Origin of the sequence: Slackia isoflavoniconvertens, from assembly GCF_003725955.1 — a bacterium.
Taxonomy (GTDB): Bacteria; Actinomycetota; Coriobacteriia; order Coriobacteriales; family Eggerthellaceae; genus Slackia; species Slackia isoflavoniconvertens.
In genome coordinates this window covers 1-57,671 of the sequence record NZ_QIBZ01000014.1, presented here as the reverse complement: position 1 = coordinate 57,671, position 57,671 = coordinate 1, and the positions used below count along the sequence as shown (strand labels likewise).

Sequence of the window (57,671 nt, the reverse complement as noted above, 5' to 3'; positions counted from 1 at the left end):
ATTTTCCTCTAGGCCGATAAACGCTATCTCTTTCCCCCAGATGCCCTGTCTTAATCCATAAGAATAAACTTCTAGAGAGAAATCCCTCACAGAGAGCAACTTGCCGAAGCTAATAACCTCCGGTTTCCAATATAAAGATTCCAACTCCGTTATTAAGCCATCTTGGGAACTACCGCAATCGAAGAGAAATATCTTTCGAGGTTTATAATCCAATATGATTCTATAAGCCGAATCAGATAGCGAATCGGACCCACCCGAAGCAACGACGGGGATTTTTTTTGCACCTGCGAATCCGGTAGCCACAATAGCATTAACATGCGTTCTATCAGTAGCCAACGCAAGGCTTTCGATATTCGACTGTCCACCCAACGACGCCAGGACAACTTTGGCACATGTACCTTCAGAGCTTTCGGTTCCGAGTACAACAGACCTATCGTCAACCCCCCCCTTGCCGCAAATCATCTTCTCTAGCGCTTCAAAAACAATAGATTCGGATTGCCCAGTACCCGTTCTACCTCCCAATCCTCCATATATGGATGCGACTAATTCCGCCGGACCGATTAAACGGGTATGTCCTTTTTCAATCCATATCGCTTTATTGCAAAGTCGCGCAATTTGGTCGTTGCTGTGCGACACGATGAGCACTGTCACGCCGTATTCTTCAATAAGCTGGGTAATACGGTCTTCGCATTTCTTTTGGAACATGAAGTCGCCGACGGAAAGAACCTCGTCGACAACCAAAATCTCAGGAACAATAACCGTCGCAATGGCGAATGCGATGCGAGCAACCATGCCCGAAGAATAGTTCTTCAGTGGCATATCAAGAAACTTCTCGACTTCGGCAAACTCAACGATTTCTTGAAAATGCTCGTCGATGAACTGCTTAGAGTAACCGAGCAACGCGCCATTAAGGTAGATGTTCTCGCGCGCCGAAAGATCCATATCGAAGCCCGCGCCCAACTCAATGAGCGGTGCAATGTTGCCATTCACCGTGCATTTGCCCTTAGTGGGCTCAAGCACGCCCGCAATAATCTTCAGGATAGTTGATTTGCCCGATCCATTTGTGCCCATAATGCCGAACACATCGCCCTTGCGCACCTTAAACGACACGTCATCGAGCGCTTTAAATTCTTCAAAAAACAGCTTGCCGCGAGCAATGGCGATGGCGTATTCCTTCAAGTTATTCAGCTGTTCACTCGCCATGTTGAACGACATGGACACATGGTCCACGTCAATCATAACGGGGCGGTTATCTTCAATTTCGGCAGTTTCGTCTTCGACCGTCAACGCCGAGGTGTTTACGACTTCTGGCATGCCAACCGCCTTACACGTAAAGGATGAATTTCTTTTCCTGCTTCTTGAACACAAGCAGGCCAACAATCAGGGCGCCTACACCGCACAGCAGGCACACAAGCGTCTGTTCGAGCGACGGCGTATTGCCGTACAGCGCAATTTCGCGGAAATACGAAACGTAGTAGTACATAGGATTCGCGTTCATAATGGGCACTGCCCAATCGGGCAAAATATCCACCGGGTAGAACAGCGGCGTCGCATACGTCCATGCCGTAAGCAGAACGCTCCACAGGTGCATAACATCGCGGAAGAATACCGAAAGAGCCGAAAGCAAAAGGCCAATGCCCAGGCTGAACATGAACAACATTGCCAGCAAGAATGGCAGCAACAAAATATTCACCGTAGGCGCAATACGGAAAAACAGCATTACCGCCGCAACCGCAATAAGCGACACCACGAAATTCACCAGGGCAAAGCAAACCTTTTCCAAGGGAAAAAGTACCTTGTTAATGCGAATCTTTTTGATGAGTGGAGCCGAATCGATAATGGACCCCATGGCGCTTGACGTCGCATCGGACATAAACGTGAACAACGTTTGTCCCAAGATAAGGTACAGCGGGAAGTTCTCGATATTAAAGCGGAACACCGTCGAGAACACCGCCGTAAGCACCACCATCATAAGCAGTGGGTTCAGCACGCTCCACAGCACGCCCAACGCACTGCGACGGTACTTCAGTTTAAAATCCTTTGAAACCAGCGATCGCAAAATGAACCAATCGCGGTTGAAATTCTCTTTATTGAAAGGCATTGCTATGCTTTCCCTTTCGTTCGTTTCCGCCTGCGCGCTAGCTCGCAGGCCAATTCAAACTTTAATTCTAACATGCAAGCCATAACGACAAGGCATTAGGCGCATCAACCATAAAAGGCCTATCGCCCACGACCGATGCGAGCTACAGGCCTTTTATGGTAACCATATGCGCGAAGAGCCTCACGACGTCTCACGCTAAGGCAAATCGAAGTAGTCGTTGTTTATATCAAGATTGCCGCCGAAAAACGGATCGCCAGACAAGAAGAATCTCGGCCATCGCTGCATAAACAATGCTTGTTCGCGCTTCCAGCGCGACAACTTCTTCTGGTCCGCTTCTTCCCTGCCGCGCGAGGTGAATTCGTAATGGTAGAGCTCGGCATAAGGCGAAAACACAGTTTTGAAGCCTGCTTCCCATGCTCTTAGACAGAAATCGGCATCATTGAACCCCACGGCAAATTGTTCATCATAGCCGCCAAGTTGCTCGAACAGCTCGCGACGAACCATTTGGCACGCGCCCGTCACCGCCGAAAAATTGCCTGGACGCACGGCACGGCCCAAGTAGCCTTCCCTATTGCTTGGAAAATCCTGGTTTGCATGGGCGATTGCCCCGCGAACGCCAACCAGTATGCCCGCATGCTGAGTAAGTCCATCGGCGTAATACAGCTTTGCGCCCACCACACCAACGTCTTCACGCTGCAAATAGCCCATCATTTCTTCGATAAAATCGGGCGAGATTACCTCGGTATCGTTGTTGAGCAAGAGCAGGTATTCGCCCTTTGCCCGGCTCGCGCCAAAATTTACAATCTTGGGATAGTTGAACTCGCCCGGCCACGTTACGACACGCGCAGTTCCCCTACCCTTCGAAAGCTCCTCGATTCGATGCGGAACGCCCGCGTAGTAGTCGAAGGTCCCCTGTTTAGTGCTGTTGTTTTCTACGAGCACAATCTCGTAATTGGAATACGTCGATTTTTCCGCAATAGAGGTTATGCATGCGTCGAGCGTTTCAATATGGTCTTTGGTCGGAATGACGATGCTCACCAGCGGCGCGGGGGTCGGCAGCTCGTAGCGCATTCGATACACAAATGGCGTCGTCGTTTCCTCAACCTCGCCCGCTATGCCACGCGAGGCGAAATGGCGCTGCAGCGCCAAACGGCCCGCCTCTAGGGCATAGGGCTTGCTTTCGGCCGACCCATCGGCGGTGGAGCCTTCGTGAATGCGCCAGTGATACAGCATATGCGGCACATGCTCAAAGCGTGCACCCGCGGCCAAAGCGCGAAGCACGAGGTCATAATCTTGGGCGCCGGCGACGTCTTCTGGCGAAACGCCGATCTTCGAAAGAAACTCCGCTTCTACCATAAGGAAATGCGTCACGCAGTTGTGGCTGTATAACAAGTCGACATTCAAGTCGGTTTTAAACACAGGCTGCGACCATGCGCCCGTTTTCTCAAACATGTCTTCATCGCAGAACAATACCTGGGGGCGTTCTTGCTGCGACGCATCGTTAAGGGCCCGCGCATACCTGAACAGCGCATCGGGCTCAAGAAGATCGTCATGATCAAGAAAAGCAATATAGTCGCCTTTTGCGGCCGCAATGCCCTCGTTTGTATTAACGACAATGCCGCCGTTTTCTTTAAGCGGGATACGCACGATTCTCGAATCGCGCGCTTCAACACACGCATTGGCAACCGCGCCGCATTCGGGCGAAGCATCAACCAGAAGAAGCTCCCAATTCCCATAGCTTTGCGCCTCAACCGAGTCGATGAGTTCTTGCAAATACGTTTTGTCGGTTTTATAGCATGGCACAACAATGCTCATAAGGGGCTGATACCCGAATGTCCCAGCCTCGTTGCGCTGACAGACGATATCGCCCGGTTTCGCGCGATGGACATCAAACCACGTGCGATACGCATCGTCGTCGGCGCGCGCATCTTTCATGCGCAACCAGCTTTGGTAATGCATATCGTTATACAGCCTGCCGTCCATGGAGCAAAAGCCCTGAGCAATCTCGCCATTTTGATTGCCTGCGACAACCACGAAGTCGCGAATGTCGCTTGGGAGTTTCACGCTCGAGAACAGCTTGTTCGCGAGCGTGCCATTATGCAATTCAACGCAAGGTTGGAGCTCGAAGGTGTATACCTCGGCGTCGAGAGGCTGCATCGCATTGTCGAAAACGGCAATTTCCGGAAGCGAATCCGCGCTGCCACGCCACGTAGTCTCGATACGCCAAACAGCGCCTTCATCTGCCGAAAGGTATCGCGTAAAAGATGGCTGATATCGATTTTGAATATGCGAGACCTGGACATCGCGAATCGCATTGCACAATGCTGGCTTCAAGCGGTAGTTAAGACGCGATGCCCACTTTTCCCCATTCGAATTCGAGCAGAACGACGCGACCGCTTTGTTCTCGTAGCGCACTTCGACCTTCTGGCTTTTTCCATCAAGGAAAGGAAGAACGACGACAGCAGCGGACCCTTCGAGTTTCACGGCTGATTTTTGCAGTGCGGCGCAATCGGCTGGGTAAATGCCACAAGGAATCGTACGCCCGTCGCACTTCGAATCAATAGAAATCTTGCCAAAATCCAGCTCGTGAGACCCAACGCACTCAAACAGGTAAAAGAGCCTGCCTTGGCTTCGACACGAAACGATTTTCTTCATCTTCATTAGTTGTTACCTGCCCAGCATATTGGCAACGACGCGGCGCAACGCGCCACGCCTTCCGTATCGAAGCGCATCGAAATCGCCCATGAGCTTCGCCCTTGTTGCAGCTGCCTTCGGCACCGTTTCTTCGAGTGCGCATTCGAGCATAGAGCGCACCGAGGGCTTCAATCCGTCACTCGATACCAAGAATACGCAGCCTTCTTCCTTCAGCATTTTTCCTGCTGCCGAAAAAACGGAAATCGCATTTCCCTTCAACAAACGGAGCGCATCATAAAGCGCGAATTCACAAAGAAAAAATGCCAGGTCGTTGGGATATTTTTCAACAAGGCCGTCGCGGCGCCAGTCGCGCACGATAGCTGCGTAGATTTTCACATGCTCGAGCAGACGCGCCTCGTCGCTCTGCCGCATAGTGTCCATAAGAGACCCGGATCGCGCCACACGATAGTCGTACAGTTTATTCGAGATAAAGACCGTTTTTTTCGCGCGAGGGTAAATCGCGAAGTCGAACACCTGGTCTTCGCCGTATTTAACAGACTCCTCGAAGCAAATAGCACTTTCCTGCAAAAAGCTGCGCGAGCAGGCTGTGCGCCATGCAAAAGGACGAGACGCTTCTTTGAACAGAATGTCGGGGCTATAGCCTTCATACTGCGCATCGCGAGGGCTCAATACATGTTCAAGCCACGGATAGCTTGCCTCGGGCGGATAAGCATTCGCACCAAAGGTCACGATATCGGCCCCAGTTTGGTCGAAAGTTTCACAAATCACACGACAGGCATCGGGCGTAAAACGATCGTCGGAATCGAGGAATGCAACAACTGGAGCCGAGGCGGCACGAATGCCAGCGTTACGCGCGCTTGAAAGCCCACCGTTTTCCTTATCGACTAGTTTAAAACGATCGTCGCAAAGCGCATAGCGCTCAGCAATCTCGCGCGAGCCATCGGGAGAACCATCGTTTACAAGAATCGCCTCGAAATCGGGCACATCTTGAGCAACGAGGGAATCCAGGCACCATGCCAGGCAGTCTTCGACTTTGTAAATCGGCACAATAACCGAAATTCGAGGCGTCGGCATTTAACGCTCCCCCACTTCATTCGATTTCGGTTTAGAGGCCACCACCGCACAATCATCGGGATGTTCGTTGTGGCCATAGGTACGCTGATATTGCAGCACACGCCACACGAGTGGCAGACCGCCAATCTTGAAATAGTGCTTGAACGTGTTGAGCTTTCCGGGCTTGCGAAAATCCTCTCGTTTCTCGATATATGCCGTCGGCGACTCAATCATGAGCCGCAGGTCGGTTTCGCCGCGTGGGTCGAAAAGCGACAGGTCAACACGACCGGCATCCCAATCCTGCTTCAGCTCTTCCGACGCGCGCGCCCAGAATTCTGCACGCAGACTATCGACCAGACGTTCGTCATTCCATCGATAGCTATCGACCTTCATGCGCATAAGCACGCCCTGCAATTTGCTTTTCAGCTGGGGGCGATTGTCAAGGAAGCGTTGCATTTCCTCGTATTCGTCGCACACGCAGAAAACCTTGTTCGGCGAGTTAACAGACGATTTTTCGTTGTCTTGGCGGTAACACAAAACAGGATCGTCGATAAAGGCGGCACGCTGCGCACAAGCCCATACCTTAAAGTTGAAGCCCGCATCTTGGTACGACGCGCCAGGAGTGGGAAGAAAACGAACGTCGTTCTCGTTAAGGAAATCGCGACGATAAATCGCCGACCAAATAGACGGCTTCTTATAGAAGATGCCCGGACGATCGATGGGGCAATACGCATCTCCGAGCATCGGCTTGTCGATAATGCTGAAAAGCTCTTTGCGCTGTACAGGAGTCGACCAATACAGGAAGAAGTCGCCTTTGACGACCTGGGCATTGGTTTGCCGAGCCTTAGCAACAAGCTTTTCGAGCGCGTCGGAAAACATGAAATCGTCCGATTCGAGAATGCCAATGTAGGTTCCCCGGGCCGCCGCGATACCCTGGTTCATAGAGTCGCCGTAACCACTGTTGGGCTTGTCGATAACGCGAAAACGACTATCACGCGCAACGTATTCGTTAATGATATCGAGCGAGCTATCAGTCGACCCATCATTGATGCAAATGACCTCGATGTCACGCAGCGTTTGCGCAGCTGCAGAATCGAGGCACTCGCGCAAATAGCGTTCAACGTTGCATATAGGAACCAGAAGGGAAACGACTGGCATTGTTTTGTCTTCCACAAAAACCTCCGGCCGAAGCAGGCGAGCTTCATTCGAACAGAACACGCCCAATAACAAGGACTTTTTACGGGACAATTTTAGCATTGGAAAAATAGGTTGCTTCACCCTTCATGAAAAGCGGCGATAAGACAAGAAGCAAACGAGAATCGGTGTCATGCGAGAAGCCCATTCGAGGATGGCAAGCTCGACCACAATTCAGTTGTTGCAAAAATTGCAACAACTGCTTCTGAGGGAATACGTACCAGGTTGGCCCCTTCGTCCTTGAAGCCATAATTGCCACCGGCCCACCCACGTGCTGCGCGAATCTGGTTTCCCTTCGTACTTAGCGCGGGCAACACAAAGGCGCCGAAAGGGCTGATATATACTTACGCCAGACGAAGAAAGGGGATGCCTTGCTAACCATTCATTACGGCGATATGGATAACGTCATCTATAACACATCCGTGTTCTTCAACAACACGTATTCGCCCGAATGGTTCAGAGACCCCTTCGCGCAGAAAGTCATCAAGTCCATCGATTGCGGCGATGTCGTGGGCCCCAATGCCATCGACACTAAAATCCTCGGCATTATTCCGCCAGAAAAGCTGTCAAGCGGGACGAAGACCCTGCTTCTTATGTATTTCATGCCTGAAAACATCTACAACGCTTCGAATTGCGGCGACAATTGCGCTCGATGGATTTTGGAAATCGGAGCGCACCACGATATCACGATTAACCTCTACCATCTTATGGACTTCGGCAAGCGAAATTTTGTCATCAAAATTGCGAACACCGGCGAAATCGCACATAACATGAACGAACTCGTTCTCGTCGCCGGCAAATGCCTCAGGGAGAATGCCCGATGAAAGGCGCATACCAGATAGTTGTTCGCAACAACAAAGTACAAATAAAGCTCTATATCAAAAGGAACCTCACAATACTGCAAGGCAAAAGCGCAACGGGAAAAACGACCCTACTAGAGCTCATCGCGGCCTATGACGAGCTGGGCGCAAGCAGCGGCGTGACAGTCAACTGCGACGCGCCCTGCAAGGTGCTTTCGGGACGTAATTGGCTGCGCGACCTTTCTTCCATCGAAAACAGCATTGTATTCGTCGACGAAGACAACGCTTTCATGCGCTCGTATGAGTTCGCGCATGCCGCAAGGCACAGCAGCAATTACTACGTGCTCGTCGCACGTGAATCGCTTCCTCAGCTGCCCTACAGCGTCGATGAGATATACGGCCTCAAAAACACAAATAGATCAACTACAAAATACCCCGTATATTCGCGCACTTATGCCTCGACGTATCGAATTTACGGCACGACGGAATTCATCGGCGAGAAGCCCCAGGCCGTCATCGTGGAGGACAGCAATTCGGGATACCAGTTTTTCAGCGCTCTGTGCGAGAAAAGCGGCATTCCCTGCATAAGCGCAAATGGCAAATCGCACATTTACGACATCGTCCTTGAGCGAGAGGAAAGCGACGTCCTCGTTATCGCAGACGGTGCTGCGTTCGGTCCCGAAATGGAGCTGCTCACATCGCTTCAACGATTCAAGAGCATTAAACTTTTCTTGCCGGAATCGTTCGAATGGCTTGTTTTAAAATCTGGGCTTTTCACCGACAAAGAAACGCAGGACATGCTGCTGAACCCGTTTGATTACATCGAGAGTTCCGAGTTCTTCAGCTGGGAGCAATTCTTCACACATGAACTCATCAATAAGACGAAGGGGTCACACTTTTCATATCAAAAATCGCAGCTCAATCACGCATATCTTGAAGGCAAAACGCATAATGCGATTAAAGAAAGCCTCCCCCACTTGGGAATCGTATAGGCAAGCGGTCGTCGAACGGTCACACCCATAGCCGCTCAGCGGAACAATTTGAGCAAGTCATTAACCACGCGCTTCAGGAAGGCCGAACGCCATGGCACAGAGCATCATTTCCAAAGAAGAGCTTCTGGAAAACGCCTACGAAATCGCCGAAGAAGGCGGCATTTCGGCGCTTTCCATTCGTGGGCTTGCCACGAAAAGCGGCGTGAGCGTGGGCACCGTGTACCGATTCTTCGCCGCGAAAGACGAGCTCACCATCGCAACGATCGAGCTGTATTTCGCGCGTGCGTTCTACAAGGAATTCTGCCACCTCGATGCGCACACCGCATTCGTCGACTACTGCGAGAAAATGAACGTGAGCATGCACCAAGTGTTCAACCACTTCCGCGAATACTGGCTGCGCGGCGCTGAGGCCCTACCTTCCGCCGAGCGAGCCGCAGCGCGCCTGCGCGAGTCGCAGCAAATCGAGCACGTAGTAAACGGCCTCGTCGAAATCTACAAGCACGACCCGAACATCGTTGCCGATTTGCCCGACGGCTTCACTCCGCGAAGCGTATGCGAGTTCACACTCGACAACGTGCTCGACAGCCTGCGCCACCAAAACGGCGACTGCAAAGTGCTGTTCGGCCTTCTAAGGTCCACGCTCTATAAAAGCGAGGAATAGACGCACAGCGGCGGGCGAATCTGAGCCCGCCGCTGCTGCCCCAGACGTTTGATGGCAAACCCTTATTCCGCAGATTCAAGATATCGCTTTAACACCGTCAAACGCGGCTTTGAGTTTTCCAAAATTCTTGACACCATGGTTTCGACGGCTTCGCTGCATGACAACAACCTTGGAGATTCAAAGCCGTTCACCACTTCGGCAACTGCTGCGTCAAAAGCATCCATTGGGGCATCCGCACTCAAGCATATTTTGAAAATGTCGTGTTCGTCTATCTCATTGAGCTCACGATGGGAACCAATATCGAACGGCATTCTTGTCGAATAAGTACTCAAAGGAATGCACGTGACATCGTACAAAGGAGCCAAAGAGCGCGACGTCCAGTCCTCATTGTAAAGAAGAGAGCTGTTCTTTAGATGTGCGTCAGAATTGCCTATCGTGTAATTGAATACAAGACGCTTCGCAAATTCAACGCGATCACGAGCAGGAAAAACCGTCGCTTCGTTCAAAAGGTCGCTTACCCAAGACGCCCAACACTCCATGCTCAACAAAAGCTTCGCAATACTGGAATCGCTCAGAACCAACGCCACCTTCGCGAGAGAGCGTGGCGATACGCTGCTTTCCACCTCGCCAATCACGAAATACGCCAATCTCCATGCTACCCCCTCGCCCGTGCGAATAGGTCTATCCCCACCTCGCGACACACTTCGATTACTTGTTTGATGTTTCCGCCAGCAACACCGCGCTCCAGCTCGCTCACGAAACGCGGCGAGCAATGACACGCCGCCGCAAGCTGGCCCTGGGTAAGACCGAGCGATTTGCGCCTTTCACGCAAAATAGCGCCCAAATCGCTCGCATTCGAAATTTTTCCATCGGAACGCCGAGGCTTAGGCGGAAGTTCAAGCTTCATAGTTGCTCCTTCAATAATCCCATTTGGGAATATTAGCAGAAAAATGCTTCGAATTTTCCCAAATGGGAAAATCTAAAAGCACTTTTCAATATTTTTCCCATTTGGGATTACTTCAGATCCATTATGCGAAACAAACGTGAGTATGCGCCAGACGTTCAGCCACTTCCGCAAATACTGTCCGTGCGGCATCGACGCCCCACCTTCCGTCAGAAGAAAAAAGTGAACAAGACGTCTTTGATGTTCACACCAATCACCTCCAAGATAAAACACGTCGAAACGAACGAGCGCCGCGGCTATTCGGATCCAACCGCCCTTTTATCTTAGGAGGACAACATGTCACCTATTCTTATCGCCGCCACCACAATCATTTCCCTCGCCCTTGTCGCCTACACGATCGGCGTTTTCGGCGAACGCAACTCCGGCACGCTGAAGCGCTCGCATCTCATCTTCTTCTGGATCGGCCTCGCGTGCGACTCCACCGGCACCGCCATCATGAGCTCCATGGCCCAAAGCAGCGGCGGTTCCATCTCGCTTCTGCACCCCGTCACCGGCGGCCTCGCCATCGCGCTTATGCTCTTCCACGCGACCTGGGCGACCTACGTTCTGCTGCGCGGCGATAGCAAGCAGCGCCACAACTTCCATCGCCTGAGCATTCGCGTGTGGCTCATTTGGCTCGTTCCCTACTGCACCGGCGTGCTCGTAGGCATCCCCGCGCTGCACGTTGCCGACGGCACCGCGCTGGCAATCGCTTCCGCCATCGTTATCGTGCTCGCCGTGCTGGTTCTGCCCAAGAAGAAGCAGGCTGCTTCGCTGTAAGACGCAACGACGAACTGGCAGCGGTGACGGGCTGGCGGCGGCGAACCGGCAAGGCAAAATGACAACGGAAAGCCGGTTGCGACCGTCACAAAGCCAATCAGCAGACCAACGACGGCAAACGCCAACGACGGCTAGAACAACGCCAGACGGCCACAACGTCGGGCGACAGTAATGCAAAAGCCCAGGTCACCTCCAAGGAGGAGACCTGGGCTTGCGTGTTTTATATTCGCTTTTAGAACTTGCGGAAGCGCTCGTAGCGTTGCTCGAGCAGCTCGTCGATAGGCAGGGCGGAAAGCTCGTCGAGACTTTCTTCCACATACGCCACAACGTTGGCGATCGCGAAATCGGGGTTGGCCGAGGCCGAGCCCTCGCCTTCCTCGAGCACCGCGTCGACGATGTCCATGTCGAAAATCTCATAGGCGTTCATGCGCATGACCGCAGCCGCCTCGGCCGCACGCGAGCGGTCTTTCCACAGAATGGACGCGAAGCCCTCGGGCGAAAGCACCGAATACACGGCATGCTCCTGCATGGCCACGCGGTCGGCCAGCGCAAGCGCGAGCGCACCGCCGCTGCCACCTTCGCCCACGAGCACGCTCACCGTGGGCACGCGAAGTCCCGCCATGGCATACAGGTTGTCGGCGATGGCATTGCCCTGGCCGCGCTCCTCGGCCTCTTTGCCGCAGAACGCGCCCTGCGTGTCCACAAAGCACACCACCGCGCGCCCAAAGCGCTCGGCCTGGCGCATGAGGCGCAGGCTCTTGCGATAGCCCTCGGGCTGCGGGCAGCCGAAGTTGCGCTTGATGCGATCTTGCAAATCGCGGCCCTTTTCCTGCGCGATGAGCGTTGCCGGCTCACCCGCGACCCAGCCGATGCCCGCCACAATGGCGGCGTCGTCGGCGAAGCCGCGATCGCCATGGCACTCGAAGAAGCCCTCGCACGTCGCTTCCAAATAGCGGCCCGCGGTGGGGCGATGCACGTCGCGCGCGGTTTGCACGCTGGCCCATGCGGGGTTTTCTGCCGCCTCGACCTGCTTCGCGGCTCCGGGCTTCGAAGTGTACTGCTCGATTTCCGCACGGTAAGCACGGCGCGTCGCCACCGAGCGCACGCCATTCGCGACGTGCTTCGGCACCGCCGCGGCAGCCTTTACGGCCACGGCGCGCACACCAGAAAGAATGTCGCGCTCGTCAGCGACAAGCTGCGCGCCCGCCGCTTCAAGCTCGCATTTCGTAGGGTTCGCGGCCAGCGCGGCGAGCACCGCGACAAACCCGCGCGGCGCACCCGATTCAGGCTTGGCGTGCAGCGCAAGCAGGTTCGCAAGCGTCTCGCGAATGCGCGGGCGCTCGACAATCGCATCGATAAGGCCGTGCTCGAGTGCGAATTCCGCCGTTTGGAATTCCTTGGGCAGCTCCTGACGAATGGTGTCTTGAATCACGCGACGGCCAGCGAAGCCGATAAGCGCGCGGGGCTCGGAAATAATCACGTCGCCCTGCATCGCGAAACTCGCGGTCACGCCGCCCGTGGTGGGGTCGGTAATCACCGAGAAATACGGCAGGCCCGCCTCACCGTGACGTTCAATCGCGGCCGAGATTTTCGCCATTTGCATGAGCGAAACCAGGCCTTCCTGCATGCGCGCGCCGCCCGAGCAGGTGAACAGCACCAGCGGCAGGCCCTCTTCGGTGGCATGCTCGGCCAGGCGCGTGATGCGCTCGCCCACCACCGAGCCCATCGAACCCATGAAGAACGTGGAATCCATTACGCCAATCGCCACGCGCATACCCGCGATGCGACCCACGCCGCAGCGCACGCCCTCGCGCAGGCCCGTCTTCTTTCGCATGCCGCCGATTTTGTCCAGGTAACCGGGAAAATCGAGCGGGTCGGTTTCAGGCACATCGGCGTCTTCGGTTTCGAACCAGCACTCGAAGCTTTCCGCATCAAGCACGCTCGCCAAGCGCTCGGCCGACGTCATGCGGAAATGATGGCCGCACTCGGGGCACATTTTGTGGTTGGCAAGCACGCGCTGCGCGTCGGAAATGCGGTGGCACTTCGGGCACGTGACCCACGAATCGTCGCTCACGTGCAACGCCGCGTCGCTTGGCGCCGAGCAAGTGCGCCACACGCGCGTGATGCCGCCGAACGCCGCGTTGATCGAGGCCACGGGCACGCTGTAGACGCTACGATGCTCGTCGGCTGCCATGGAAAGGAAACGCTCGTCAACCGCAAGGCGCGAATCGACGAGCAAAATCGCCTGCGCATCGGCCGATTCGGCTGCGGAAAGCACGCGATAGCTGTCGTCGAGAGCGCCCGTTTCGCGGCTTTTGCCCACGCACACGGTTTTCGGAGCGAGCTTCACATGCGCCGCGCGCGCCATGTCTTCGGTATAGGCGACGCACGGCACAAGGCCCGCCGCCAAGCAACCCGCGACGATAGACTCGCCCGTCGCGCCCGCGTCGACCACGAGCACGCGCGCGACGCCGGCCGAACGCACCTCGACCAGACTTTTTAGCGGTTCGGTGGCAGCGTAAATCGCCGCCGATTCCTGCTCGCACGCAAGCGCATCGACGCCTTCCGCAGCAGGAGCCTCGGGCGCGGCGGCCGCATCGCCAATGGTCACATATGCCGTTTTCTTCGAACGCAGCATAACTGCACGCTTTCTCTTCTTAGAACGAACCCGTTACATGCTCGACCTGTTAAATGCTCATAGCGTTTGACATGCGCACGTCTCGCTTTCGAGCCGCGCGAGTCGCCTGAAAACCTGTTAAACGCTGCGAGCATGTAACAGGTTCCGACCGCACTCGCGCCTACGCCAACACGTACTTCTGAGTGGCGGAAGCGGCCACCTTGCCGTCGACGGTCGCTACAACCTCGGCCACCACCATGCGGGAAGACGACTTCACGATGTCGGCCTCCAAGCGAAGGGTGTCGCCCGGCTGAACCTGATGGCGAAACTTCGCTTTATCGACCCCCGTTAGGAAACCGATTGCGCCCTCCGCCCCGCGCGTCTCGAGCACGCAGAAGCTTGCCGCCTGGGCAAGCGCCTCCATAATGATGACGCCCGGCAAAACAGGGTGCTCAGGAAAATGCCCATTGAACAGCGGCAAAGTAGGATCGATATCGAGTTCGGCAACGATATGCTCGCCGGGAACGCATTCCACCACACGCGTCAGCCACAAAAACGGGTCGCGATGCGGCAGAACCGCCATAATCTCGTCGCGTCCACACGGATACGTTATTGCCATGGGGGTCTATCCCTTCCAAATTAAAAAGCGAATGAGCCTGATTCAACAACGAACATCCAGCCGCACCAAACACCAGCAAATAAGCATTCCGCAAAGTCGCTTCATCTCTCAACGTCGGACGTCGTGATTCCGAACCCAACACCAGCGAGCAAGGTCTCTCGCGGAGCAGGTTGCCACGAAGGGCAAAACGCATTGGCCTTCACGGCCATACGCGAGACTCGAACGACAAGATGCCCGCGAGAGACCGGCGCAGCGTCGGCCGCTATTTCCCTGCAAACGGGGAAATAGCCAACGAGCCATTGTGGCCGCCAAAGCCCAGCGAGTTCGACAGCGCCACCTTCTGCTTGTAGCCCTCAATCGGCTCAAGCGGCACGTTCACGCCGCACTCGGGGTCGATTTCACGCGTGCCCGCCGTGGGCGGCACGCAATCGTTTGCCACCGAAAGCGCGCAGACGATTGCTTCAAGGGCGCCTGCCGCGCCAAGCGTGTGGCCAATGGAGCCCTTCACTGAAGTCACGGGCACGTCCGCCGCGCGTTTCTCGCCCACCAGGGCTTTCAGCGCAGCCGACTCCATTGCGTCATTGGCATGCGTCGAGGTTCCGTGCGCATTCAAATGACCCAGGTCATCGGGCGTGAAACCGCCTTCAGCAAGCGCCTGGCGCATCGCACGCACCGCGCCTTCGCCCGACGGCTCGGGCGCCGTCATGTGGTACGCGTCGCCCGTCGAGCCAAAACCGGCCACTTCCGCCAGAATATTCGCACCACGCGCCACGGCGTGCTCAAGCGATTCGAGCACCAATGCGCCCGCACCCTCGCCAGGAACAAAACCGCCGCGATTCACGTCGAACGGCATCGATGCCGCTGTCGGATCGGTCGATTTCGAGGTCGCGCCCAAATTGCCGAAGCCCGCCAAGCATATGGGCGAAATGGATTCTTCGCTGCCACCCGCGAGCGCCATATCGGCATAACCATGGCGAATAAGGCGATACGCCTCGCCCACGCAATGCGTGCCCGTCGCGCACGCCGTCACAATCGAGAGGCAATCGGCTTTCAGCCCGAAGCGAATGGACAGGTTGCCCGCCGCCATGTTCTCAATCATTGTGGGAATGAACAGGGGGTTCACGCGCTTGGGGCCCTTCTGCGAAAGCGTGTCGCAGCCGCGCTGGAATTCCTCCAGGCCGCCAATGCCGCTTCCCCACACGCATGCCGCGCGCGTAGCGTCTTCAGCCTCCATGTCGATGCCCGCCTGCGCCCACGCCTCTTCCGAGGCGGCGATGGCGTACTGCACGAACAGCGCGAAGCGGCGCGCTTCCTTCTTCGAAATGCCGCACGCTGCCGCGTCGAAGTTCGGCACCTCGGCGGCAAGCGATCCGGCGAATTCGGATGCATCGAAGCGCGTGATGGGCGCGATGCATTGCTTTCCGGAATAGACCGCATTCCACAGCGCATCGACGCCTGTGCCCGCGGGAGAAATGGCGCCCATGCCGGTAATTACGACTCGACGCGTGCCGTCGGCCTTCAGGAATTCACTCTTTTCGCACGTCACAGCGCCAAACCTCCGTCAATCTCAATTGCCTGGCCAGTAATATACGCGGCATCGTCGCTCGCAAGGAACGCCACGAGGCTCGCCACTTCGCTCGGCTGGCCAAACCTGCGCTCGGGAATGTTGCCGAGCACCGATTCCTTCACCTTCTCGGGAACGGCATCAGTCATGTCGGTCACGATGAAGCCGGGAGCCACCGCGTTCACGGTTACGCCGCGCGGCGCGACCTCGCGCGCAAGCGACTTGGTAAGGCCCACGATGCCCGCCTTCGACGCGGCATAGTTCACCTGGCCCACGTTTCCATGCAAACCCGAAATGCTCGACATGTTCACGATGCGACCCCAACGTGCCTTGCACATGGCAGGCATCACAGCCTTGCAGCAGTTGAACGCGCCTTTCAGGTTCACGGCCACCACGCGGTCGAAATCGTCTTCCTTCATGCGCAAAAACAGCGCATCGCGCGTGATGCCCGCATTGTTCACAAGCACGCTCACCTCGCCGAGCTTCTCGCGCGCAGCCTGCATGAGGCCCGCCGCCGCATCGAAGCTCGAAACATCGGCTTGAATGGCCGCCGCCTCCACGCCAAATCGCTCGCGCAAGCTCGCCGCCACCTCGGCGGCCGCTTCGGCACTGCCGGCGTGCGAGTGGTTCACGGCCACGTTGTAACCGCGCGCCGCAAGCGCTTCGCACACCGCCTTTCCAATGCCGCGGGCGCCGCCCGTGACCACCGCGCACCCGCGCGGAGCGTCGGCCGCCGCCGTGTTCATCTCGGTCATGAAGACTCCTTCTTATTCGGCACCGCCGCAAGCGACTTCGCTTGCGACCTGGGCAATTTCTTCGAGGGATACGGGCGCGAATCGCGCCGCGGCAGGCTCAATGCGCTTGACGAGCTTGGTGAGCACGCCGCCGAACCCGCATTCCACGAACGTGTCGACGCCCTGCTCAGAAAGCCAACGCACGCTTTGTTCGAACAGAACGGGCGAAACAACCTGGCTCGCCAGGTGCGCACGAACATCGGCCGCAGAAAGCGGACGGGCGTCCACGTTGCACACGAGCGGCGTGCGAGATTCGTGGAATTCGACTTCTTCGAGGAATTCCGCGAGCGCCTCGGCCGCCGGCTGCATAAGCGGGCTGTGGAATGCGCCCGAAGTCGCGAGCATCGAAGTCTTATGGCGCGGGCGCTCTTTCCACAAAGCAGCAGCGCGATCCACAGCGGCAACGTCACCCGAAATAACAATTTGACCAGGTGCGTTGTAGTTGGCGCACACGAGCACGTCGCTTTGCGCAGCGCTCGAGCACACCTCGCTTGCCTCTTCAGGCTCGCCGCCAAGCAGCGCGCACATCGAACCCGGGCGCGCCGCCGCGGCTTCAGCCATAACCTTCGCGCGGAAAGCGGCTATGCGAAACGCATCGCGCTCGCTTACCATGCCACTTACCGCAAGGGCCGCGATTTGTCCGAGCGAGAAGCCCGCCACGTATGCGGGGCGAACCCCGCGGGCTTCAAGCGCTTTGGCAACGGCGACGGAAAGCGTGCACATGGCCGGTTGGGCGAACGCGGTGTCGCGCAGCGTTTCCGCGGAAGCGTTCAGGCACACGTCGGCCACATCGAACCCGAAGGCCTTACTCGCAATGGCGAAGGTTTCCGCCACCTCGGGCGCACCCTGTTCAATCAGGGCCGCGCCCATGCCGGGTTTCTGCGCGCCTTGTCCACTCAAAAGAAATGCGACACCCATGGGCTATTCCTTCCCTTCCACGACGCACGCCGCACGGCCCGTACGCTGGGCGTTGGCGCAAGCGAGCTGTTGCAGGTTCATGCCACCGCGCACCTCGGCATCGGCCAAAAGGTCGGCAATGGCCCGAGCTGCGGTTTTGCGCTCATGCACAAGCGCTGCCGACTGGCCGGCCATCATGGAGCCGCCATCGACATCGCCTTCCACCGCGCGGCGAAGCGAACCGGCGTACATGCCCTCGAGTTCGTCAGAGTTGGCGGCGGCATCGCATTCGAGCTTGCGCATCGCGCGTGCCCACTTGTTCTTCAAGCCGCGCACCGGGTGCCCGCTTCCGCGACCCGTCACCACCGTGTCGGAATCTTTCGCCTTCAGCACGCGTTCCTTATACGCATCGGCGATGCAGCATTCCTCAACCGTAAGGAAGCGGGTGCCCACCTGCACGCCCTCGGCGCCCAGCGCGAACGCGGCCGCCATGCCACGGCCGTCGGCGATGCCGCCCGCCGCGATCACGGGGATGCGCACGGCATCGCATACACTCGGGACGAGCGCCATAGTGGTGAGCTCGCCAATGTGGCCACCGGCCTCGCAGCCCTCGGCAACCACCGCGTCGGCGCCCATGCGCTCCATGCGCGCGGCGAGTGCCGAAGACGCCACCACGGGAACCACCTTTATGCCAGCCTCTTTCCAGGCTGCCATGAAATTCGCAGGGCTGCCCGCGCCCGTGGTAACCACGTCGACGCGCAGCTTGGTGAGCAGCTCCGCCACCTGGGGCGCCTGCGGATCCATGAGCATGACGTTTGCACCAATGGGAGCATCGCCAGCGATTTCGCGGGCAATGCGCACCTGTTCTTCGATCCACGCGAGTGGCGCGCCGCCACAGGCGATAATGCCCAAGCCGCCCGCCGCAGACACCGCACCGGCGAGTTTGCCGTCGGCGATGCGGGCCATGGCGCCCTGGATGACGGGCACGCGAATGCCCAAAAGATCTGTTACGCGGGTGTTCATACATCCCCCTCTTTCGTTGCATCCCGCCGTGGCGGAACCGCGCGATACGTTTCGCTAAACTCAAACTGCCCCGAGCTCGCACGAACAGCCACTGGGCGTTCGGCTCGTGCGGAACTCGCGCAAAATGCATCGCGCGGTTCCGCCACGGCAAAGCCTCAGCCGACAATTCGCTCGGGATGTGCGCCTTATTTCAAGCCATCGATGTAGTCGACCAGTTTGCCAACCGTGTCGAGGCCCTCGGCTTCGCCGAGCTCGATGTCGAAGCGGTTTTCGATCTCGCACACGAGCTCAACCATGTCGAGCGAATCGATACCGAGAGACTCGAACGTGGAGTCGGCGGCAACGGTGGCGGGGTCGATGTCGAGGTTCTCGTTCAGGATCTCTTGGATGGTTTCGAGAGTGGTCATTTCTTTAGCCTTTCTAATTGTTCGATTATCTAACTATATTTGCTTAAAAAAGAGAGGGGCGAAAGCCCAACTCTTTCTTTTCGTAAATCATTTCGCGCGTACCAACGCCTTACGAGTGATGCTCGAAAAACGCCTTCACCTTCGAGAGACCTCGCGCGAATGCGGCCTCTTCTTCGGGAGTGAGCCCATCGAGCGCGGCATCGACCATTTGACGATGGAACAGCTCGTGGGCGCGGTAGGCCTTCCTGCCTTCCTTAGTGAGCGACACAAGCACCTGCCGACGATCGGCCTCGCAACGTGTGCGCTGCACAAAACCCTTGGTCACAAGCTTGCCAATGGCCGCCGTAAGAGTCGCGAGCGTCACATCGAGGCGCGAGGCAACCACATTCATGGGACTCGCGCCGTTCAGGCCGATGGCATGAATAGTGTGGATTTCTGAAATCGTGAGGCCGCGGGTCAGGCGATTCTTCAGCGCATTTTCCTCTACGCGCAAAATGCTATTGAAGGTTTCGACAAGAAGTTCGTTGACTTCCTGCCTTTGCTCCCTCGCCGAACTCGCTTCCATTCCGAACCTTTCTATTCGCAGCGCGCGGCAGGCGCCATAGCCACGCCGAATGCACCTATGCCCAGGTGCGTTGCAATGGTCGCGCCGCACGGGTCAATCGATATTACCTCGAAGTCTACCTTAGATTTAGTTAGCGTGTCTATCAAAGTTTCTACCGCTTTTGGGTTGCGGCAATGCACCAAGCGAAGGCGGGTGCGGCCATGTTCGGCGGCATAGTTTTCGATGAACGCGGCGGTGTCTTTGATGGCTCCTTTCGCGCCCTTCGACTTGCCTATAACGCCAACCTTGCCGTCTTCCTCGTTGAACGTGAGCATCATGCGCATGTTCAACACGCTGGCCTGTTTGGCGGCTTCTTCAGGAAAGCGTCCGCCGCGCACCAAGTTGTCAAGCGAGTCGGGAACGAGTACCGTGCGAGTCGCGTCACGGAAAGCGACAAGCTTTTCGCACATATCATCGAGGCTTGCGCCGGAATCGCGCAGCTCGCAGGCAGCATCGACCATAAGGCCGAGCGGAGCGGTGGCGCATCGCGTGTCAATCACGCGCACGTCGAGCGGAGCGTCGGCCCCGGCAATGCCCGCAACCTGGGGCGTTCCTGAAAGCGGAAGGGCGATATGCAAGCACACGGCGCCTTCGTAGCCCTCTTCAGCCAAGCGCTCGAACAACTTCGCGAAGTCGTGCGGCGAAGGCTGCGATGTGCTGGGCAGGTCGACCGCGTCTATCATGCGGTCATAGAACTCGTCGGTCGAGATTTCGATTTGGTCAGCGAATGATTCGTTGCTAAAACAAATTTTCAACGGCACCATCTCAACATTGCGGCGGGCGAACTCATCGAGCGCCCAATCACACGTCGAATCGGTGACAATGGCGATTTTCACAAACTGCTCCTTCAGTCGGGCGACATCGAGGGAAGCGACGAGCGGTCCCGCATGAATGAGGCTGATCACATGCAGCACGCATGTCAGCTTGCGCCGCTTTCCCCTGTCGCGCACTGCCCTACAAACGGGGTTTTCGAGGCTGCGCTTCTGCGCGCGTCGGGCATCAAACGCGGCGCCCGCAGAAAAGCTCGAACCGAAGTATATCGATATTACTTAGTTCGTCAAACTATTTTTCTCGACTTTTGGAGCAAGCGTGAATGCTTCAGAAACGCAGGGAAATCCCTGTTTTGGAATGCGACCTGTTAAATGCTCGTAGCATTTAACAGGTTCCGAGCATTTAGCAGATTCGGACAACAAACGCGCGAGCGGCATAACGGCGCGCGTACAATAGGCACTCCACAATTAAGAGGAGCTCTATGAATCTGATTGAACAGCTCGCACGCGAGCTTAATTTGAAAGCCAGCAACGTCGAAGCGGCCGTCAAGCTCATCGACGAGGGCAACACCATTCCCTTCATCGCGCGCTACCGTAAGGAAGCCACGGGCGGCATGGACGACGTCGCCCTGCGTGCGCTCGACGATCGCCTGTCCTACCTACGCAATCTTGAGCAGCGCAAGGAGGACGTGATCCTGCTTATCGACGCCCAGGGCAAACTCACGCCCGAGCTCGAGCAGCAGATTCGCAAGGCCACACAGCTCCAGCGCGTCGAGGACCTCTACAAGCCCTACCGCAAAAAACGCATGACCCGCGCCCAGAAGGCCCGCGAAGCCGGCTTGGAACCGCTCGCTAATATGATCATCATGCAGGCCTCAGCCAAGGGCAGCGCGCTCGATGCCGCCGCGGCATACGTCAACGAGGATGCTGGCTTCGAGACGCCCGAGGCGGCACTTGCCGGCGCCTGCGACATTGTGGCCGAAACCGTTGCGGAAGACCCAGAATGCGTGGCCGACCTGCGCGCATTCACGCACAACACCGCCGACATCGTGGTCGAGGCCACCAATGCCGACGAGGCGACTCCTTACGAGCCGTACTACAACTACGATGAGCCCCTGCGCAAGATTCCCAACCATCGCGTGCTCGCAATTGACCGCGGCGAGCGCGAGGGCAAGCTGCGCGTGCGCGTGAACGTCGACGCAAGCGCGGCTACTGCACGCCTTGGCGCTCGCTGGCCGCGCCGATGCGGCGTGTTCGCGCCCGTGTTTGACGCCGCCATCGCCGATGGCTACAAGCGTCTCATGGCGCCGTCGCTCGAACGCGAGGCCCGCGCGAAGCTTACCGTGCGCGCGCAAACCGAGGCGATCGATGTGTTCGCCAAAAACCTTGAGGGCCTGCTGTCGGCCCGTCCCGTGCGCGGCGCACGCGTGCTGGCCCTCGACCCGGGGTATCGAACCGGCTGCAAAATTGCTGTGATGGACGAAACCGGCAAGCTGCTCGACCACAGCGTGGTCTACCCCACCAAGCCGCGCGGCGACGTGGCGGGCACCAAACGCGAGCTCGCCCGCCTCGTGAAGAAAGACCGCGTAAACACCATCGTGATTGGCAACGGCACCGCGAGCCGCGAAACCGAGGAGGTGGTGTCGGAGTTCATCGCCGAACAGGCGCCCGATTTACGCTACACCATCGTGAATGAGGCCGGCGCGTCGGTATATTCGGCATCGGAACTCGCCAGCCAGGAATACCCCGACCTCGACGTGACCGTGCGCGGCGCGATGAGCCTTGGCCGCCGCCTGCAAGACCCGTTGGCCGAGCTCGTAAAAATTCCACCGCAATCGATTGGCGTGGGCCAGTACCAGCACGACCTTGACCAGGCAGAACTTGCTCGTACGCTGGGTTATGTGGTCGAAGACGTCGTAAACCGCGTGGGCGTGGACGTGAACACCGCCAGCGCGAGCCTTTTGAGCTACGTTTCGGGCATCACGTCGACGGTAGCCAAAAATATCGTGGCCTATCGCGAGGAAAACGGCGCCTTCGCCGATCGTCGCGAGCTGAAGAAGGTTCCCAAGCTGGGACCAAAGGCCTACCTGAACGCTGCGGGCTTTTTGCGCATTGCGGGCGGCAAAAACCCGCTCGACGCCACGAGCGTGCACCCCGAAAGCTACCCGGTGGCAACCGAGGTTCTCAAGCGGGCCGGCGTGTCGGCGAGCGAACTCGAGCGCGGCGGCATTCCCGATATCGAGAAGCGCGCAGGCAGCGTGGCCGAATTGGCCGAGCAGCTCGACTGCGGCATTCTGACGCTCATCGATATTATCGACGAGCTGAAAAAGCCCGGCCGCGACCCGCGCGACGACGCCCCCGAAGTCGTGTTCAACCGCTCGGCGCTTTCCATCGACGACCTTGAACCAGGCATGGAGCTGAAGGGCACCGTGCGCAATGTGGTCGATTTCGGTGCGTTCGTCGACATCGGCGTGCACCAAGACGGCCTCGTGCACATTTCGAAACTCGCCAATCGCTTCGTGAAGCACCCGAGCGATGTGGTTCGCGTGGGCGACACCGTGAACGTGTGGGTAGAAAAAGTCGACCGCGACCGCAAGAAAATCTCCCTCACCATGGTGCAAGGGAAATAAACGATAAAAGGCCAGCAGATGTGTTAAACGCTACGAGCATTTAGCAGGATTCGAGCAGGCAACACATTAGCAGCTTTTCAGCGCAGCCATCACGTCGGCGATGGCGTAGAGCGAGCCGAAGCAGCACACCACGCCATCGGGGCCGGCGGCTTCAACGGCACCTTCAACCGCATTGGCAATCGACGGGCAGGCCTGCACCTGCAGGCGCTGCACGCAGTAGTCGTGCACTCCCTCGAACTCGAGCTCACGCTCGCGAATGACACAGGCCAGCTCGTCGGCATGCAGCGCGCGCTCGTTTTCGGGCGGCTCGGCGCAGAAGTAGCGCGCCGCCAGCGGCAGCGTGGCATCAATCATGGCCTGGTAATTCTTGTCGCGCAGCACGTTCATCACGAACGTCACGCCGCCCTGCGGGAAATACTCGCGCAAGCTCGCCGCCAGCACATTGGCGCCTTGCTCGTTGTGGCCGCCGTCGACAATCACCGTGGGATTGTCGCGCACCACTTCGAAACGGCCCTGCCACACCGTGGCCTCGAGACCTGCCTTAATGGCCTCATCGGAAATCTCGAACCCACGTCCGCGCAGCACGCGCGCAATTTCGATAGCCATCACAGCGTTGTTCGGCTGGTAGGTGCCCGCGAGCTTCAGGCGCACATCGGTGAAGCCGTCGTAGGAAAACACCTGGTGCAGGCCTTCCGCGTGCGCATGAATGCGACCGAAGCGCGGCACACTCACCGGTGCGCCCACCTCGCGAGCACGCTGCATGATAACGGCCTCGGCTTCGGGTTTCTGCTTGTAGCTCACCACGGGAATGCCGGCTTTGATGATGCCGGCCTTTTCGTACGCGATTTTGGCGATGGTGTCGCCAAGCACGTGCGTGTGGTCGAGCGCGATCGAGGTAATAGCGCACACCTCGGGCACGACGACATTCGTGGAGTCGAGCCTGCCGCCCAAGCCCACCTCGAGCACCACCGCTGTGCATCCGACCTGCGCAAAGTGCAGCAGCGCCGCCGCCGTGATGAGCTCGAACGCCGTGGGCTGCTCATCCATCTGCTCGGCCGCTTCGCGCACCTCAAGCGCCACAGCGAGCAAATCTTCATCGGAAATATCTTCGCGGTTCACCTGAATGCGCTCATTGAAGCGCAACACATACGGTGAGGTGAACAGGCCAACCTTGTAGCCCGCCGCTTGCAGAATGCCCGCGGTGAGCGCGCACGTCGACCCCTTGCCGTTCGTGCCTGCCACATGCACAATGCGCAGGCGATCTTGCGGGCGGCCCAGGCGCTCGAGCAGCTCTTCCGTACGATGCAGCCCCAGGCGGACGTCGCGCCACGCGCCTTGCTGCAGGTACACTTTCGGGTCGAATTCTTCAGTCATGCGTTAGTTCCTTTTTATGAATAATCTCCATCGCACGGCGCCCAAGCCGAGCCACGCGTGCAACAAGTCGTCAATGTTCATTTCTGTACTTATCTTAAGGCGAAACGCTGCCAGACGAGAATGGGCAAACGAGAGTCGGCAGCATTTCATACCTCGCCATGCGCGCACGCCAGTGCTGCCCGAACGCTGCAGGCACGGCTCAGCCCAAGCGCCACGCGCCCCTACCCTTTCAGCAGCTCGCCCAAGCGACGAAAATCGGCTTCGATGGCGACCTGCTTCGTGGGGTCGTACAGCGCCGCCGCAGGATGATACACGGGGAACACCTTGAAGCGCCCCGCCATAGTCACCTGTCCATGCAAGCGCGTGATGCCGCGTTCGGTTTTCAGAATGAACTTCGTGGAGAAGTTGCCCATGGTCACGAGGAATTCCGGCCCGATGGCGCGCACTTGATCGCGCAAATACGGCGTGCACGTGACAATTTCATCGGGATGTGGGTCACGATTCGACGGCGGGCGACACTTCAACACGTTAGCGATGAACACCTCGTCGCGCGAAAGGCCCGCAAGCGCCAGCAAATCGGTAAGGTAATGCCCCGCGGCGCCCACAAACGGACGCCCCTGCAAATCTTCGTTTTTACCAGGTGCCTCGCCAACGAGCATCACGCGGGCGGCGGGGTTGCCAAACCCCGGCACCACATTCGTGCGGCCTTCGCACAAAGCGCACCGACGGCACTGGCCAATAACGCCTTCAATATCGGCCAGAAGCTGGGCGGAATCCTCGCCTTCCTTCGCCTGCACCGTTGCAAAATGGCTGTTCACTATGGCCATGGCGCCCTCGCCTTCTTTAGCGCGTGTAAACCTTAGGCATGCGCAAACCGAACGCGCAGCACAGCTCATGCGGAATGGTCCCGATTTGTTCCGCCATGTCGTCGATTGAGATGCGCGCGCCACCCTGAGCACCCACAAGCAGCACCTCGTCGCCAATTTGGGGGTCGAGACGCGGACGCGTACCGCTGCTGCGCATATCGATCTCAAACATGCACTGATCCATGCAGATATTGCCCACCTGGTTGCAAAGCTGGCCGTTGTAAATGACCTGGGCGCGGCTCGAAAGCGCCCGGTTGTAGCCGTCGGCATAGCCAATGGGCAGCGTGCAAATCTTCACACTGCCAGTAGAACGATAGTGCAAACCGTAGCTCACGCCCTCGCTCATGGGAGGCTGGCTCACGTTGGTGATGCGCGCGTGCACGCTCATGGCCGGGTGTAAATCGAAATAGCCCACCGTTTCGGGGCACGGGTGGAAGCCATACAGCGAAATGCCAAAGCGCGCCATATCGAGATGCGTATCGGGGTAGCGCAGAAGTGCTGCAGAGTTCGCACAATGCACGATGCCTGGGTTAATGCCCGCCACACGCATGTCGGAGACGGCTTCGGTGAAGCGGCGGAACTGCATGTTGAAGTCGAGCGTCTCGGGGCAGTCGGCCGTAGCGAAGTGGGTGAACGTGCCCACATGCTCAAGCGCACGGTGGAAGCTGATTTGACGCACGAACTCGACCGCTTCGTCAAAGCGCACGCCAATGCGGTTCATGCCGGTGTTAAGCGCCAGATGGAACGGAGCGCGCAGCCCATGCGCGTCGGCCGCCTCGCCATAGGCGACAGCGAACTCGGCCGTGTATACGCTCGGCATGATGTTATAGTTCAGAAGCAGCGGAATGGCGGCCTCGGGGGGCTCGGAAAGCATGAGCACGGGCGCGGTAATGCCCGCCTCGCGCAGCTTAACGCCTTCCTGCACCGTCGCCACCGCAAGATAGGAGGCGCCGGCAGAAAGTGCGGTTTTCGCAACCTCAACCGAACCATGACCGTAGGCGTCAGCCTTCACGACGGCAAGCAGGCGACACCCGGGTTTCAGGCGGCGCTTGGCCACGACGATATTGTTGCGAATGGCGCCCAGGTCGACCTCAACCCATGACCAACGGCGCTCGTTTTCGGCGATTTCAGCCAAGCGCTCAGGCGAAAAATCGTTCGCATTCGCAGCTGCGCGAGAACCCAGGGGCGTCACATCGCGCAGCAAGCTCGAAACGTCCTGCTGCTTGGCGGGTCGACTTCCGCCCACCTGCGCACCGAATGCATTGAATCCGTTCATAGAGGCTGCTCCTCTTTCATATCCCATTAGTACTTGTAGGATACCGCGCGAAAGCGCGTGCTGGGTAAACGTTTTCGAAAACCAGCCCATGCACAAAGAGAAACGCCCCGTTCGAACGGGGCGCCCTACCCAAACGCGGAGCACACGGCTATTCCGCCTTTTTCTGTTTGCGATTGTCGGTGACGTAAATTCCCACGCGCACCTGTTTCCATGGATCGGCCTTTTTGTCGACCTGCATAATGCGGCATTCAAGCACGTTGGCATGGCCGAAACGCAACAGCTGCGCGATGGTAGCGTTGCTATCGCCGGGGACGTAGCCAAGATGCACGCCCTTGCGGTAAATCGCCACGGCATCGGGGTCGTGTGGGTTGTCGGGTTCGGCTATGAGTTCGAGCTTCTTACCAGCCTTGAGTTTCTTGAGCGCCAACGCGCCATCGTGATATTGAAACCCCGCGATAAAGAACGACTGCATGATTTTTGACGGCTCGTACATAGCTTCCTCCTATCGATTCACCTGATAGGAACGATACTAGCCAGTTTCATTCGCACGCGTGTACAACAGAATGGACAGAACTGGCCAAATTGCACGCCGCATACAACACGAGGGCCACGCCCAATCGGATGTGTCCCTCGCCCCATCTTGCTCTTGCCGCCATGCGCTACGCACTACCCCAAAGAAAGGAAGCTCATAGCCAATGCCACCATAGCCTCTTTCTCGTCGGGCTTCGACTCGGCGGTCATGATGGTGAGCGCGACCAACGCGCTGTCGGAAATACGCTTGGCGCCATCGGCCCACAACGCATCGTTCATGTTCAAGAAATACAGGAAGAGCGCGGCGGCGATGCGCTTGTTGCCGTCGTGGAACGAATGGTTCTTCACGACAAAATACAGCAGGTTCGCGGCCTTTTCCTCGAGAGTCGGGTACATCTCCTGTCCGCCGAAGCCCTGGTAGATCGCCGCGATGCTCGAGCGGAAGGAGTCGTCCTTCTCGACGCCGAACAGGTCGCTGTCGCGCGAGAACTTCATTGACGCGATAAGGCTTCGGCATTCGTCGTAATTAAGCACGTACGTCGCCGCGCGGCCCTTCGGCTTCGCGATTCGCCGATGGTCGTAGTCGTCGAGCAGATCGAGCGCGCCTGTGTACGCTTTGACGACCGAGAGAACACCCTTCGCCTCGGAAGAATTCGGAATGCAATCCATGACCTGGACGATTTGCCCTAACTGCGCAAGGCGACGCTTGTTTGCTGCGTAGCCATCAAGCACATATTGTCGCAGCACGCCTGTTGCCCATCGACGGAATTCGACGCCGCGCTTTGATTTCACGCGATAGGCGACCGAAATGATGGCATCAAGGTTGTAGAACGCGACCGGCTTGTCCGAATTTGCAATGTGCAAATAATGCACATTGCCTTCTTCGAGGATTTCCCCTTCCCTAAAAATATTAGAGATATGGCGGGAAATCACCGACCTGTCTCTCCCAAAAAGCGTCGCCATCTGCTCTTTCGTCAGCCATACCGTTTCGCCGTCGAATTCGACATTGAGCTTTATCTGATCGTCTTCCGATTCGAACAGCACAATCTCGTTTTCCATCTCGCCTCCAACCCGCGTCGTTTATAGCCAAACGTTTGTTCGTATTGTAGCATGCAGGCAGACCCTATACCACGAGCTAATAAAACAGCAACCATCAGTAGGTGCCTTTTGTTCCACGAGATAAGGCGCTAAAAAACGGGGGCGCCATATGGCGCCCCCGTTCTCTCGCGTATTTTTCAGCCTAGCCGTTCTTGCGAGCGTACAGCTTGTTGTTGGTGTCGAGCCAGGTCTCGACCGTGCCGGTGTCGAAGCCGTCTTCGTCGGAAATGACGACAGCGTACATTTCCTCTTCGGCGAGCACCGCATCAAGCGCATCGGTGAGCTGGATTTCGCCGCCCACGGTGGGCTTGGCGTCGGCCAGAAGCTCCATAACGCGAGCCGAAAGCAGGTAGCGGCCGAACACCGAGAGGTTCGACGGAGCATCCTCAAGCGCCGGCTTCTCGACCAGGCTGTTCACCTTCCACACGCCGTCTTCGCCTTCGACGGGAGCGCCGTCGATAATGCCGAAGCGATGCACCTGCTCGTCGGGAACGGGAAGCACGGCAATCACGCTCGCGCCGCCGTGTGCGCGAGAAACCTCGAGCATGCGCGGGCAAATGTTGTTGTCGGGCACGATGACGTCGCCCAAAAGCACGAAGAACGGCTCATCGGCGGTTTTTTCGGCCGCACAGTGAATCGCATGGCCCAAGCCCAGCGGCTCGTCCTGGTAAACGTAGGAAACGTTGAGATTGCCAACGCGCTCGACCTCGTCGGCATAAGCATCTTTGCCGCGGGCGCGCAGCGTTGCCACGAGCTCCGGGTCGGGCGAGAAGTGCTTCTCAATGGACTTCTTATCGCGGCTGTTCACGATAACGACCTCATCGGCGCCCGATGCCAAGCCCTCTTCGACCACATACTGAATAACCGGGCGATCGACCACAAGCAGCATTTCTTTCGGCTGAGCCTTAGTGGCGGGAAGGAAGCGCGTGCCCATGCCCGCAGCGGGAATCAAAGCCTTCAACGTACATCTCCTATCTGGGAAAACGACGTGCCGCGCACGGCGGCCCGTTCGATTGCGTGGGTGTATTGTACGACACTTGAACGCCGAGCGGGAAAAGCCCAAAAAGGCTGCACGCCAGCGCGAACGAGCACCGCCGCGAATGAACACCGGGCACCCCATCGCCAAGCGCACTCTTGTCTCCGAGAAAGAAAAAGCGGCAGGCGTCCGTGGCACCCACCGCTCCAATCTCACATACGCAAAAAACCAGGCCAGCGCGCTATTTCTTCGCAGCAAGCAACTCTTCGACATGCTCCTCAAGCGCGTCAAGCTTCTTTTCGGTGTTCTTCAACTTCAAGGTGGTCATAATCACGTACACCATGAGAATCGCGAAGATAAGCGCATAGGCGGCGATTACGTACGGCGCACCGCCAAGCACGGTGGAATAGATTTCAGAAAGAACGGGATTCATTTAGTCCTCCAATGCGTCGGAAAGGCGGGCGACTTTGTCTTGCATGATTTGGGTGCGCAGGCGCAGGCGGTACAGACCGAACGCGATGAGCATCATGCCGAACAGCGACAGCAAGAACGGCAGCAACATGTCGGGCGACAGGCCCGAATCGGTGCGGAAAATAACCGGGTGCACGCTCGAGGGAATAATGCGCGTGATCATGAAGCAGATAGGCACATCCACGCAAATCAGAATGCCAAGCACAGCCGAATAGGTCGCGCGGCGCTCGGGGTCTTCAACGGCGTTGCGCAGAATGAAGTACGCGAAAACCATGAGCATCAAAATGAAGTACGTGGTAAGACGCGGCTCCCATGTCCACCACACACCCCACTCGAAGCGCTCCCACAACTCACCGCTGGCCATAACGCACAGCACGAAGACGAGCGCGACTTCCATGCAGATGCGCGAACGCACATCATAGCAAGCGCGTTTGGTCATAAGGAATCGAACGCCGTAGAACGCAGAGAATATCACCGCAGCGAAACTCGAAATGGCCACCGGCACGTGCCAATAGAAGATCTTCTGCGAGATGAGCAGCTTATTGGCCACCACAGTTCCCGCGATAACCTGCGGCTCGCTCACAGCCGCGCCGTTGACGAGCGGCGCCAACGTGAACGTGAGCACGAAGCCCGCAACGGCGAGCAGCGTGCCCACCGCCATCATCCAAGGCGCGGCAGCGTCAAGCTTGCCACCAACCTTGGGCTCCTTAAACGGTTTGTCGGTCATGTCACCAACCCTTCCTCGTATGCCTTAAGCAACGTAGACCATCTATTCGTATCCTACCGCCGCACGAAGCCAGGCCAGGGGCCCATCCGGGGCCACGGTTCGCTACCGTTCGCTTCGCGCAGCTGAGCAAACCTTGCGTCGCGGTCGCGTGCGGCTCCGCGCGGGCTTTTTGGAAACCGTCGGTGTTCATTCCTGCTTTTCATTCCAGAATGAAACACCGTCAAGCGGGCGCATAGCGAGCCAGAGGCGAGCGGTAGCCCGCTGTGGTTTCAGAAAAGCCCGCGCGGAGCCGCACGCGACCCCCAACGATTTAAGCGCTCACAACGAAGTCGTAAAGCACCCACGACACCAAAATCATGATGACGTCGTAGCCCCCCGCCAAAGCCATTGACGTGGTGAACGTCTCCATCACTTCCTCGCCGCCAACCAACACGCCCGTGGTCGCCGAAACGCACGCCCACAGAAGTGGAAACATAAGCGGAATGAACAACACCGCGAGCATAACGTCTTTGCCGCGCGTATTGATGGTGATGGTTGAAAGCAGCGTGCCAATGCCTGCTATACCGATGGTGCCCACCAAAAGCGGTGCGAACATGAGCGGCCACGTCTCGGCGGCACCCACCGTTCCCAAGAAAAAGAAGAAGAACAAAGGCACGCAAATAACCTCGACGATTAGCAAGAACACCAAGTTCGCCGTGGCCTTCGCCAAGAAAATCACGGAGCGGTCCATGGGCACGAGCAAAATGCTCTCCAAGCAGCCGTTTTCTTTCTCATGAGAAAACGAGCGGTTCAACCCCAGCAGACTCGTGAACAATACCACGACCCACAAAAGGCCGCCCGCCATTTGCTGAATGTCGAGCTCGCTTCCCGCCTGGGCGAGCGAGGCGCCATACACCACGAGCACGAGCAGGGCATACAGGCCCATGGACGTGATCATTTCCTTGGTGTGCAGCTCCTGGGCGAGGTCTTTGCGCAAGAGCGCCTTGTAATGCGCCCAGGTTGAGGGCTTTTTCATTTCAACGGCCACTTACGCCACCCCCATTCCCACGGTCTCGCGATAGAGCTGGCGGAACTGTTCGAAATCGATGTCTTCCTTAGGCGCGTAGCTCACCACGCGACCGCGCGCGAGCACGAGCGCATGCGTGCACACGTCGAAGCCCTTCTGCAAATCGTGGCTCACCATGATGAAGGTTCGCCCGTCGCGCAGCTGCTCGATGAGCCCGTCGAAAATCTCGACTGCATGGGGGTCGAGGCCGGCGTAAGGTTCATCGAGGAACACCACATCAGGGTCGTTCATCAGGGCACGCGCGATGGAAAGGCGCTGCGTCATGCCGCGCGAGAAAGTGCGCACCACATCGAAGCGACGATGGTCGAGTTCAACTGCGCGCAGAAGCTCGCGCACGCGCTCCTCGGCGTTCACCACGCCATAGAGCTGCGCGGTGAACATGAGGTTCTCCATAGCCGTAAGATCGGGATACAGCATGGGGTTGTGCGAGATGAGCCCAATGTGCTCGCGCACCTTGTCGGGTTCTTCCTTCGCATCGAACCCCGCCACAAGCGCCGTGCCCGACGTAGCGCGAGAAAGCGTGGCAAGCGTGCGCACGAGCGTGGTTTTCCCAGCGCCGTTCGGCCCGAAAATCGAAAGGAACGCACCTTCAGGCACCTCGATTGACACCTTGTCGAGCGCCTTGCGGTCGCCGAACACCTTCGTGAGCTTTTTCGTTTCAATGGCGTTTGCCATAGCTGCCGCCCTACGCTTCCGCCGTTGCCGCCGGCCTGGTCGCCGTCACGGTTTCGGCCGCGGCATCGGTCGCCGCCTCGGCAGCGCTTTCAGCCTTGCTCGCGACCTGCTCCGCACAAGCCTCGCCCGCAGCCGATTCCGCGCGAGCATCGCCCTTGGCAGTTTCGGCTTGCGCCTGGGCTGCATCCTTCACCTTATTGGAGGGCTTGCGACGGCCGAATGCGCCAAGGCCGGTGCCAATAACGAGCATCGCAAAGCCGGCCCATACCCAGCTGATGAGCGGGTTCACGCGCACGTCCATCGACAGCTGGCCGGCATCGTTTACGCCGCGGTACACCACGAACAAGTCTTCCATGGGGAAGCTGATCACGCTCGCGTTGAGCTTGGTCTGTTGTGTAGCCGACTGAAGCGTCACCGAAGGCGACACGGTGTCAATGTAGCTGCCGGAATTTGTGTCGTACACCTCAAACTGGGTGCAATAATCGATCTGCTTGCCGTTCGAGGTCTGATTCACTTCGTTGTTCGCATAGCGAAGCTCGTAGTTTTCAATCGTGAACGTGCCACCCGTGTTGGTATCTTGGTCGAAATCGACATAGCCGACCTTCTCGGTCACATACATCGACGAGCCAATGAGACCCACCAAAATGACGGACATCGCGAGGTGCGTGATGTAGCCGCCGAAACGCGGGGCGTCGGCCGCGAGGCTCGCGAAAAACGCCGCCACCGGGTTTTTGCCCGTGGCCTTTGCGCGCGCGCCAACCGTGCGGCCAATGAGGAACAGCGTGTTGAAGAACAGCAAGCTCGCCACGGCGAAGCCCACCACGGCAATGCCGTTGTAGTACCACACGGGGCCTTCCGAGGCGAGTTCTTCAGCCTCGGTGCCGCCCGCCTGAATAATGGCGTCATACGCCGGGTAGAGCGTGGTCACGAAATACGACATAAGCCCGACGAACAGCACAACCGCGCACAATGCGGGAATGCGCGCCTTCTTCCAGAACGTCTTGGGGTCGGTTTTCACCCAAGAAAGCAGCGGGCACACAGCAATGATCGCGCAGTACACCACGCCAAGCGGGCGCGCGATGGCGTTGTACGTGCCAGCAGACAGGCTCTGGCCACCAAACGGCAGCCACGAAGGCAGCGCGCTTGCCACCGTGAGGTAGCACAGAATCACCGTGAACACGATCATGATCACGTTGTTGAAGTAATACGCGGCGTCGCGCGAGGCGAACGATTCCATAACGTCGTTCTCGCCGGGGCAGAAGCTTTTCCAGCGAATGAACAGGCCAAGGGCGCCCACAAGCATCGAAACCGCAATAAGGCCGCCGAAAAGCACAAGCGACACGGGGTCGCCCTCAAAGGCGTGCACCGATTGCACGATGCCCGAGCGCGTGATGAACGTGCCAGTAATGACGAACGCAAACGTGATGCACGCGCACATAATCGACCAGCGCTTAAACGCGCCGCGCTTGCGATACACGGTGAAGCTGTGCACAAGCGCGAGCGCAACGCACCACGAAAGCAAGCTGGCGTTTTCCACGGCGTCCCAGCCCCAGTAGCCGCCCCAGCCGAGCACGACGTAGGCCCACACGCAGCCAAGGCCAATGCCAATGCCCAAGAACAGCCACGAAATCATAGCGAAGCGGCTCGAGCGCTCGACCCATTTCTTCGAAGGGTCGTTCACGATGAGCGCCGCAATAGCGTATGCAAACGGAATGGTAAGGCCCGCATAGCCGATGAACAGCGTAGGCGGGTGAATGGCCTGCGCCCAGTGCTCAAGCAGCGGGTTCATGCCTTGCATGGAGCCCGTGTTCGTGAGGCGGCCCGAGGAATCGATATAAGGCGCGGCAGTCGCAGTGAAGGGCATGTTGCTTTCCGAGAAGAGCATAACCGCCACAAACGCCACGAGCACGAGGCCCGACACGAGCAGCGCCATGCAATCGATGGGCTCGTCGTGCTTCATCACGCGCACGGCCACGGCCACATTGAAAGCCGAAATGAGCCACGCCCACAGCAGAAGCGAGCCCTCGCGGCCGGCCCACAGGCCCGCAAAACGATAGAGCACGCCGAGCGCGCCTTCCGCCTCAGAATGCTCGAGCAGCACGTATTCGATAGAGAAGTCGCCCGTCATGAAGCAGAAGACGAGCAGGCCGCAGCAGAACGTGAGCGCGACGAACGCAAGAATATGCGCCACGGCGCCCGCCCATGCGAACGTGTCGGCCGAAGAAGCGCGGCGAGTGCCGCGAAGCGCCTGCGAAGCGAGCAGGCATACAGAGCCAATGGCAACGCCGGCGAAGGCGATGACCAAGCCGAATAAACCAAAAGTAGACACGCTTTAACCCTCCTGTGCGACGTCGGTAGCCTTGAATGCGCCAGAAGCCTCCAGCGAGCCCGTAACCACGACCGAGGTGCCATCGGAGATGCCGTCGGCAAGCGCGCCGTCGTAATCGACCGCGATCTCGCGCGAGGCGTCGCTGGCGTCAACGACAACGAAGCGCGGCTCGCCGCTTTCGGCGGCCGAGGTAAGCGTACCGGCCTTCACGGTGCCTTTGAGCTTCACAGTGGTGTTGATGATGGAGTCGCCATAGTCGAGCAGGCTCGTCACGCTCAGCGCGTCGGTGGCGCTTTCGTACTTCGAGGGGCACTTCGTCACGAGTTCGCTGCACACGAGCTCAAGGCCGCCTTCGCCCTCGACGATTTTACCCGTGCAAATAGCGGTCACGCCATTGCCGAACGTCGAAGAGGCCGCGCCGTCATAGCTCACGTGGAGCTTCTGGGCCGGGTCGCCCCCATCGGGATCGTAAATGTCGAACGTGAGCACGCCGTCAACCGTGGCAAACGAGTTGTCGACCACGTTGCCGGAAACCTGCACGCGCTCGTCGGCGAGGTCAGATTCCAGGGCGTCTTTCACCGAAATGGTTTTCGCCGCGCCGCTCGAGCCAACAATGGCCAGAACAATCGCGAGCACCACAACGATGACGCCCGTGACCACAATGAGCCTGCGCTTCATTTTGGAGTTCATTTACTTCGCTCCTTTTCCATGCGGCGCTTCCTAGCCGCTCCCCTTGCGCGCACGCGCGCGCCCGTAACTCAATAAAGCCCCATCGGGCATTGCGGCCCCACACCAAAAAGAGCAGGACATTCCTACTTTAAAGAATACAAAAAAAGGACCCGCCAAAAAATGGCAGGTCCTTTTGTTCCATGGCGCTTCAGGAAACTACGCAGATTGCAGTACCCAAGGCGTTGTAGCCAATAAAAACGTCAGGCTAGAGAGTCTGAACCTTCTTGGCCTCGGTCGCGTTGAGCCAGCCCTCCGGGATAGGAGCGTCGCTGTGGCAGCTGGAGCAGTAGTTCACAGACTGCGCATGGCCCTTGTGGCACTGAGTGCAAGAGTACTCGCCGTGCTGGGCAACATGCGGGTTGCGGGTGCTGGACAGGTCGGCGGTCAGAGCCACGAGGTCGTCGCGGGTCATGACGGAACCGTCAGCGTTGGTGTGGCAGCCGGAGTTCAGGCAGAACTCATCGTCTTCAGCGCCACGAGCAGCAACGAGCTCGCTGATGTCGCGGGTCTCGAGGACGGTTTCGCCCTGCTTGTTCTCGCCAGCGACCTCATAGTTGCCGCTAATCCAGTTCATGCCCTCGGTGACCTGCTCGGTAATGACAGGCTGATGGCAGCCGAGGCAGGTGGTGCCAGCTTCGGTCTTGTGCGAGTAAGCCATCATGGAATTCTTCTGATCCTCAGAAGTAAGCTCGTTACCATACTTGTCGTAGTTACCGGAATCGTAGGTCTCGAGGTACGCGTCCATCGGGGTGTGGCAGATGGCGGCGCAGAAGCTCGGCTGCTCATGCCAAACCCAGAAGCCCGCACCAGCGGCCACAATCACAACAGCGACGACACCGACAACGACGGGCCACTTCTTCTTGCCCTTCTTGGCGGCTTTGGTATCCGCAGCTTCGGTCGTTTCAACCTTCTCTTCTTCAGCCATGGATACCCCCTTTCTTTCTTCTTTCCTTCACTTCCCCGTATTCCGTGTACAAGTTGGAGGGGATGCCCAAGGCATCTTGGTAAATCTGTACACGAAATACTTCCGAGAACTTTAGCACAGTTCGCCGAAAAACCGCCGAAAAAGCCCTCACCCATTTGGGGGGAAATTACAACAAATTACGTATATGAGGCCGTTTTTGCCTCGTCTGCAAGGTACGAAATACCGATTTACTAAGTATTTTGACGTAGCCGGCGCCGAAATGGCTGCGTTCGTTTGTTGTAGTAGCGTTTTTGCTTCATTTGTGAAACAACATCGTTTGACCATTTTCCCGCGGCGTCGCGCGACGCGATTAACGCCCGCCGAAACGTTCGGGAGCGGCACATAGGCGGCGCGCCTGAGCGCACGTCTACCATGAGCGCTCCCGCATCAGAGCCCAACGCCGTTCAGACGTAGTTCTCACTCGAAAGCCACGAACCTCTTCATGGCCTTTCGAGCGAGAATAGCCCGCGCGCGGCATGAATCGCGAGATATCTCCTACAACTCAGGATGCCTCGGCAACGCGAACCCAATTTTAAGGGCCGAATACGGACATACATCCACGCATTTCCCGCACAGCATGCAATCACCTGCGACAACACGGCCTGCCTTGCCCGAAAGGACATCGTCAAGGATTTCGGGATCGCACAGACACGCCGCCTGGCATGCGCCACAATGCACGCACAAATCATGGTCGATCTTCACGCTCACCAAACCCACGCAACCGAGCGTTTCATACATGCCGCCAAGAGGGCACAACGCGCGGCACCACACGCGGTGCGCCCAGAATAGCTCCGCAAACACGATTGCCGCCAGCGTGAAAACCCCCGCAAACGAGCCGAACAGCACGGCCTTGTTCACGGCGCTTATGGGATTCACCAATTCGAACACGGGCACGCTGCATACTGCGGAAAGAGCAAGCACCGCCGCCGCGATCCCGACCTTCGCCTTGCGCGGAACCGCGCGCTCGCGCACCGCAATGCCCAATTTACCACGAAGCCAATCGACAAACTCGCACAGCAGGTTCACCGGACACGCCCAGCCGCAAAAAGCGCGCCCGCGAACCATGCCGTAAGCCACCAAAACAGGAAGCGCCCAAGCAAGACCGGCAAAAGCAACGCTTTTCGCCGCCGCCGTAACCTGCAGCGCAGCGAAGGGGTCGAGCAAATCGAGTCCGAACAAATGCGACGACGAGAGACTTCCCCACCAAGCAAACCCACTCGGCGTCGCAAGCGGCTCTTCGGGAGAAGAAAAACCCAGCCCCAAAGCACTCCAGCCCGCCGCGGAAAGCGGCACGAAGAAAAGAATCGCTACGACAATTTGGACCACGCGGCGCGCAATCGTCCAACGCCCCTTACGCTTCTTTGCCACGGCAAACCTACTTCCCCAAGTTATCATCTTCGAAATTGGCGTAAACAAGATCGACGCCACGAACCGTATCGATGCTCACAAAATCGCTCGCGATACGATGGCTTTCATCGATACCATCGGCCTCCACGGTCACCACCACTTTGCCTTGCTTTGCGTCAATGCCATGCACTTCCACGCCATCGCGAGCAGAAAGCTCGGCGGCAACGGCGTCGCACGCCTCGGGAGCGCATTCAACAATCAAACTTGAAATAGTCATCGGAATCCCCCTCAAACATGACCCATCAATAGCTCAGCAATGAAGGCCCCACACATTTCTCCGCACGTTTCGGCCCCCGAGGCTCCCAAGCGAACGCTAATCGTCAAGCCCTTCCTGCCCGGTTTCCACTTCGGCCTCTTCATAGGTCGCGTCGTCGCCGAGCTTCTTGTTCGGATCAACCGAATGGCAGCTGCGACATTCGTTGCGAATGGGATCGAGCTCGAATGTCGACGGGTCGTTGTTCACGTAGTGGCCATTCGGCATGGCAACCGCATTTTTTGCCGTAGGATTACCCTGCACGCTGGCACCGTGGCATCGATAGCACTTATACGCCGTGCGATCGACGTATTTCTGGTGCTGTGCCGGCATGAGCTTCGGCGTGGTTTCGGTGCCGGCAACCGCATTAGACGGCTCGGGCTGCTGAGCCGCGCAACCCGCACCCGCCACGCAGCCAACAGCCAACACGACGGTCACAACCGCAATACCCACACGCGTTTTGGAAATCTTCATCGTCAGACCCTCCCTAAGCCTTCTTGATGCTGACACACGTCTTTTTATAGTCGGTCTCTTTCGAAAGCGGGCAATAGTAATCCTGCACAACACGGTTGATGAGCGTTTCGGCCGCAAAGAACGGCGCAAACACCATGCCCGAAGGAGGCTCAACGCGACCGGCGAGCGACACCTTGATCTGCATCGTTCCATGCGGACTCGTAAGCTGCACCATATCGCCGTCGTTTACGCCAAGCGCGGCAGCGTCGTCGGCGTTCATGGAAAGCAAGGCCTCGGGCAGCGCGCGGTCGAGCTCCTCGACGCGGCGCGTCATGGTGCCGGTATGCCAATGCTCGAGCAAACGGCCCGTGCAGAACCAGAACGGGAATTCCGCGGAAGGTTCCTGCGCCGGCGGCTCATACGGACGGAAGACCACCGAAGGCTTGTGATCGGCGCTCTTGTACCAGCTCATGCCGCCAGCAAGACCCTTATCGCCATACATCTCGATACCGACCTCGTCATAGCCATCGGCCTGCTTGCCATCGGAAAAACGCCACTTGGTGGGCAGCCACTGCCCATCGACCTCGCGCACAGGCCAGGTAAGGCCGTGGTGCGCCAGATATTCGTCATAAGGAGCAAGCTGCTTGGCTTCCATCTTGAGCTTCTTTTCGGCATTGATGGCTGCGGCGCGTTCGTTCAAATCGGGGTTCGAGAACGTGCGGTACTCCTCCCAAATCGCACGGTTGACCTCACGGGAATCACCATTGAAGTCGTCTTTTTCAGCATCCCAAATGAAACCGAACAAGCGCGTGAACGCATCTTCGCCGTCAATCGTTTCGCCTTCGAGCACGCGACGCGCGACTTCGAGCAGCACCCACACGTCCCACTTGGCATCGCCCACAGGCTCCACAGCCTTTTCGAACACCGAGGTGCGGCGCTCCGCATTGCCGAATTGGCCCTCGCGTTCCACCCACATTGCCACGGGGAAAACGACGTCGGCATACTGGGTCGTAAGCGTCGGATACACTTCGTTTACCGCGATGAACGTGTCGAAAATACCCGTGTGCTCGCCGTCTTCGCCCAAGAAACGCGTCAGATTCGGCAGAGACTGCGCCCAGTTGTTGTGTGCGCTCCACAGGAAATCGATGTTGCCTTTCGACATTTCACGGAAGAGCTTGATCGTGTGATAGCCGGGCGTTTTGATTTCGTCGAGGTAGCCTTCGGGCAAATTCCAAACGGCTTCGGTATAGCGACGATGCGCCTCGTTGGCCACCACGAGGTCGGCCGGCAAGCGATGACAGAACGTGCCCACCTCGCGCGCCGTTCCGCATGCGCTCGGCTGGCCGGTGAGCGAAAATGCCGTTGAGCCCGGCTTGCCGTACTTGCCGGAAAGCAGGTGGATGTTATGTAGGTTGTGGTTCATCCACGTACCGCGATTGTGCTGATTAACGCCCATGGTCCACAGGCTCATCACGCGCAAATCGGGGTCGGCGAACACTTCGCACAAATCAGTAAGGTCCTCGACGGAAACGCCCGAAAGCTCGCTCGTGTACTCGAGCGTATAGTCCGCCAGACGCGCGGCGTATTCCTCAAACGTGCATGCGGTGGTTTTATCGACCGATTTGCCCAGGTCGCTTTTATCGTAGCCATCCTCGTAGGCGTTGCCGATGTTTTCGGTGCCCATTTTGAACTGCAAGTGGTCGCGCACGAAATCGGCATCGTATTTCTTATTCTGAATGAGGTAGTTCGCAACGCAGTTCGCAATGGCCAAGTCGGTGCCCGGGCGGAACAACAAAACCTTATCGGCGCTTGCCGAAGTTCGGGTTTTCATCGTGGTGATGTCGATATGACGAACGCTTTCATTCTGAAGCTTATGCGCGGTGAGTCGCGAATAGAGCATCGGATGCGCCTCGGCCATGTTGGCACCCCAGGTAATGAAAACGTCGGCATTGTCGAAATCTTCATAGCAACCGGCGGGCTCGTCGGTCTGGAACACGTTCATGAAGCCGACGACGGCGCTCGCCATGCACATGCGCGCATTCGGGTCGATATTGTTGGAAAGCAGGCCGGCCTTCCAGAACTTCGCGGTAAGGTAGCCTTCCGTAATGGGTTGCTGGCCGCTGCCCCAAAACGCCAGACGGCTCTTGTCTTTCTTCCATGTTTCGCGCAGCTTGGTCGACACGAGCTCAAGCGCTTCTTCCCAGCTAGCTTCACGCAGGCCGCTTTCGGTGCCCTTGGTGCCAGCGTCATCGCGAATAAGCGGCGTAGTCAGGCGATCTTTTCCATACAGAATCTTGCCAAGATAATAGCCCTTCACGCAGTTCAGGCCGCGATTCGATTGGTTGTCGGGATCACCGGTGACAGCCGTGACCTTCCCGTCTTTCGTCTCGACCAGCACGCCACAGCCACAGCCGCAGAAACGACACACTGCAGTATGCGTTTGTGTATCGCCCGCGCCCTGCTGTCCCGCATCGGACTTGCTGGCGCATGCCGCCAGACTGCCGCCCGCCGCCGCCATCGCCGCGGCAATCGCCGAAGCCTTCACGAAATCGCGTCGCGTAACATCCATGGTGTCCACCTTCCCTTAATAACGGTTCTTCCCTATAACCTTTTAGAAAGCGCCCTTCGGAAGCGCTCTGTTGCCTGGCTCGATTTGTTCGGCGTAGCTCAGCCGTCGTCATCCTGAGACTTCGGCAACGCCGCACCTGGGCTCCGAACAAAACCACGGTATCCCGCGCTGTCCCGCGCTGTCTCGGTGCAGTCAAAGCCACCGGAACGAAAACGCTGGACGACGAAGGTCAATCGGCTTTTATCCCGCCCAAGGATTCGATACGTGTTTTGCCTGCTCTTCATCGATACGTCGGCGCGCTTCGCCGTAGTCGCGCACGATTTCGATGGCAACCTGCGGGTCGCTCACAACGCAACGCTGCACGCACAAGCCGCACCCGACGCATTTTTCAGGATCGATCAACGGCTCAAACACCGCATGAATCGCGTCGCCCTCACGCACGGAGGCTCCAATGGCGATGGCAGAATCGATGAAGGGGCATGCGCGATAGCACACCTCGCAGCGCATTCCTTGAACGGCTATGCACAAATCGCGATTGATTACCGCGCATCCCATGCGCACCTCATCGCGCGCAGACACCGGGTGCAACGCCTCGGTGGGACACGCGGCGATGCAAGGAAAATCGGCGCACAAGCGGCACGCCTGGGCACGCGCGTCAATCACGGGGGTTCCGGTTTCGGCGCCCGTTGGCCCTTTCGCCATGCGAATCGCCTGGTAGGGGCACGCTTCCAAACAACGCCCGCATTTAATGCAGCGCGCGCGAAAATCGGCTTCATCCGCCGCCCCCGGCGGACGAAGAAGCCCCTCGCCATTGCCGGCGAAGCAGACCGCAATGCCACCAGCGGCCACTCCGGCCGCGGCGATTGCACCAAACGTTGTCGTTTCCATTTCCCACCCCCATGTGGCCCAAAAGCCTACAAATTGCATTATTCGACAGAAAATTGCCTGCCAAAAGGGATGGTTCGCGCTATATTTATGGGGACGATTCCAGCAATTCAGGCGACAGGGAAGCGCTTGATGGGGACGCTTAATCAGCCAAGGGGTGACGGCGATGATTTCGCTTGACCAAAACTCGCGAGACCCGCTTTACGTGCAAATTTACGATTCCATTCGACGCGACATCACCGAAAACGCGCTCAAACCGGGCGAAAAACTCATGCCCATTCGCAAGCTCGCCGAAAGCTTGGATGTTTCTCGCAACACTGTAGAAAACGCCTACGCGAAGCTTTTGACCGAGGGATACGTCACAAGCCGCAGCGGGTCGGGATATGTGGTGTGCAACGTTGACTTTTCGCCTCTTTCAGAAGCGAGCGTCGAAAAGGACCGCGCCGCAGCGAGCCGAAAAACCAAACAGATCACCTCATCCGCGGCCATAGGGCGAGTAAGCCCGTCGCTCACCGAAGAGGGGCTCAGCGGCAGAAACGCCGCCGAGCATGCAGCCGCGCGCAGCACGAAGCTCACAAGCCTGTCGCCTTCCGAAAACCGCGCTCCGCACGCACCCGCCATTGAGTTCGACTTCACCTACGGCGATCGCCCGCGCGGAAGCTTCCCCGAAGTCGCGTGGCGCAAGCTCACGGGCGATGCGCTTTTTTCGGTCGACAGCAAAGCGAACGCATACGGCGATGGACTGGGCGAAATGGAGCTGCGCGCCGAAATCGCACGTCGCATCCATGCGACACGCGGCGTGAATTGCGATCCCGAACAGGTCGTTTTACAAGCGGGCACACAGGCGGCACTCGGTAATCTGCTCGATTTGTTCGACCCCATGCGCGACGGCGTCGCCATTGAAAACCCCGGATACGACGGGGCCATGGCGGTGTTTCGCAATCGAGGATTCCGCATTACGCCGCTGCCCGTTTACCCCGACACAACCGAAGCCCAGCAGGATGCCTTCGCCTCAAGCCTTTACGCAAGCGGCGCGAAGCTTGTCTTCTGTACGCCATCAAACCAATTTCCGCTCGGCATGACCATGCCGCTTTCAATGCGCGTTCATCTCATCGAATGGGCCGCCGAGCGCGATGGATATATTTTGGAAGACGACTACTGCCGCGAATTCCGATATACCGAGCGACCCATACCAAGTCTGCAATCGCTCGACACACGAAATCGTGTGATATATATGGGCACATTCTCAAAGGTACTCTCACCAGCGCTGCGCATGAGCTACCTCGTGCTGCCACCGCAACTGCTCGATCGTTGGCGCGAGAAATTCGCTCGTCACTATTGCCCCGTCCCCTGGCTTTCCCAAAAGGTACTTTACCTATTCATGAGCGAAGGATATTGGGATAGGTACACCCGCGCGACCATGACGGCATACCACAAACGCTGCAACCTGCTTATGGAATGCCTGCAGCATGAAATGGGCGGCAAAATTGAAATTTTCGGCGGCACGGCAGGCTTGCATTTGCTCGTGGCGACCCGCGATGGCCGCTGCGAGGGCGAGCTGCTCACCGCCGCCGAAACGGCAGGCGTGCGCGTATACCCCACCAGCGGCTATTGGATGCCGCGTCACCAAACCGACCCCTGCGGAAGATGCGTGCTTGTGGGCTTTTCGAGCATCAAACCCGAACTGATTCCGGAAGGCGTGCATCGCCTCGCGCAGGCGTGGTTCCCTGAAAAATAACGCTGCCAACGCCAACGGCAGCCAAGGCAGATGTCCTTCGTGCGAAAATGCACGAAGTGCGTACCCTTGACCGACAATGGTAGCTAAAGGCACGCATGCCCAAACAAAATCCCAGGTCGCGATAGCTTATCGGTGACCTTTAGCATCGCATTTCGAAATAAGGTACGCACTTCGCGCATTTTTATGCAAAGACCGAACCCATACCCGCATCGAATGCGAAAAAGGCCGCGAATGATTCGCGGCCTTCCAAGGGAGGGCGGGTTTTGCTTTTCTTGCTCCGCGCTATGCCAGCAGGGCCAGCGCTTCGTCAACGGCTTTTTCTGACTTGTCGAGCGTCTCATCGGAGAGCTTCGAGTTGTGCGCGCCGTCACCGTTTTCGACCATCACGAAGTCCCAGTAGAACTGCGCATTGCGATGCAGTTTCTGGCATTGCGCGAGCTTGTCGCCCGCAAGCGTGCCGGCTGCAACCTGATCGGTCATGGTATTGGCGAGCTGCTCGATTTTCTTCGAAATCGCCTGCACGCGCTCTTCCTGATGAGCCTGAATCTCAGCGACTTCAGCCTTCAAATCGCTGTGGCACTTTGAGCAATCGTTGGCCAGAAGGTCTTCGTTTTCGAGCGGGCTCGTCCACTTGTGGTTCACATACACCGTGCCATCTTCCGCGGTTGCCTTACCCATATGGCAATCGGCGCAGGTATAGCCAAGGTTGGTCATGTATGAACCGCCACCGCCGTAGTTCGTCTCAAACTCGGGGTGCTGCACCTTAATCATAGGCGTGTCGGTGCCAGGATATTTCCAATCGGCGAAGCCCATGCTGTCGTAGTACGCGAGAATCGCATCAGGCGTCATTTGCTCGCGACCCGAGTAGGGATTCGCGGGCACCTTGGTTTGGCCATTGAAGTAGTACTCATTGTGGCACTGTCCGCACACCTGAGCGTCCTTCGGAATGCTGTCAGCGTCAGCCCCGAGCGAATCGAAGAAAAACTTGCTCGCAACGGTGTTGGATTTCGGATCGTTCTCATGGCAGTTGTAGCAGCTGACCGGCTCGTCGAACTGGCCAATCATGTCGTTGAACTTCTCGGCGTACACGCCGTCGCCTTCAGAATTCACCAAAGCGGTGAACTGGGGCGTTTTGCATGTAATGCAGTTTGCGAGCTGCTCTTTTTGCTGCGTGCGCGGCGTTTCTTTCACGCTCTCAAGCGTATACAAGTGGCCGGCCGCCTGGTCGTAGCCCAACGCGAACGCGTATCCCTTGTACATGGTGTTGAGCGCCGGATACGTTTCCAGATAGTTCTTCTTGCCAGAATCGGGCGAGTTCGACGCATTGTCCATGTAACTCGCGTACTCGTTCGGATAGATGTCTTTCCACGATTCGGCGGTCACCACGCCGAACTCGTCGGCCTCGGGCGTGGCGTGCTTGGCGGCGGCGTTTGGTGACGGCGCAGCCTCGATTTTGCCCGTAGTCGCGGGAGGCGCGCAGGCAACCAAGCCCACGACCAGCGCAAACGACGCAACTCCAACGCCCCACATGGCGACTTTCGTCTTGCTACCGCGCGCATACACTTTAGGCGATGCAGCTGCAACCTTGCCCTGCGCATCGGCGCAGTTCGCAGTCTCGATTTTGCTCGCGCTTTCAAACTTGTCTTTCTTCATGGGATTCCCCCTTCCCCTTGCTAACTATGGGAATGCAGGCCCTCCCTGATCATTCCCTAGGGGCAATATACGTTGAAAAGCGTACCTCCAGAAGGGACGCTTTCGCGCATTTTAATGGGGACAATTAAAATTGACCTGGAAGTATGTTCCGTTGTAGAGCTCGTGAAATCATTCGAGGGAATACCCACGGACGCAAACGCGGGCGGAATCTTCAGCGGGCAAGCATCTACGCACCCCATATGCATGCGGATCAGCGCTCAACACGCATCAAGTACACGGCCGTCCTGGGGTGCGAATCATACGCATGCATACAAGCCAACGCGCCCTTGAACAGCCTTGGCATGGTTGCCGTTTTTGATTCTATGCGTGCAAACGCGCTCGAAACGGCTTATTAAAATACCAAGGAGACATTCTCGATTTACACGCACGCAGGCGTGCCTACGCTCGGTTGGTGCGAGAAGTTTCGTCGCCCGGAACGCCAGCGCTTATTCAACCTAGAGCGCATGCATGCGCGCGCTCATGTCACAGGGCTTCGCGGAAAACGGCGCCGTGGTCGCCAGGCCATCAACGCCCGTGGCGGCATAGGCAGCGGCGTTTTCGGGATTGATGCCGCCGGCCGCGATAAGCGTAAGGCGCGGGTCGATCTCGCGCAGCTCGACAACGAGGGATGTCAACTCGTCAACGGGAACCTTGTCGAGCTGGATGCCATCGACGCCTTCCCCACCCGCACTTACGCGCGCGAGCGTGCGCGCTTGTTCTGCGTTCGCTTCCACAAACAACTTCTTTTCGATGCACTTCGACTTGATATTCGGCAGCTGCTCGACAAACGCGTCGAAGCCGCCCATGAATTCCATATGATTCTCGAACACAAGCACGGTTTCGGAAAGGCCCAAACGATGGGGGAACGCACTGCCTGCCATGATTGCGCTCGTGAGCAGGTCTTTTGCGCCTGGCATGCTTTTGCGCGTTGTGAGAATTTCGCAACGAGGGTTCACCGCATGCGCGGCATTCACCATCATGCGCGTTTTCGTGGCAACTGCTGACAGGTGGTCGAACGTGTTCAGGCACACCTTCCACGCCGCATGCAAATCAGCTGCCGCGCCGCGCACGACGAAGAACGTCTCGCCTACCGCGAGCCCGTCGCCGTCGGCTCGTGCGCTTGCGATTTCGCACCCGCACTTTTCGGCGATGCGGCACGCCACCGACACGCCGGCCAGCACGCACGCCTCGCGCGTGAAGAACTCCATCTCACCCCGCTCGGCACCTATGCCCAAAACCTCGCTCGTGAGGTCAATATACGGAACGTCTTCGGCAATGAACTGGTCGATTCGAGAATCGGGTATGCGCAGCATGTTTCCCCCTTAATGCGGCTTCGACGCGACAACTATTCTTGCTTTAGGATAGCCGTTCCGGTTGCGTGCGCAAGGCCCTTGATGCGGAATGACCGCCACAGGCCGCCTCAAACACGAGCGCGAAACACCGTCGTTGAACGTTGGGTGGTTATGACTCTGCGGCAAACACGGGGTTCCGTTGCGGAGCGACACCCTACCCCAGGCGCAGACATGAAATTTTCGACACGGAACGTTGGCCGCTAACCGTCGCAGAAGACCATACGAAAGACTCCATGGAATCCCTTGCAGCAAGCCTTCGTTGAAACGCCCTGAGCCAAAGCCTGGCCAGAGTCCTTCGCAGAAGCACTCGACTGAAATCCAATCGGAAGTCTCAGCGAAAGCACTCAGCAATAGAGGCCGACGGAAGAGATCGGCAGAAAATGCCACAATGGGGCCTCATTGCAGATTATCGAGCCTAGATTGACAGAAAACGCCACAATGGGGCCCGCCATGACGGAGTTCAGGGCCCTAATGCAAGAACAATAATGCGGCTCGCAAGCGATGTTTTCGCAAAACACCAGGTGAGAGAGATTTGCTGAATTTGAGATAGGCGAAAGGCCCCAAATCTCTACCTGCAATGAGGCCCCGTTCTCGCCTTTTCTGACACGCAGCTGCACCAATCCGACACGCCAACCTGGCGCCAATTCGGCGTAGCGTCACATTGCTAGTCTGACATGGGAAATTTGCACGGAAGGCTATCGAATCAGTCCAACGCCGCGCTAACGCCGCTATGGAGACACCGACAGCATCGACATCGACGGCACAATCCGACGACATCGCCATCGGAAGCACCGACATCCGCGACGCCAACGGTGTCAGCCACACCGCAGCAGCATCATTGACATTCGCCCCAGCGGCTTGCGGACCCGCTCAAGAAGCGGCTGCTTTTGCCAGCCGGCATTGCAGTGGCCGGCTGCAAAACCGCCGCGCCGTTCTTTAGTAGTCGTTCGCGGCGGGAGAATTCATCCAATCTTGGTAGAACGTCTCGTATTCGCCGGCGAGCACGGCCTCGCGCGCCTTGCCCATAAGGTCGATCAGGAAATGCAGGTTGTGAATCGACAGCAGAATACCGCCGAGCATTTCACCCTGTTTTACCAGGTGGCGAAGGTATGCGCGCGTGTAATGCGTACACGTGGGGCAGCTGCACTCGGGATCGAGCGGCGTGAAATCTTCCTTGTATTTCGCGTTGCGCATGTTCATACGGCCTGTGTGAGAAAACGCGGTGCCCATGCGGGCCGTGCGCGTAGGCAACACACAGTCGAACATGTCAACGCCCTCGCGCACCGCGCGGACGAGCGTCGTGGGGTTGCCGACACCCATCAGGTAACGCGGGCGATTGTCGGGCAACGCCTGGCACACATCGCCGAGCGTCTCGAACATCACGTCATGCGGCTCGCCCACCGAATAGCCGCCAATGCCATAGCCCTGGAAGCCCTTATGACCCGCAGCACGGCTCGCGGCGTCAATTTCGATGAGGCGTTTCACGTTCTCAAGGCGCAGGTCGAGATGCATGCCGCCCTGCACGATGGCGAAAAGCGCCTGGTCTTCGCGGGTATGCGCGGCGCAGCAGCGCTCAGCCCACTCCCACGACAACTTCGTAGACGCAGCCACGGCCTCTTTCGGCGACGGATAGCCAATGCACTGGTCGAGCTGCATCACAATATCGGCGCCGATGCGCTGCTGGATGTCCATGTTGCTCTCGGGCGTCCAACGGTGCTTGCTGCCGTCGTAATCGCGCGCGTGGAATGTGACGCCGTCGGGATCGGTCTTCATCATGTGGTCGAGGCTGAACAGCTGGAACCCGCCCGAATCGGTGAGCATGGGGCCGTCGTAGTTCATGAACTTCTGCACGCCGCCGGCCTTTTCGATAATGTCGACGCCCGGGCGCATGTACAGGTGATACGTGTTCGCAAGCACCACCTGGCTGTTGAGCTCGCGCAGCTGCGGCGTGGTGACGCCCTTCACCGTTGCGTGCGTGCCAACAGGCATGAACATGGGCGTGTGCACCGTGCCATGCGCAGTCTCAAACGTGAGTGCGCGTGCGTTTCCGCAGGTCGCATCGATATTCACATCAAAAAGGGGCATTAGGGTTCCTTCCTTGAAGCAGAAACGAGCCGCTTTCGCAGCAAGGTCAGCGAGCATGGGTTCTGGCGAGTGCGATTCGGACGCGGCCGAGGCGAAGCGTACTTCGGTACGTGAAGCCGAAGGCCCCGCCCGAAGCGTGCCGCCAGAACCCAGCGCAGCGTCGACACAATACTTTTGCCGTAGGCAAAAGTATTATTCAATAAACATCGCATCCCCAAAACTGAGCAGGCGGTAGTCGCTTTCGATCGCATGCTTGTAGGCGGCCATGATGTTCTCGCGAGTCGAAAACGCGCTCACGAGCATCATGAGCGTGGAGCGCGGCACGTGAAAATTCGTGACCAGCGCGTCCACCACGCCGAACGTGTAGCCCGGCAGAATATAGAGACTCGTGGCCTCGCGGTTGCGGGCGCGCAGGCAGCCCAACTCGCGGTCGTAAGCGCTCTCGAGGCTGCGCACGCTCGTCGTGCCCACGGCAATCACGCGGTTGCCGCGCGCGTGGGCGGCGTCGCACGCGTCGACGGTTTCCTGCGGAACCGTGTAAAACTCGGTGTGAATGGTGTGCTTCTCGGGGTCGTCCTCGTCGACGATGCGGAAGGTGTCCAGGCCAACTTCAAGCTCCACGGTGTGCCATTCGATGCCCTTAGCACGCAGGCGCTCGATGAGCTCGGGCGTAAAATGCAGGCCCGCAGTAGGCGCTGCCGCCGAGCTTTCGTGGCGCGAGTACACCGTTTGGTAAAGCTCTTCGTCACCCGCGTAGTGCTTGATGTAGGGCGGAAGCGGAGTGTGGCCCACGGCATGCAGGGCCTCGTCGAGCGAGGGGCGCGAAGTGGTCAGGCGCGCGATGCGCTCGCCGCGGCCCGAGTCGGCGCCCCAGTCGACGATTTCGGCGGAAAGGGCCACGTTGCCTTCGGCATCACAGAAGTCGACGATGGCACCGCTGCCCGGCTTCAGGCGCTTACCCGGACGAACGAGCACTTCCCAAATGGCTTGTTGGTTGCTGCCGAGCGCGCCATCGGGGCCCTCGGTCGCCACATAGGCGTCGGCCGCGGTACCCATGCGTTGGCGAAGCAGGAACACTTCGGCCTGCCCGCCCGTGCCGCGTTTGGCGCCCAAAAGGCGCGCCGGCATGACGCGCGTCTCATTAGCCACAAGCACGTCGCCCGGCTCGAGGTATTCAATAATGTCACGGAAGATGCGGTCTTCAAGCTCGCCCGTTTCGCGATTCATCACGAGCATCTTGCACGCATCGCGCACCGCCGCAGGCTCCTGGGCGATGCAACGCTCAGGAAGGTCGTAATCGAAATCGTCAGTTTTCATAAGTTTCGCCGTTCTATCCGAACGGCGAAACGACTCGCCGCTGCGCGCGCCCCTGACGGCGCATTTCGGGTTCAACCTTCGGCTCGCGTACCGAAGTACGCTTCGCCTCGGCTTTGCCCGAACTGCACTCGCCAGAGTCGCGCTCGCTGTCATTCGTGCGACTCGAGCCGCTTCGCCGTTTCCTCCTTTATCGCTTCAGGCGCTTCGCCCACTTCAAGCCAACATGGGCGCCAATCGCTCGCCCGCTGACTTTGGGCTATTCCGCCTTGTTTCCTTTCTCGCAGCAAGCCGCATCGTCGTGATGCGCTTGCTTGTATGCCTTGAGCGCCGCGCGCTGGGCGGCGCGCTTGTTAGCGTATGCCTGCTTTTCGGCGCGCTTCTTCTGGCGGGCAGCTTCGGCGGCCGCACGCGCGGGGGCCTCGGCGGCTTCCTTGGCAGCCTTCGCGGCGGCGCGCTCGGCTTTGCGGGCCTCGCGTTCTTCCGCAGCTTCTATCTTGGAAAACACGCAACCGCAGTAGTTCTGGCGATACATGCCCATGGCCTTGCTGCGTCGCGTGGCCTCGGGATATTGCTCGCGATAATCGCGGAACACCGCCGCGAGGCCATGGGGCTCGCACGCACGCTCGAGCTCCTCGCGAATGGTTTCCGTATATTGATAGGGGCTCACCGTGAGCGTAGTGGCCACGCCTTCGAAACCATTGGCCGCGGCATACGCGCACGCCTCTTCAAGGCGAAGGCGATAGCACGCGCGACAGCGATCGGGACGCTGGTCGGGGTCGGTGCCGAACACGCCGGCAGCGCGCGACCACGCCTGCGGGTCGTAGACGCCCTCGATTACCTCGAGCCCCTGCTCACGAGCAAAATCGAGCAGCACGGCGCGACGGTGCTCGTATTCCTCGGCCGGGTGAATGTTCGAATTCATGTAGGCAATCGCGATGTCATGGCCCTCTTCAAGCAAAAGCCGCAAAGGCTCAAGCGTGCACGGACAGCAACACGCGTGCAAAAGCAACTTCAAAGGCGGCACCTCCATCACGGCCAGTCAACGAATTCGAGCGCACCCGCGCCCCTTTACCAAAACTTGTTTATACTACCATTTTGCATTCGCCGCCGCATGCGCTACAGCGCGCGGAGCGGCCCATTTCAAAGAGATTCGAGGATTTTCCATGGCTCGCTCATACACCACCGTATTTTTCGACCTCGACGGCACGCTTCTGCCCATGGACACCGACGTGTTTATGAAGCGCTACTTCAAGGCGCTCGGCGCGTTCGCTGCGGAAAACGGGCTCGACTCCGACATGTGCCTGGGCGCGGTGATGGCGGGCGTGAAGGCCATGGCAAAATCGGACGGAAGCGCCACCAACCACGACGTGTTCTGGAAGGCGTTCACGAAGGCGACCGGCCTTAACGCCGAAGAGATGAAAACGCTGTTCTCGCGTTTCTACGAGGGACCATTTTCCCAGGTGGGAGAAGGCGTGCAGGCAAACCCCGAGGCCGCGCGCGCCGTGGCGACGCTCAAAGGGAAGGGCTATCGTGTGGCGATGACCACCATGCCCATGTTCCCGCTTGCGGCCGTGCATGAGCGCATTCGCTGGGCGGGCCTTGACCCCGACGATTTCGAATTCGCCACCGATTACGAGACCTGCTATGCCGTGAAACCCATGCCCCGCTACTACGAAGATTGCCTGGCGCGCGCGGGCGTTGCGGCCGACGAGGTGCTCATGGTGGGCAACCATAACCGCGAAGACGGCCTGGCGACCAAGGTGGGCTGCGACATTTATTTCGTGACCGATCACCTGATTGAGTCGGAAGAAGGCCTGAACGTTTCCGAATGCAAGCACGGAAGCATGGCCGAATTCGCCGATTGGTGCGAAGCGCTGCCGAGCTTGAAATAACAGAAGGAAAACGAGCGCGACAGAAAGCAACTGCGCGCTTCGCATGTTATAATGCAAGAGACGGCAGCGCCCGCCGTGACTAAAGCTTTTGGGACCTTAGCTACGGGTGATGCTAGTCGGTTTTAGAATGGCCAGGTACCCGCCTGGTCATTCTCGTTTCCGGGCATCATCTTTCTTTCTCTCTTCAATCCTGCGTTGGATTCGGTCGCATAAGGCCAAAACGGTTGTCGCGATAGTGCAGCAAGCTGCCAGGTACATCACTATTTCCATGGTGGTAGCTCCTCGTCTCTTGAAGGGAGCATCACCCGCAGGAACGGCGGAGCACTGCCAATTAGCATTATACCAAACATATGTACGTTATTAGGGCATTGCGAGTTTCATATCGGAAGACACCCGCCCGCCATCCTTTTTGTCGGCAGATCCCGACGTAAAACCGACGCAAATTTTTACGTCGGTTTTACGTCGGTTTATTTGTATAATTTCATGTAATAAAGACCGACGATTCGCGAGGGAGGAGTAGGCCGTCATGAAAGAATGCAGAACCGTCGAGTGGAAAGAATCCGTCTCGAATTCATTCCTTAAAACGGTAAGCGCCTTCGCCAATTACGGATCCGGCAGCATTGTTTTTGGCATCGCCGACGACGGTTCCGTCAAAGGCCTCGCCGACACAAGGGCGGCGTGCCTGGACATCGAAAACAAGATCAACGACTCCATCGACCCCACGCCGTTTTTCTCACTCACCGAAAACACGCGCAAGAAAACCGTCACCCTTGCCGTTGAAGAGGGGCCGAACAAGCCCTATCTCTATAGAAGAAAAGCTTACCGCAGGTCAGACACGGCAACCGTAGAAGTTGATAACGTCGAACTGCGCAGGCTCGTGCTCGCTGGCCAAAACATGCATTTCGAGGAACTGCCCTGCCACGAGCAAGATTTGACGTTTCACGCGCTCGAAGAAAAGCTCGAGGCTGAGCACGTCGTGAAGGCGCTCAACGGAGACGTTCTGCGAACGTTCAACCTGTTCAATTTCGAGGCGGGTTTCAACAACGCCGCGCTCATCGTTTCCGACCAGAACACCTTCCCCGGAATCGACGTCGCGAGATTCGGGGAAAACATCAACACCATTGCCGACCGTTCAACATTCGAAGGAACTTCCGTCATTGAGCAAATCGATGGCGCCTGCACGATGTTCGAGCGATACTACAGCGTCGAAACGATCGAAGGCGCCCGTCGAACCACGCATTATTCGATTCCCTACGAGGCATTCCGCGAAGCCGTCGCGAACGCCGTCGCGCATCGCACGTGGGACGTTAACGCGAAAATCAGAATCGCGATGTACCCCGACCGCATCGAAATTTCCTCGCCTGGCGGCCTGCCCGCAGGCCTTGGGCGCGACGAATATCTAAGGGGCTTCATTTCGCAGCTGCGCAACCCCATTCTCGCCAACGTGCTGTTCAGACTCAATATCATCGAAATGTTCGGCACGGGAATCGTGCGTATTCGCAGTTCATATGCCGAATACGAGCAGAAACCCGAATTCGACGTAAGCGAAAACGCCGTGCGAGTCACGCTTCCCGTGACCGACGCGAGGTCCGCTTTGACCAGCGATGAGGAGCTGGTATATCGATTCGTCAAAGAAGAAGGCTCGGCGGCGAGCGGACAAATTGTCGCGAACTTCGGGTTCGGCAAAGACAAGGCCGTGAAGCTTCTGCGATCGCTTGTCGAGAAGCGCTACGTAGAGAAAACGGGCACCGGCCGAGGAACAAGATATCGCGCCTAAGGGCGCTGGCGAGGGCGCAGTCGAGAGAATGCGGCGCCACGTCCAGCTGCATTCAAGAGAGACACCACGAGCGAGAGCGAGCCCAACGAACTTAGCGCCAGCGATGCGCAAGGAGCAGAGGAGGCTAAACGATGAAAATCGTCGCGAGCACGACTATAGGTCCCTATACCGTCCTGGTTTTCGAGTCCCGACTGCCGCTTACGAAATGGCGCGCCATTGTCGTGGATGGCGTACGCTATGACACACTGCCGGTTATGGATGCAGACGATGACTGCCTTGCCATAACCGAGTCGCACGATATGACCGGGAAAGACGCAACGTTCGTTTGGCGCATTTGGTGACAAGCCGCAGATTAAGTCACCGAAACAAAGGGAACGCCGTAGATCCAGGAGCACGGGCAAAAACGCGAACTACAATCCCCTATCTATTTCGCGTTTTTCAATTTTTTGCGATTTTGCGAAGTAGAAGCGGCCATCTACTTCGCGTTTTCGTTTTTTGCTGCGATGCGCGGAATAGAAACCACCGCGATACTCACGAATCGAAGCACTCGCGGCCCATAGGGAGAGCAAACGAAATCGGCAATTAGGAAACCGCCGGAGCGAACTTCCGTAGCAAAACCCCGCCGCAAACGAATGGCGGGCACCACATACGCGATGCCCGCCAGCTAGAGGGAAAGCCATGCGGAGCTTATAGGAAGGGAAGGGAAACAGGTCAACCTGAACGGCGAGCGCTTCACCAACGAGGCGGCGCCGTACGACTACATTCTGAATTCGACTTTGACCCAGCCCGGCCACACCGTGGTAGACATTTGGAACTCCGACTACGAGAAGTACCTCGAGCAATTCGACATCCATGGCTGCGCGCGCGTTTTCCCCTTCGACGACGGCGCACCGACCAATATGACGCTCGAAGCTGCCAAGGGCATCAACGAAGGCCTGATCCAGAATGGCTATATCGTGGTGGCCGATACCATTGAGGAGCTTGCGGAAGGCCTCGGCTTGCCCGCCGAAACGCTGAAGAAGACCATCGAGCGCCAGAACGAGAATTACGACGCGGGCATCGACCCCGATTTCGGAAAAGACGCGCATCGCTTGTCGGCAATTCGCACGGCGCCGTTCTATGGCGTTCGCACTTCGGGCTACATGCTGTGCACGCTCGACGGCATTACGATTAACGAAAACTTCCAGGCTGTCGACGACAATGGCAAGGCGATTGAAGTCCTGTACGTCACGGGCGTCGACTCGGGTTCGTACTATGCCCACACGCATCCGAATATGTCGACCGGCAACTGCTGCGGCCGCTCCGTCACCTTCGGCCGCATGATTGAAAAGGCCCTCGCCGCGAAATAGACGAAGCGGAAAACGGCGGAAAGCGACTGGCGGTTATTAACCCCTCCCCCATGATAGTCGCCATCAAGGAAGCCCGTGTTTTGAGCGAGCGCTTTCGATGATTTTCGCCAACAAGCCCGCATCGCACTTCCCTCGATGTGGACGAACGTAGAGCGCCTCTGGCTGGGCAGCCAGAGGCGCTCTTTCGTACGCTTGCTTAGGGAGAGGCGACGGCTCGAACGGGAGGAATTTCGAGCCGCAACCCCATAGACGCTATCGCCAGCTTGTGCCCACTATTCGTTTTCCGCGATGTATTTGCCGGTGAGGTAGCCGAACGTAATGCAGTTCGCGCCGTAATTGGCACCCTCGGTCATGAAGGTGTAGTTCGTCGCGAACATATCGCCAACCATCGTGCCCACGTTGTACAAGCCAGGCAAAGGTTCGTCGTCCGCATCGAGCACACGCATATTGGCGTCAGTATTCAGACCGCCGAGCACGGTGAGGAATACCAGCATGCCACCACTGCTCTGGCCGTAGAACGGCCCTTGCTCGAGCGAGTGCATGTGATCGGCGCCCTTGTGGAAATCGTCGTCGGAGCCTTTTGCGCACAGCTCGTTGTAGCGCTTCACAGTTTCAGCCGTATCGGAAGGCAGACCAAGTTGCTTAATCACGTCTTCGATGGTGTCGCCCTTCACCGTCGCACCGCTTTTCACATCGGCCTCCCAAGACTCAATGACCGCCTTGGCAACCGCGTCGGCGTCGCCTTCGTGCATGGTATCGTTGTTCCAGCTGCCGGAAACGGTCTCTTGGCGCGCGTAGTCCTCGTTCCACAAGGCGAACACCGTCTTGCCCGGTTGTCCAAAGTTGTTCATGCCCGCACACGGCGATAGGCAGTCCTCGTTCATGAACCTCTCGCCATTCTTATTCACCAGCAGGCCAAGAAAGTTGCTGTACAAGTTGCGCGGCCCGGGACCATAGAAGCCACCCATGACGCAATTCGGGAACACCTTCTGCCATGCAGCGCCAACCCATAGGCCCATGCGCTGGCCGTCGCCCTTGAACAGACCGCCGTACTGGAATCCCACATCATAGTTCGTCTCGCCGTCATAAACGTCATCGGAGATGTAGGGCGCGTAGCTGGGCGCGTACGCGTACATCATGTCACGGTTTGCCGAAAAGTCGCCCGTCGCCAAAACCACAGCCTTTTTGCCGACGTATTTCGCAAACGACCCATCCTCTCGTGAGCACACCACGGCACTCACACGGCCTGCTCCGTCACTATCGCGAACCAACTGTTCGCCCTTAGTTTTGAAATAGATTTCCCCGCCAAGGTCCTCGGTCAGATGGCGCGCCAATTCTTTGACCAGCAGCGGCTGCATCATTCCGGTGGCCAGCTGCATATCGGGATCGACCTGCATGCCATCGCCCAAATCCCAACCAATCGAACACGTCTCGTGATACAGGTCAGTGTCTTCACTTGGCGTGCCAATTTCAACTTTGACCTTATAACCCGCAGATTCCATGAGGTCGATGACCCAATTCATGGCCTTCTCGGAGTTATTGAAGTGCTTGTACCACTTGCGCTCGTCCACCTGGTTGCCAGCATAGAAAATCTCTTTGCGGATCTGAAATTCGCTCAGGCGGTCGACATTCGCCCGCTCCATCGCTTTGCAATAGATTGCGTTGTTCGAGCCGCCGCGCGCAACGGGCGCCGCCGAGGCCGAAACAACAACGACCCCGAGTCCTTCTTCCGCAGCGGAGTTTGCCACCATGAGGCCCGACGTACCGCAACCAACAACGACCACGTCGGCCTCAATCGTCTCGGCAATCTTATCCTCCGTGATAGGATCGGGCGCAACTTCGAACGACCACTTCTTCGTCGCAGTGTCGGCAGTTTGCACGAAGTCCTCGACAGCGGAAGCCGCCGCAGCCTTCTCCTCACCGCCACTTTTCGGCGAGCAGCCCATCATCCCGACGGCGGCCGTCATAGCGCTGGCGGCCAGAGCGACTTTCAGGAAATTCCTACGATTGATTTCAGTCATTTCTTTCCCTCCTCGATTTGAATCCCCATGCGCCGCCATCGGCGGTCGCAAATTCATGAAAACTTGAAAACAAATCGAATAACAGCCCACTGCGACGCCATTTTTCAGGAAAAACCAAATCTGGCCCTTTGCGGGGGATGCCTTTCATCTGCAGAAATGTAAAATATCCCCATGAAGACACAAGGAAACACGCCAACAAGCAAGAAACACGACGCGCAATCCGCGCGCAGGGAAGTCGCCCGATTCCGGCGCAGTCTTGCCGAGAACCCATCGATTTGTGCGTCACTCGCTTTGTATTGGTTCTGGCAGATAACACTTTTCCAAAGCCCGGCGGCGACCCTGTGGACCGCCCCCTTCGACGCACCGCAGCTTTCACACCCAACGTTACTCGCGGCGCTCGCGATTTCGTATGCCGCGCTATGGGCACTGCATCGCGGCGCCAGCAAAGTGGCGCGGCGCGCATGGTACCTGCCTGTCATTTCAACGCTCATGCTTTGCGGAACCGCCATCGCAATTATCCCTCTTAGACAGAGCGCCCTTCCGCTGCCTCATGCGCCTATCGCGGCAAGCTGTTGATGTTCACTAAGAAGTGGTCCGAGTGATCACTGGGAAATGAGCACCGTGAGCACGAAAAATTGAGCAGTTTAAGCAAGAGGGCCGCGCCCCGGGGACCGGGGGCGCGGCCCTCGCCGTAT

Annotated in this window: 50 protein-coding genes (1 of these 50 running past the window's edge); 10 read left to right on the top strand and 40 right to left on the bottom strand. The window is 58.0% G+C overall.

Annotation, left to right across the window (positions count from 1 at the left end):
- The 5 genes from DMP05_RS07820 to DMP05_RS07800 all read right to left on the bottom strand — a co-directional run.
- Positions 1 to 1,314 carry the 5' portion of an ABC transporter ATP-binding protein gene (locus tag DMP05_RS07820; protein WP_123219918.1) on the bottom strand. Its footprint begins 519 nt before the window's first position, so 1,314 of the gene's 1,833 nt are visible here — the first part of the coding sequence; it begins with the start codon at positions 1,312 to 1,314; the stop codon falls past the left edge of the window.
- Positions 1,315 to 1,324: 10 nt separating this feature from the next.
- Positions 1,325 to 2,101 carry an ABC transporter permease gene (locus tag DMP05_RS07815; protein WP_123219917.1) on the bottom strand — a complete coding sequence of 259 codons (777 nt, stop codon included), beginning with the start codon at positions 2,099 to 2,101 and terminating at the stop codon, positions 1,325 to 1,327.
- 195 nt (positions 2,102 to 2,296) lie between these two features.
- Positions 2,297 to 4,762, bottom strand: a complete 2,466-nt coding sequence (locus DMP05_RS07810) for a glycosyltransferase family 2 protein (protein WP_123219916.1) — start codon at positions 4,760 to 4,762, stop codon at positions 2,297 to 2,299.
- Positions 4,763 to 4,768: 6 nt separating this feature from the next.
- On the bottom strand, positions 4,769 to 5,830 hold the full coding sequence (locus DMP05_RS07805) for a glycosyltransferase (protein ID WP_123219915.1): 1,062 nt from the start codon (positions 5,828 to 5,830) through the stop codon (positions 4,769 to 4,771).
- A complete protein-coding gene (locus DMP05_RS07800) occupies positions 5,831 to 6,967 on the bottom strand; it encodes a glycosyltransferase family 2 protein (RefSeq protein ID WP_161957503.1) in 1,137 nt (378 codons plus the stop codon).
- A 407-nt stretch (positions 6,968 to 7,374) separates the two neighbouring features.
- On the opposite strand from DMP05_RS07800, the gene DMP05_RS07795 reads away from it, so the two are divergent.
- The 3 genes from DMP05_RS07795 to DMP05_RS07785 all read left to right on the top strand — a co-directional run bounded on the left by DMP05_RS07795 (position 7,375) and on the right by DMP05_RS07785 (position 9,456).
- On the top strand, positions 7,375 to 7,827 hold the full coding sequence (locus tag DMP05_RS07795) for a DUF4869 domain-containing protein (RefSeq protein ID WP_123219913.1): 453 nt from the start codon (positions 7,375 to 7,377) through the stop codon (positions 7,825 to 7,827).
- On the top strand, positions 7,824 to 8,795 hold the full coding sequence (locus tag DMP05_RS07790; RefSeq protein WP_123219912.1) for a translation initiation factor 2: 972 nt from the start codon (positions 7,824 to 7,826) through the stop codon (positions 8,793 to 8,795). Before DMP05_RS07795 ends, DMP05_RS07790 begins: the two co-directional genes overlap by 4 nt.
- A 91-nt stretch (positions 8,796 to 8,886) precedes the next feature.
- A complete protein-coding gene (locus DMP05_RS07785; RefSeq protein WP_123219911.1) occupies positions 8,887 to 9,456 on the top strand; it encodes a TetR/AcrR family transcriptional regulator in 570 nt (189 codons plus the stop codon).
- 62 nt (positions 9,457 to 9,518) lie between these two features.
- Here the strand turns inward: DMP05_RS07785 and DMP05_RS07780 are convergent, their stop codons facing one another.
- Complete coding sequence (locus tag DMP05_RS07780) at positions 9,519 to 10,091, bottom strand: HipA domain-containing protein (RefSeq protein WP_211326870.1); 573 nt, start codon at positions 10,089 to 10,091, stop codon at positions 9,519 to 9,521.
- A gap of 20 nt (positions 10,092 to 10,111) precedes the next feature.
- A complete protein-coding gene (locus DMP05_RS07775) occupies positions 10,112 to 10,363 on the bottom strand; it encodes a helix-turn-helix domain-containing protein (RefSeq protein WP_123219910.1) in 252 nt (83 codons plus the stop codon).
- Positions 10,364 to 10,696: 333 nt separating this feature from the next.
- On the opposite strand from DMP05_RS07775, the gene DMP05_RS07770 reads away from it, so the two are divergent.
- Positions 10,697 to 11,179 (top strand): HsmA family protein, encoded by a 483-nt coding sequence (locus tag DMP05_RS07770; protein WP_123219909.1) that lies wholly within the window; start codon positions 10,697 to 10,699, stop codon positions 11,177 to 11,179.
- Between the two features lie 232 nt (positions 11,180 to 11,411).
- Here DMP05_RS07770 and accD read toward each other — a convergent pair whose 3' ends face one another.
- From accD to DMP05_RS07725, 9 genes are all read right to left on the bottom strand, one after another.
- On the bottom strand, positions 11,412 to 13,817 hold the full coding sequence (gene accD / locus DMP05_RS07765; protein ID WP_123219908.1) for an acetyl-CoA carboxylase, carboxyltransferase subunit beta: 2,406 nt from the start codon (positions 13,815 to 13,817) through the stop codon (positions 11,412 to 11,414).
- A gap of 160 nt (positions 13,818 to 13,977) precedes the next feature.
- Entirely contained in the window at positions 13,978 to 14,415 is a 438-nt protein-coding gene (gene fabZ, locus DMP05_RS07760; protein WP_123219907.1) for a 3-hydroxyacyl-ACP dehydratase FabZ, read from the bottom strand.
- A gap of 262 nt (positions 14,416 to 14,677) precedes the next feature.
- A complete protein-coding gene (fabF, locus tag DMP05_RS07755; protein WP_280176484.1) occupies positions 14,678 to 15,961 on the bottom strand; it encodes a beta-ketoacyl-ACP synthase II in 1,284 nt (427 codons plus the stop codon).
- Entirely contained in the window at positions 15,958 to 16,734 is a 777-nt protein-coding gene (gene fabG / locus DMP05_RS07750) for a 3-oxoacyl-[acyl-carrier-protein] reductase (RefSeq protein WP_123219906.1), read from the bottom strand. Before fabG ends, fabF begins: the two co-directional genes overlap by 4 nt.
- Positions 16,735 to 16,746: 12 nt before the next feature.
- Positions 16,747 to 17,691 carry an ACP S-malonyltransferase gene (locus tag DMP05_RS07745; protein WP_123219905.1) on the bottom strand — a complete coding sequence of 315 codons (945 nt, stop codon included), beginning with the start codon at positions 17,689 to 17,691 and terminating at the stop codon, positions 16,747 to 16,749.
- A 3-nt stretch (positions 17,692 to 17,694) separates the two neighbouring features.
- Positions 17,695 to 18,693, bottom strand: coding sequence for a nitronate monooxygenase (locus tag DMP05_RS07740; protein ID WP_123219904.1), 999 nt, complete (start codon positions 18,691 to 18,693; stop codon positions 17,695 to 17,697).
- A gap of 185 nt (positions 18,694 to 18,878) precedes the next feature.
- The gene (locus DMP05_RS07735) at positions 18,879 to 19,100 is read right to left on the bottom strand and encodes an acyl carrier protein (protein WP_123219903.1); all 222 of its coding nucleotides are present in this window, start codon (positions 19,098 to 19,100) and stop codon (positions 18,879 to 18,881) included.
- 109 nt (positions 19,101 to 19,209) lie between these two features.
- Positions 19,210 to 19,665 (bottom strand): MarR family winged helix-turn-helix transcriptional regulator, encoded by a 456-nt coding sequence (locus DMP05_RS07730; protein ID WP_114616254.1) that lies wholly within the window; start codon positions 19,663 to 19,665, stop codon positions 19,210 to 19,212.
- An 11-nt stretch (positions 19,666 to 19,676) separates the two neighbouring features.
- Positions 19,677 to 20,618, bottom strand: a complete 942-nt coding sequence (locus DMP05_RS07725) for a DegV family protein (RefSeq protein ID WP_161957502.1) — start codon at positions 20,616 to 20,618, stop codon at positions 19,677 to 19,679.
- 338 nt (positions 20,619 to 20,956) lie between these two features.
- Here DMP05_RS07725 and DMP05_RS07720 point away from each other — a divergent pair, with 338 nt between their 5' ends.
- Entirely contained in the window at positions 20,957 to 23,104 is a 2,148-nt protein-coding gene (locus DMP05_RS07720; RefSeq protein WP_123219901.1) for a Tex family protein, read from the top strand.
- A 66-nt stretch (positions 23,105 to 23,170) separates the two neighbouring features.
- Here the strand turns inward: DMP05_RS07720 and DMP05_RS07715 are convergent, their stop codons facing one another.
- From DMP05_RS07715 to DMP05_RS07630, 18 genes are all read right to left on the bottom strand, one after another.
- A complete protein-coding gene (locus tag DMP05_RS07715; RefSeq protein WP_123219900.1) occupies positions 23,171 to 24,478 on the bottom strand; it encodes a bifunctional folylpolyglutamate synthase/dihydrofolate synthase in 1,308 nt (435 codons plus the stop codon).
- A gap of 221 nt (positions 24,479 to 24,699) precedes the next feature.
- Complete coding sequence (locus tag DMP05_RS07710; RefSeq protein WP_123219899.1) at positions 24,700 to 25,305, bottom strand: uracil-DNA glycosylase; 606 nt, start codon at positions 25,303 to 25,305, stop codon at positions 24,700 to 24,702.
- Positions 25,306 to 25,321: 16 nt separating this feature from the next.
- Complete coding sequence (gene alr, locus DMP05_RS07705; RefSeq protein ID WP_183907169.1) at positions 25,322 to 26,620, bottom strand: alanine racemase; 1,299 nt, start codon at positions 26,618 to 26,620, stop codon at positions 25,322 to 25,324.
- Between the two features lie 148 nt (positions 26,621 to 26,768).
- Positions 26,769 to 27,113, bottom strand: coding sequence for an HIRAN domain-containing protein (locus DMP05_RS07700; protein WP_123219897.1), 345 nt, complete (start codon positions 27,111 to 27,113; stop codon positions 26,769 to 26,771).
- Positions 27,114 to 27,286: 173 nt separating this feature from the next.
- Entirely contained in the window at positions 27,287 to 28,210 is a 924-nt protein-coding gene (locus DMP05_RS07695) for a virulence RhuM family protein/type II toxin-antitoxin system death-on-curing family toxin (protein WP_183907168.1), read from the bottom strand.
- A gap of 181 nt (positions 28,211 to 28,391) precedes the next feature.
- Positions 28,392 to 29,210, bottom strand: a complete 819-nt coding sequence (locus DMP05_RS07690; RefSeq protein WP_114616247.1) for a UTP--glucose-1-phosphate uridylyltransferase — start codon at positions 29,208 to 29,210, stop codon at positions 28,392 to 28,394.
- A gap of 256 nt (positions 29,211 to 29,466) precedes the next feature.
- Positions 29,467 to 29,658, bottom strand: a complete 192-nt coding sequence (locus DMP05_RS07685) for a heme exporter protein CcmD (protein ID WP_123219896.1) — start codon at positions 29,656 to 29,658, stop codon at positions 29,467 to 29,469.
- Entirely contained in the window at positions 29,659 to 30,423 is a 765-nt protein-coding gene (ccsA, locus tag DMP05_RS07680; RefSeq protein WP_123219895.1) for a cytochrome c biogenesis protein, read from the bottom strand.
- A gap of 310 nt (positions 30,424 to 30,733) precedes the next feature.
- Positions 30,734 to 31,450, bottom strand: a complete 717-nt coding sequence (locus tag DMP05_RS07675; protein ID WP_181861919.1) for a heme exporter protein CcmB — start codon at positions 31,448 to 31,450, stop codon at positions 30,734 to 30,736.
- A complete protein-coding gene (locus DMP05_RS07670; RefSeq protein ID WP_123219894.1) occupies positions 31,451 to 32,164 on the bottom strand; it encodes an ABC transporter ATP-binding protein in 714 nt (237 codons plus the stop codon).
- A 10-nt stretch (positions 32,165 to 32,174) separates the two neighbouring features.
- Complete coding sequence (locus DMP05_RS07665) at positions 32,175 to 34,493, bottom strand: heme lyase CcmF/NrfE family subunit (RefSeq protein WP_123219893.1); 2,319 nt, start codon at positions 34,491 to 34,493, stop codon at positions 32,175 to 32,177.
- Positions 34,494 to 34,496: 3 nt separating this feature from the next.
- On the bottom strand, positions 34,497 to 35,183 hold the full coding sequence (locus DMP05_RS07660) for a cytochrome c maturation protein CcmE domain-containing protein (protein ID WP_123219892.1): 687 nt from the start codon (positions 35,181 to 35,183) through the stop codon (positions 34,497 to 34,499).
- 244 nt (positions 35,184 to 35,427) lie between these two features.
- Complete coding sequence (locus tag DMP05_RS07655; protein WP_123219891.1) at positions 35,428 to 36,147, bottom strand: cytochrome c3 family protein; 720 nt, start codon at positions 36,145 to 36,147, stop codon at positions 35,428 to 35,430.
- Between the two features lie 534 nt (positions 36,148 to 36,681).
- A complete protein-coding gene (locus DMP05_RS07650) occupies positions 36,682 to 37,554 on the bottom strand; it encodes a 4Fe-4S binding protein (RefSeq protein WP_244595095.1) in 873 nt (290 codons plus the stop codon).
- Positions 37,555 to 37,561: 7 nt separating this feature from the next.
- Positions 37,562 to 37,810 carry a chaperone NapD gene (locus DMP05_RS07645; RefSeq protein ID WP_123219889.1) on the bottom strand — a complete coding sequence of 83 codons (249 nt, stop codon included), beginning with the start codon at positions 37,808 to 37,810 and terminating at the stop codon, positions 37,562 to 37,564.
- Positions 37,811 to 37,906: 96 nt separating this feature from the next.
- Positions 37,907 to 38,320, bottom strand: coding sequence for a nitrate reductase cytochrome c-type subunit (locus tag DMP05_RS07640; RefSeq protein WP_123219888.1), 414 nt, complete (start codon positions 38,318 to 38,320; stop codon positions 37,907 to 37,909).
- Between the two features lie 13 nt (positions 38,321 to 38,333).
- Entirely contained in the window at positions 38,334 to 40,868 is a 2,535-nt protein-coding gene (locus DMP05_RS07635; protein ID WP_123219887.1) for a molybdopterin-dependent oxidoreductase, read from the bottom strand.
- A 240-nt stretch (positions 40,869 to 41,108) separates the two neighbouring features.
- Entirely contained in the window at positions 41,109 to 41,756 is a 648-nt protein-coding gene (locus tag DMP05_RS07630) for a 4Fe-4S dicluster domain-containing protein (protein WP_123219886.1), read from the bottom strand.
- A gap of 163 nt (positions 41,757 to 41,919) precedes the next feature.
- On the opposite strand from DMP05_RS07630, the gene pdxR reads away from it, so the two are divergent.
- Positions 41,920 to 43,491 carry a MocR-like pyridoxine biosynthesis transcription factor PdxR gene (pdxR, locus tag DMP05_RS07625; protein ID WP_123219885.1) on the top strand — a complete coding sequence of 524 codons (1,572 nt, stop codon included), beginning with the start codon at positions 41,920 to 41,922 and terminating at the stop codon, positions 43,489 to 43,491.
- Between the two features lie 282 nt (positions 43,492 to 43,773).
- Here pdxR and DMP05_RS07620 read toward each other — a convergent pair whose 3' ends face one another.
- The 5 genes from DMP05_RS07620 to DMP05_RS07600 all read right to left on the bottom strand — a co-directional run bounded on the left by DMP05_RS07620 (position 43,774) and on the right by DMP05_RS07600 (position 50,952).
- Positions 43,774 to 45,144 (bottom strand): ammonia-forming cytochrome c nitrite reductase subunit c552, encoded by a 1,371-nt coding sequence (locus DMP05_RS07620; RefSeq protein WP_123219884.1) that lies wholly within the window; start codon positions 45,142 to 45,144, stop codon positions 43,774 to 43,776.
- Between the two features lie 494 nt (positions 45,145 to 45,638).
- A complete protein-coding gene (modD, locus tag DMP05_RS07615) occupies positions 45,639 to 46,496 on the bottom strand; it encodes a ModD protein (protein ID WP_123219883.1) in 858 nt (285 codons plus the stop codon).
- Positions 46,497 to 47,471: 975 nt separating this feature from the next.
- The gene (gene tgt, locus DMP05_RS07610; RefSeq protein ID WP_123219882.1) at positions 47,472 to 48,620 is read right to left on the bottom strand and encodes a tRNA guanosine(34) transglycosylase Tgt; all 1,149 of its coding nucleotides are present in this window, start codon (positions 48,618 to 48,620) and stop codon (positions 47,472 to 47,474) included.
- A gap of 192 nt (positions 48,621 to 48,812) precedes the next feature.
- A complete protein-coding gene (gene queA, locus DMP05_RS07605; protein ID WP_123219881.1) occupies positions 48,813 to 49,937 on the bottom strand; it encodes a tRNA preQ1(34) S-adenosylmethionine ribosyltransferase-isomerase QueA in 1,125 nt (374 codons plus the stop codon).
- Positions 49,938 to 50,193: 256 nt separating this feature from the next.
- Positions 50,194 to 50,952, bottom strand: coding sequence for an epoxyqueuosine reductase QueH (locus DMP05_RS07600; protein ID WP_123219923.1), 759 nt, complete (start codon positions 50,950 to 50,952; stop codon positions 50,194 to 50,196).
- 148 nt (positions 50,953 to 51,100) lie between these two features.
- On the opposite strand from DMP05_RS07600, the gene DMP05_RS07595 reads away from it, so the two are divergent.
- The 4 genes from DMP05_RS07595 to DMP05_RS07580 all read left to right on the top strand — a co-directional run bounded on the left by DMP05_RS07595 (position 51,101) and on the right by DMP05_RS07580 (position 54,955).
- A complete protein-coding gene (locus DMP05_RS07595) occupies positions 51,101 to 51,829 on the top strand; it encodes an HAD family hydrolase (RefSeq protein WP_161957501.1) in 729 nt (242 codons plus the stop codon).
- Between the two features lie 526 nt (positions 51,830 to 52,355).
- Complete coding sequence (locus DMP05_RS07590; protein WP_123219880.1) at positions 52,356 to 53,606, top strand: ATP-binding protein; 1,251 nt, start codon at positions 52,356 to 52,358, stop codon at positions 53,604 to 53,606.
- 131 nt (positions 53,607 to 53,737) lie between these two features.
- Positions 53,738 to 53,947, top strand: coding sequence for a hypothetical protein (locus DMP05_RS07585; protein WP_123219879.1), 210 nt, complete (start codon positions 53,738 to 53,740; stop codon positions 53,945 to 53,947).
- Between the two features lie 348 nt (positions 53,948 to 54,295).
- On the top strand, positions 54,296 to 54,955 hold the full coding sequence (locus DMP05_RS07580) for an FAD-binding protein (protein WP_311719484.1): 660 nt from the start codon (positions 54,296 to 54,298) through the stop codon (positions 54,953 to 54,955).
- Between the two features lie 272 nt (positions 54,956 to 55,227).
- Here DMP05_RS07580 and DMP05_RS07575 read toward each other — a convergent pair whose 3' ends face one another.
- Complete coding sequence (locus tag DMP05_RS07575; protein WP_123219878.1) at positions 55,228 to 56,976, bottom strand: FAD-dependent oxidoreductase; 1,749 nt, start codon at positions 56,974 to 56,976, stop codon at positions 55,228 to 55,230.
- Positions 56,977 to 57,671 lie beyond the last annotated feature (695 nt).

Bases quoted from the DNA above. Each gene is read 5' to 3' on its own strand.
- DMP05_RS07740 (WP_123219904.1), bottom strand. From the start codon at position 18,693: ATGAACACCCGCGTAACAGATCTTTTGGGCATTCGCGTGCCCGTCATC.
- DMP05_RS07770 (WP_123219909.1), top strand. From the start codon at position 10,697: ATGTCACCTATTCTTATCGCCGCCACCACAATCATTTCCCTCGCCCTT.
- DMP05_RS07785 (WP_123219911.1), top strand. From the start codon at position 8,887: ATGGCACAGAGCATCATTTCCAAAGAAGAGCTTCTGGAAAACGCCTAC.
- DMP05_RS07595 (WP_161957501.1), top strand. From the start codon at position 51,101: ATGGCTCGCTCATACACCACCGTATTTTTCGACCTCGACGGCACGCTT.
- DMP05_RS07800 (WP_161957503.1), bottom strand. From the start codon at position 6,967: ATGCCAGTCGTTTCCCTTCTGGTTCCTATATGCAACGTTGAACGCTAT.
- modD (WP_123219883.1), bottom strand. From the start codon at position 46,496: ATGCTGCGCATACCCGATTCTCGAATCGACCAGTTCATTGCCGAAGAC.
- DMP05_RS07590 (WP_123219880.1), top strand. From the start codon at position 52,356: ATGAAAGAATGCAGAACCGTCGAGTGGAAAGAATCCGTCTCGAATTCA.
- DMP05_RS07670 (WP_123219894.1), bottom strand. From the start codon at position 32,164: ATGGCAAACGCCATTGAAACGAAAAAGCTCACGAAGGTGTTCGGCGAC.
- DMP05_RS07655 (WP_123219891.1), bottom strand. From the start codon at position 36,147: ATGGCTGAAGAAGAGAAGGTTGAAACGACCGAAGCTGCGGATACCAAA.
- ccsA (WP_123219895.1), bottom strand. From the start codon at position 30,423: ATGACCGACAAACCGTTTAAGGAGCCCAAGGTTGGTGGCAAGCTTGAC.
- DMP05_RS07585 (WP_123219879.1), top strand. From the start codon at position 53,738: ATGAAAATCGTCGCGAGCACGACTATAGGTCCCTATACCGTCCTGGTT.
- DMP05_RS07720 (WP_123219901.1), top strand. From the start codon at position 20,957: ATGAATCTGATTGAACAGCTCGCACGCGAGCTTAATTTGAAAGCCAGC.
- DMP05_RS07745 (WP_123219905.1), bottom strand. From the start codon at position 17,691: ATGGGTGTCGCATTTCTTTTGAGTGGACAAGGCGCGCAGAAACCCGGC.
- fabZ (WP_123219907.1), bottom strand. From the start codon at position 14,415: ATGGCAATAACGTATCCGTGTGGACGCGACGAGATTATGGCGGTTCTG.
- DMP05_RS07790 (WP_123219912.1), top strand. From the start codon at position 7,824: ATGAAAGGCGCATACCAGATAGTTGTTCGCAACAACAAAGTACAAATA.
- queA (WP_123219881.1), bottom strand. From the start codon at position 49,937: ATGAAAACTGACGATTTCGATTACGACCTTCCTGAGCGTTGCATCGCC.
- DMP05_RS07620 (WP_123219884.1), bottom strand. From the start codon at position 45,144: ATGAAGAAAGACAAGTTTGAAAGCGCGAGCAAAATCGAGACTGCGAAC.
- DMP05_RS07575 (WP_123219878.1), bottom strand. From the start codon at position 56,976: ATGACTGAAATCAATCGTAGGAATTTCCTGAAAGTCGCTCTGGCCGCC.
- DMP05_RS07660 (WP_123219892.1), bottom strand. From the start codon at position 35,183: ATGAACTCCAAAATGAAGCGCAGGCTCATTGTGGTCACGGGCGTCATC.
- DMP05_RS07710 (WP_123219899.1), bottom strand. From the start codon at position 25,305: ATGGCCATAGTGAACAGCCATTTTGCAACGGTGCAGGCGAAGGAAGGC.
- DMP05_RS07685 (WP_123219896.1), bottom strand. From the start codon at position 29,658: ATGAATCCCGTTCTTTCTGAAATCTATTCCACCGTGCTTGGCGGTGCG.
- DMP05_RS07700 (WP_123219897.1), bottom strand. From the start codon at position 27,113: ATGTACGAGCCGTCAAAAATCATGCAGTCGTTCTTTATCGCGGGGTTT.
- pdxR (WP_123219885.1), top strand. From the start codon at position 41,920: ATGATTTCGCTTGACCAAAACTCGCGAGACCCGCTTTACGTGCAAATT.
- tgt (WP_123219882.1), bottom strand. From the start codon at position 48,620: ATGCCCCTTTTTGATGTGAATATCGATGCGACCTGCGGAAACGCACGC.
- fabG (WP_123219906.1), bottom strand. From the start codon at position 16,734: ATGACCGAGATGAACACGGCGGCGGCCGACGCTCCGCGCGGGTGCGCG.
- DMP05_RS07630 (WP_123219886.1), bottom strand. From the start codon at position 41,756: ATGGAAACGACAACGTTTGGTGCAATCGCCGCGGCCGGAGTGGCCGCT.
- DMP05_RS07640 (WP_123219888.1), bottom strand. From the start codon at position 38,320: ATGAAGATTTCCAAAACGCGTGTGGGTATTGCGGTTGTGACCGTCGTG.
- DMP05_RS07810 (WP_123219916.1), bottom strand. From the start codon at position 4,762: ATGAAGATGAAGAAAATCGTTTCGTGTCGAAGCCAAGGCAGGCTCTTT.
- DMP05_RS07775 (WP_123219910.1), bottom strand. From the start codon at position 10,363: ATGAAGCTTGAACTTCCGCCTAAGCCTCGGCGTTCCGATGGAAAAATT.
- DMP05_RS07715 (WP_123219900.1), bottom strand. From the start codon at position 24,478: ATGACTGAAGAATTCGACCCGAAAGTGTACCTGCAGCAAGGCGCGTGG.
- DMP05_RS07635 (WP_123219887.1), bottom strand. From the start codon at position 40,868: ATGGATGTTACGCGACGCGATTTCGTGAAGGCTTCGGCGATTGCCGCG.
- DMP05_RS07815 (WP_123219917.1), bottom strand. From the start codon at position 2,101: ATGCCTTTCAATAAAGAGAATTTCAACCGCGATTGGTTCATTTTGCGA.
- DMP05_RS07730 (WP_114616254.1), bottom strand. From the start codon at position 19,665: ATGGAAGCGAGTTCGGCGAGGGAGCAAAGGCAGGAAGTCAACGAACTT.
- DMP05_RS07805 (WP_123219915.1), bottom strand. From the start codon at position 5,830: ATGCCGACGCCTCGAATTTCGGTTATTGTGCCGATTTACAAAGTCGAA.
- accD (WP_123219908.1), bottom strand. From the start codon at position 13,817: ATGCTGCGTTCGAAGAAAACGGCATATGTGACCATTGGCGATGCGGCC.
- DMP05_RS07645 (WP_123219889.1), bottom strand. From the start codon at position 37,810: ATGACTATTTCAAGTTTGATTGTTGAATGCGCTCCCGAGGCGTGCGAC.
- alr (WP_183907169.1), bottom strand. From the start codon at position 26,620: ATGAACGGATTCAATGCATTCGGTGCGCAGGTGGGCGGAAGTCGACCC.
- DMP05_RS07695 (WP_183907168.1), bottom strand. From the start codon at position 28,210: ATGGAAAACGAGATTGTGCTGTTCGAATCGGAAGACGATCAGATAAAG.
- DMP05_RS07735 (WP_123219903.1), bottom strand. From the start codon at position 19,100: ATGACCACTCTCGAAACCATCCAAGAGATCCTGAACGAGAACCTCGAC.